Source organism: Novosphingobium sp. ERN07 (assembly GCF_012641335.1).
GTDB lineage: Bacteria > Pseudomonadota > Alphaproteobacteria > Sphingomonadales > Sphingomonadaceae > Novosphingobium.
This window is the reverse complement of sequence record NZ_JABAID010000024.1, coordinates 1-54,768: the sequence shown is the minus strand read 5'-3', so window position 1 is coordinate 54,768 and position 54,768 is coordinate 1. Positions and strand designations below refer to the sequence as shown.

Sequence of the window (54,768 nt, the reverse complement as noted above, 5' to 3'; positions counted from 1 at the left end):
ATAATCTGCGCCTCGGTGAAACGGCTCTTCCTCATGCGTCTGCTCCTTACAGTGGCAGACTCTACATCAGAATGAGGGAACTTTCGGGGGGCAGGTCACCCGGCGTGCATTTGTTGGCAAAGGCAAGCAGTTGATCAGTAGGGATTTTCATTGAGATACTCCCTTTCCATCCATCAAGAGGCAGAAGCAGAATAGCCCTGCGACAAGTAGCTAATGCCGGATTTAAAAAATCAACAATCCATGGACAATTGAATAGATAAAATTTGACACGACCCTTTTCTGCGCACCTCTGCAACTCTATATCAAATTAATGGGGATACCGGAGACCGTCGCCACCCTCTCGGCGTTGGCGCACGGCACACGTTTGGAAACTTATCATTTGCTGGCAAAGGAGGGCGAGAGCGGCCTTCCTGCTGGCGAGATTGCCGTGCGTTTGAAAGTCGCTCCGACGGCCCTTTCGAATCACCTTTCTATTCTGACCAGAGCGGGTGTCCTCACTCAAGAGCGGCACGGTCGACAACTCATTTATCGCGCAAATCCGGAGCACGTTCGGGCGCTTGCTAGCCTTCTGACCAAGAACTGACGGCGCTGCGGTCCGGAACGGATTTTCTATCAATGTGAGCATCACCATAGGTGCATGACCCAATCAAAGCCCACTGATCCATCAGGCATTTCAAAGTGGCAGTGAGGTAGGGGTGCCGCGCTCGTGAGGTTGTGGCTGTGCACTCCTCAAGAGCCTGATAGGTCGGTCTTATATGGTCCAAATACATCGGGCCATTCTTCTGTTCAGAAGCCGAGATGTAGGGCCATTCAAGCGCCATGGCCCTAATTGCCACACTAGCATTCCTTTAGCTGGCCGGGCCATTTAAAGTGGCGTAGGACATACTCCTGAAAATTCAGTCCACCCGGAAATGGTCGGCCAGTTCGCTGGGGCCGAAGCCGTGGGTGTATGATTTCGGGTCGAGCGGCAGCATGTCTGCGTTCCAGGCTTCCCAGGCGGCTTTCAGTTCGGTGAAGCGGGCTGGCTCCCGGTCTTTCAGGTTTGCCCTTTCCAGCGGGTCGGCTTGTACGTCGAACATGAACTCGTTTTCGCCAATCTTCAGGTATTTGAGGTTTCCCCGCCGCGCCGCGCGCTGGGCGTGGTTCTTGTAGCGCCAGAACAGGGTGCGTTGCGGCAAAGCCTGTCCGCCAAGGGCGGGACGGATGTCGATGCCGTCGGTGGGATGGGCCGAATCGGGAACTGATCCCGCTGCGGCGAGGAATGTAGGCAGCCAGTCCATCGAGATGATCTGCGCATCGCTTGTGGTGCCCGCGCGGGTAACGCCCGGCCAGCGGACGATGGCCGGAATGCGAAGGCCTCCTTCGAGCAGTTCGGTCTTGCGCCCACTGAACGGCCAGGTGTCGGAAAAGCGTTCGCCGCCGTTATCGCTGGTGAACACCACGATGGTGTCCTGTTCCGCACCGGCAGCGCGCAGGGCATCGAGCACGCGACCCACCTGATAATCCAGCCGCCGTACCATCGCGGCATAGATCGCGGCGCTGCCACCATCGAAATGGAAGAGGGCCTTGGGATCTTTTGAAGTGGCGATGCGCGCGGATTCGCTGGCATCGTCCGGTCCTTCCCACGGCCAGTGCGGGGCAGTGAAGTGCAGACTCATGAACCACAGTGCCTTTGCTGCCGTGGCCTCCCGGATTTCGGCAATCGCGCGGTCAGCAAGGAGGTCGGTGAGGTAGCCGGTCTTTTCCACCGGAGTCGGGCCGTCCCACAGGTCGGGCTGGCCGTTGCTGGTGGCGTGGGTGTAGTAATCGACGCCGCCGCTGCGGATGCCCCAGAAGGTCTGGTAGCCGCTTTTCAACGGATCGAAATCGGGCAGGCTGCCAAGGTGCCACTTTCCGATCAGCGAGGTGCGATAGCCCGCCTTGGCCAGCAGCGAAGGCAGGGTCGGGTGTGCAGGCGGCAGGCCGATGTTCTGGCGAAAGGCCAGCGGTTCTTCCAATCCCACAGGCAAGCGATACTGATAGCGTCCAGTGATCAGGCCCACGCGCGTGGCGGTGCAGACCGCGCTGTTGGCATAGGCATCGGTAAAGCGCAGACCCTGTGCCGCAAGGCGATCAAGCACGGGCGTTTCGAAATCGCGCCGACCGTAGCAGGAGAGGTCGGCATAGCCGAGATCGTCGGCCATGATGTAGAGGATGTTGGGTTGCCGTGCGCGCTTTGGCGCAGACAGCGCCGGTGCCGCGATGGTGCCAAGAGCCAGAGTGGCTGCGGCACCGCCAAGCGTTTCGCGGCGGGAGATCAGGGTGTTTTCGGAAGCGTTGGTCATCTGGCGGTCCATGTTCACTGAAAGCTGAGGACCTGCGCGTGGTCGCGTGAGGCGCCAGGATGATGACCGTTCTACCGAATAATGTCTATTATAACTGTAGACAATCAGATTTGGGTGACGAGAAGTTTTCCTTTCGGCGTGCCGCACCGCAATATGGCTTGACGAAAAAGACTCTAGCAAATAAGTAGAGATTAACCCGCATGGCTCCCGGTGATCAGGCCGTCATGCAGAACAAGGGTCCTGATCCGCGGCATTTGATCGGGAAGCAGCTTGCTCCGCGTTACCAACCGCTAAAGCGCGCGATGCTGGGGCGACGGCGCCAGGCATCGTGTTCCCCTCCACGAAGAGGTGATACGATGCAGATCATGATGATGCGCGCCTGACGCGCAAGCCTGCCGCACATCAATAGCGCTTCTGCCACCCTGAACGGGCGCGGCGGCGCGGGTCCGGCTTTCCAATCATAACGCCAGTTCGGCGCGGCCCTTCGCGGGTCGTCGCCCGGAGGAATGCGTCATGCGACCGCTTACCAGCTCCGATCTTGCGGAACTGGCACGCTATCCCGCGTCCTTGCAACACACCATCGTTGCCCTTTGCGGCGTCGCCATCAGCGGCACCGAGCGCGAGACCGTGCCCGTTCCCATCAGCTTCAATCGCCGCTTCGGCGCGACACTATTGGGTTCAGGGAAATAAGGGAATGAACAGGGTTTTTTCTTCGACGCAGCGCCACCTCATCTATGCGGGCGTCGCTCTTGGCGCGCTGCTTGGCGCAACTTCCGCGCACGGTGCCGATGTCGTTCCTGCCAATGAGGCACCGCTTGCTGTGGCGCCTGACGAAGGTGGAGAGACCATTGTCGTCACCGCCTCGCGCCGCCGTGACGAGGACGTGCAGGACGTGCCCGTCGCGATCAGTGTGATCAGCAGCGAGGCGTTGGAAAAGCGCGGCGATTTCACGCTTGGCCAGATCCAGCAGCAGGTCCCCAGCCTGCAGGTCTTCAGCTTCAACCCGCGCAATACCAACATCAACATTCGCGGCCTCGGCTCCAACGTGGCGCTTACCAACGATGGACTGGAGAACGGCGTCGGCTTCTATATCGACAACGTCTATTTCGGGCGCGTTGGCCTTTCGCAGTTCGATCTGGTTGATCTTCAAAGCATTGAAGTGCTGCGCGGGCCGCAGGGCACGCTGTTCGGCAAGAACACCACGTCGGGTGTCATCAACATCTCGTCGCGCAAGCCCGGCTTCGCGCCGGAACTTTCGGCTGAGGCGAGCCTTGGCAATTATGGGTTCCGGCAGATCCGTGCCTCCGCCTCTACCGGGATCGTGCCCGATCTGCTGGCGGTGCGCCTGTCGGGCGCGATCAGCGGGAACGATGGGTTCCTGATCAACAAGACCACCAATCGCCGCGCCCAGAACTACCGCAACGAAAGCGTGCGCGGGCAATTGCTGTTCACACCGCATCCCGATTTCGAAGTGCGGATCATCGGTGATTACGCAAAGCAGGAACAAGACCACGTGCTGTCGGTCTTTGCTGGTCTGCACACGACGTATGCTGATGGCACGACCATCGCCAACAACTTCGCCCAGCGCGCCGCGCGTTTCCCCGGATACACGCTGCCAGCGTTTCGTCCGTTCGATCGGGTGGGCGAGGCCGATGGCCATTATCAGTCGAACATGGAAGGCTATGGCGTTTCGGGCGAAGTGAACTGGGACTTCGGCGGTGCGACGCTGACATCGATCACCGCGTACCGCTGGTGGGACTGGAATCCGGCGAACGATGGCGACAGCACATCGCTGCCGATCACAACCAAGGCGCAGCAGGCCAACCGCCAGCGCCAGTTCAGCCAGGAGCTGCGCCTTGCCTCAAAGGGCAATCGCACGGTCGATTACGTGGTCGGTGCGTATTACTTCTGGCAGATCGTGAAGGGGTACGGCGCTTCACGCTATGGCTCGGCGGCCGCGCTGTGGAACCTGCCGACGGCGAACCAGACAATCGCCAATGCGGCGCTAAACGGCTTTGAAGCCAATTCGACTTCTACGCCGGAGACTCGAACTTTCGCGCTGTTCGGGCAAACCGACTGGCACTTGTCCGATGCGCTGACGCTGACCACGGGCCTGCGCTGGACGCATGAGAAGAAATCCGGCGCGTTCAACCAGTTCTGGGTGGATGGGGCAGATCTTTCGGGTTTCACCCCGGCGCAGGTCACCGCGATCAACGCGATCCGTACACAGTTCAATCCGGTCACCAGCTTCTCGACCAAGTTCAGCGAGAACAACCTTTCCGGCCTTGTCACGCTGAACTGGAAGGTTGCACCTGAGGCGAATGTCTATGCGAGCTATTCGCGCGGCAACAAGTCGGGTGGCCTGAACCTGACGGCGCTGCCTGCCGGGATCGCGCCGGAAGTCGCCCCGGAAAAGGTCGATGCGTTCGAACTTGGTTTCAAGTCGCAGTTCTTTGATCGCCGGGCCACGTTCAACGCGGCGGCGTTCTGGACCGAAATCCGCGATTATCAGACTGCGATCACCGAGCAGGTGGCCAATACGGTCAATTTCCGGCAATATATCGCGAACATTCCCAAAGTCCGCTCGCGCGGGGTCGAAGGTGATCTGGCCTTCACGGCCAGCGATCATCTCTCGTTCACAGCCTCTGCCAGCTATACCGACGCGAAATACGTCGAGTATCGCAACGCCCCGCAGGCGGTGGAAAACCTCAACCTCGGCGGCATTCAGGATCTTTCGGGCAAACCGCTTTCGGGCGTGCCCAAGTTTGCGTGGTCGGTGGGGGCAGATGCCAACGCGCCGCTGGGTGGCCTCGGCGGGCGGACTTTGAGCCTCTATGCACATGCCGATTACGCCCACCGGTCCAGCTTCAACACTTCGGCCACCAACTCGGCATGGGCGCAAGTGCCGGGGTTCGGCATCGCCAACGCGCGGCTTGGCCTGAAGACCGAAGACGGCCTGTGGGACGTGTCGGTCTGGGCGCGCAACCTGTTCGACAAGGACTATTTCCTCAACCTTTCTGCCGCGAACACCGGCGTGGTTACGGCCCAGGTGGGCGAGCCGCGCACTTATGGTGTCACGCTGCGGACCCGGCTGTGAGGCCCCAGTCATGACAACACAATCCCCAGGTCAGTCCCCCGCCAGCTTCCACCGGCTTGCGGCAATCTACGTGCCTGTAACGGCCGCCGCACAACCTGTCGTCGCATGGCTACCCGCCATTTTCGCGCGGGATTATGGCGTGTCGCTCACGCTGGTCGGCACGCTGTACTTAGCCGGACAGTTGCTCAATTGCGCGCTCGATCCAGTGGTGGGTGCGCTGAGCGACAGGACGCAGAGTCGCTTTGGCCGCCGCCGTCCTTGGATCGCCGGAGGCGGTGCGCTGTTCGTCGTTGGCAGCGCGATGTTGTTCTTCCCGCCGTCCGATCTGGGTGCGGGCTGGCTGGCGGTGGCGCTGGCCGCCTATTACGCGGGGCTTGCGCTGATATCGACGCCGCTGCTGGCATGGTGCGGCGAACTGGCCCCTGACTACCATGATCGCACCCGTGCCGCCTCGGTCTTCACGCTGTGGCAGTCGGTCGCGCTGGTCGGGGCACTCAGCCTTGCGGCATTGGCCCAGCATTTGCGACCCGGCGACGGTCAGTTGCAGCTAACCCTGTTCGGCCTGCTGGTGCTGGCCGCCGCAATCCCGGCGTTGTGGCTGACCCTGTTCAACCGCGACGATAGCCTGCCCCCGCTGATTGCCACGCCGCTTTCCCCCGCCGCAGCACTGCGCGCCGTGTTCGGCAATCCGCTGCTGCTGCGTGTGTTGGCTTCGGATGCGGCGGTGCGGGCGGGACAGGGCATCCGCACCACGCTGCTACTGTTCTACGTCACGTTCTATCTTGGCCGCCCGGAATGGGGCGCGGGTCTATTCCTGTTTCAGTATGCTTTCGGCATATTGTCCGCGCCGATCTGGCAGCGCATCGGCGTGCGGTTGGGCAAGCGCAACGCGGCGATCTTAGCCGAAGTGTTGCAGGCGCTGATCAACCTCGGCCTTATCCTGACCACGCCCGACAGGTTCTGGCTGGTCCTCGCTCTCGCCTTTGCGCAAGGTCTCACGCAAGGATCGGGCAACATCATGCTGCGGTCGATGGTTGCCGACGTGGCCGACAAGCAGCGCGCCGAAACCGGTGAGGAGCGCGCCGGGCTGTATTATTCGATCTTCGCCCTAGCGGACAAACTGGGCGGCGCACTGGCTGCAGGCATCGCCCTTCCGCTGATCGCCTGGTTTGGCTTCGATCCGAAGTCCGCTGCCAATTCGCCGCAAGCGCTGAACGGGCTGCTGCTGGTCTTCTCCATTGGCCCGGCGCTTGCCCATGCCATTTCCGCTGCCGTCATCGCCGGCTTCTCGCTCGATGCCGATCAGCACCACGCCATTCGCCTCCGCCTGAACTCCGCAGCCGATCCTGCGCTCCAGCCGGCCGAATAAATCCCATACAGAAGGAGTGCCATCCATGACTGCCATCACCACTTATGCCAATGCCAAAGATCCGAACTCACCGCTCGACGTGGTGCCCATTACCGGCACCATTGGTGCCGAAATCCGTGGCGTCACGCTTTCAGGCGATCTTGATGCTCAAACGGTTCAGGCCATCAAGGACGCGGTTGTGCGCCACAAGGTGGTGTTCTTCCGTGGCCAGAAGGAACTGGACGATGCCCGCCACGAAGGCTTCGCCTCGCTGTTCGGCGATCCGGTGGCGCACCCCACGGTGCCTGTGGCCGAAGGCTCGCGATATCTTCTCGAACTCGACAGCAAGGAAGGCTACGCAGCGTCAAGCTGGCACACCGACGTGACGTTCGTCGATGCCTATCCCAAGGGTTCGATCCTGCGCGCGATCACCATTCCCGAAGCGGGCGGTGATACCGTGTGGGCCAATGGCGAAACCGCCTATGAATCTCTCCCCGAAACGTTGCGCCAACTGGTGAACAACCTCTGGGCCGTTCACACCAACCTTTATGATTACGCTGCGGTGCTTTCGAACGCGCCCAAGGGCGATGCGGGAGAGAAGGAGCGCCAGCTTTTCCAGAAGAACGTCTTTGCCTCTACCGTCTATGAAACCGAACATCCGGTGGTGCGGGTGCATCCCGTTTCGGGGCAACGCAGCCTGCTGCTCGGCCATTTCGTCAAGCAGTTCGTGGGACTGAATCAGGCTGATTCCTCGCGCCTGTTCCAGATTCTTCAGGACCATATCACCCGTCCCGAAAACGTCGTGCGCTGGCGCTGGCAGCCGGGTGATGTGGCGTTCTGGGACAACCAGTCCACCCAGCATCGCGCGGTTGCGGATTTCGGCCTGCAGCGCCGCACCCTGCGCCGCGCGACGATTGCGGGCGAAGTGCCGGTCGGGATCGACGGGCGCCACAGCCGCATCGTGCGCAAGGAAAAGGCCGTCGAATATCAGCCTGCCTGAGGGTAGGCCGCGGGGTGGTGCCTTCATCGCCACCCCGCCCATATTTCGAATTGTGGCCATCATGTGCCGGGCTTTCAGACCTCTTGCGCTTTTTGTTTTCCGGCCCAACTTAGAAAGGCATGACAGAAGAAGAAAAGCAGCACGAGCTGACCAAGCGCAAGTTCTACAAGGCCGAGCAGGAAGCCGGTTTTGTCGAGAACCATCCGAAGACCACCCCTCAGCAGCAGGATCCCGCCTACAGGCTGGCTTTCCGCGACACCGATTTCCTCCTGCGTGAGGAATTGCGGCCCGTGCGGTTCCAACTGGAACTGATGAAGCCGGAAATGTTGCTGGATGAAGCGAATATCGGCTCCACGCTGGTCATGTACGGGTCTGCGCGCATCCCTTCGCCCGAAATGGCCGACGCGGCGCTGAACACAGCCACTACGCCCGAACGGCAGGCCGTGGTCGAACGGCTGGTGGCCAAGGCGAAATATTACGAAGAAGCGCGCCGCCTTGCGGAAATTGCCAGTTCTTGCGGCGTGGTGGAAGATGGCAAGCGCCAGTTTGTCGTCTGTTCGGGCGGTGGTCCGTCGATCATGGAAGCTGCCAATCGCGGTGCACGGGAAGCCGGGGCGGAATCAATCGGGCTGAACATCGTTCTCCCGCACGAACAGGCCCCCAATGGCTATGTTACGCCGCACCTTTCGTTCCAGTTCCACTACTTCGCGCTCAGGAAAATGCACTTCCTGCTGCGCGCGCGGGCGGTGGCGGTGTTCCCCGGCGGGTTCGGCACGTTCGACGAATTTTTTGAACTGCTTACCCTGATCCAGACCGGGAAGATGCAGCCGATCCCGATCCTGCTGTTTGGCAAGGATTTCTGGAATCGCGTCGTGAATTTCGAGGCTCTGGCCGAAGAGGGCGTGATCAATTTCGAGGATATCAAGCTGTTCACCCCGGTCGAAACCGCCGACGATGCGTGGGCGCATATCGTGAAGTTCTACGATCTCGACTGCTGAGTTTCAGCGCACCGCGTGATGACCCAAAGGCCCGTGCCCGGCACCAAACCCCGGTGCCGCGAGCATGGCAGCGCGCACGAATTCGCGTGCATCCTCGACAGCTTCGACGATGGACGCGCCAGAGGCAAGGAACGTGGCAATCGCGCTGGACATGGTGCAGCCCGTGCCGTGCGTATGGCGCGTGACGATGCGTGGCGCGGTCCATGCGCGGTCTGGTTCACCCGGCATGATCAGGCGGTCGATCACGTCTGGCCCATCGGCATCGCCGCCCTTGGCGATATAGGCCACGCTGCGCGCGCGCATTGCCGGATCGCCGCCTAGTGCCTGCAATTCCGGCACGTTCGGCGTGGTGAGAGTGGCAATTGCCATCAGGCGTTCGAATGCCGCAATCGTTGCCGTATCGGCCAACGCTGCGCCGCTGGTGGAGATCATCACCGGGTCGAACACGATGGGAACGACAAGCTTTTCAAGCCGGTCAGCCACGACGGCTGCGATTTCGGGCGAGCCGAGCATTCCGATCTTCACCGCATCCACGCCGATGTCGTTCACGCAGGCATCGATCTGTGCGGCGACCATCGCGGGATCAATCGGCAGCACCGCATGGACGCCCGTTGTGTCCTGTGCGGTCAGCGCGCAGATGGCGGTCATGGCATAACCGCCCAGCACGGTTATCGTTTTGATATCGGCCTGTATTCCCGCGCCACCGCCGGAATCGGACCCTGCAATGGAAAGGACGCGGGGTGGCTGCATGTCAGCCCTTGAACTTGCGTACGGTCGACGGCGGATGCTTGGCGTGCAAAGCCTTGGCGCGGGCCGGGCGGTCCATCAGTTCGCCGCCGCAATTGGGGCAGCGGTCGTCAAGATCGTCGGCGCATTCAGCGCAGAACGTGCATTCGAACGAACAGATGAACGCGCCGGGGGCATCGGCCGGAAGATCGGTGCCGCATCGTTCACAATCGGGCCGCATTTCAAGCATTTAGCTGGCCTTCCGCACGGCGTTGCAAATGTCATCGACCACCGCTTCAACTTCCGCCGCATCGTCACCTTCGGCCATCACGCGGATCAGGGGTTCGGTGCCGGAGGGGCGGATGACGAGGCGACCCTTGCCCGCAAGGCGGGCTTCGGCTTCGGCAATGGCTTGTTTTACGGCCTTGTCTTCCAAGGGTTTTCCGCCAGAGAAGCGGACGTTCTTGAGCAATTGCGGGACTGGATCGAACTGATGGAGCAGTTCGCTGGCGGGTTTTCCGCCCGAAACCAGCGCGGCGAGGACTTGCAGCGCGGCGACAGTGCCGTCCCCGGTCGTTGCATGATCGGTCAGGATCATGTGGCCCGACTGTTCGCCGCCCACGTTAAATCCACCCGCCTTCATGCGCTCCAGAACGTAGCGATCACCCACCGAAGTGCGTTCCAGGTGCAGGTTATGTGCATTTAGGTGTCGTTCAAGACCGAGGTTGGACATGACCGTGGCAACCACGCCGCCGCCGCGCAATTCGCCACGTGCGTGGAGTTGCGTGCCGATGAGCGCCATGATCTGATCGCCGTCCACCGTCTGGCTCTTTTCGTCCACCACGATAAGCCGGTCGGCATCGCCATCCAGTGCGATGCCGATATCGGCGCGGGTTTCGCGCACCTTGGCCTTGATCGCGTCAAGGTGCGTCGAGCCGACGTTCAGGTTGATGTTCTTGCCATTGGGTTCAACGCCGATGGCGATGACTTCCGCGCCGAGTTCCCACAGCGCCGAGGGCGTGACGTGATAGGCCGCGCCGTTTGCGCAATCGAGCACGATGCGCAGGCCATCAAGGCGCACATTGTCGGGCAGGCTGGCCTTCACGGCGTGAATGTAGCGGCCACGGGCGTCTTCGATGCGGCGGGCACGACCCACTTGGCTGGCATCGGCAAGATCCAGTTCTTGGCCGAGCAGCGCTTCGATTGCCAGTTCGGCTTCGTCCGAAAGTTTGTATCCATCGGGACCGAACAGTTTGATGCCATTGTCCTCAAACGGATTGTGGCTGGCCGAGATCATCACGCCAAGGTCAGCACGCATCGAACGGGTTAGCATGGCGACAGCAGGCGTCGGCATCGGGCCGAGCAGCACCACGTCCATGCCCACGGACGTGAAACCGGCGACCATCGCGGATTCCATCATATAGCCCGACAGGCGCGTGTCCTTGCCGATGACCACGCGATGACGGTGATCGCCGCGCTGGAAATAGGTGCCGGCGGCCTGCCCCACCTTCATCGCGGTGGCGGCGGTCATCACCCCGGCATTGGTCCGGCCCCGGATGCCATCGGTGCCGAAAAACTTGCGTGCCATCGAACGGCTGTTCCCTCGTCTCGTGCACCCAATCGCGGGTGCGCACATTGCCATGCCGCGTGACATAGCTAATGTCACCTCAACATGACCTTACCGCCTTCCGAAAATTCATCCAACCCGGCGTCAATGGCCTTACCCCCCATCGCGCAAGTCCCGGCAGTGTGGACTTTCCTTGGCCTGATCGGCGGCCTTGGCGGAGGGCTGGCGGTGGCCTTTGCCGTACCATCGGCGCTGCCGCTGGTGCAGACATGGGTGCAGCCGGTGGGTGAAATGTGGCTGCGTGCCTTGCAGGCAACGATTGTGCCGCTGGTGGCCGCGCTGCTGTTTACCGGCGTGACGCAGACTCTGGCAACGGCAAGCGCGGGGACACTGGCGCGCCGCAGCCTTGGTCTGTTTCTTGCGGTTCTGGCGTTCAGCGCCAGCATGTCTTTGATCGTTACCCCGGCGCTGATCGGGCTGATCCCGATACCGGGCGAGGCGGGCGAGGCTTTGCGGCGGACGTTGGTCGGCAAGGATGCAGGGCCGGTACCGGGCATTGCCGATTTCTTGCGCTCCATCGTGCCCACCAATGTGCTGGACGCAGCGGCGAACGACCGGATGTTGCCGCTGATCTTGTTCATGGCGGTCTTTGCGCTTGCAGTATCGCGGCTGGCTGGGCCGCAGCGTGCGGTGATGACGACGTTCTTCGCTGCGCTTGCCTCGGCCATGCTGGTGGTGATCGGCTGGGTTTTGGCGCTGGCCCCACTGGGTGTCTTCGCCTTGAGCCTTGCCGTGGCGGCGCAAAGCGGCACGGCGGTGATCGGCGCGCTGGCGCATTATATCCTGATTGTGGTGCTGACCGGATCTGTGGTGATGTTTGCCGGGTATGGCGTTGCTGCCCTGATCGCGCGCAAGCCGCTGGGGGCGTTCGCGCGCGCAATGGTGCCGGTTCAGGCCTTTGCGCTGTCCACACAATCTTCGCTCGCATCGTTGCCTGCGATGCTGGGCGCCTGCCGCCAACTGGGCGTGCGCGAGGCCACGGCCGAGTTCGTGATGCCGCTGGCGGTTGCGCTTTTCCGTGCGACCAGCCCGGCGATGAATTTGGCGGTCGCGGTCTATGTCGCACATCTTTATGGCGTTGTGCTCACGCCGATGGCGATGATCGCGGGCTTTGCCGTGGCGGTTCTGGTATCGCTCAGTTCAGTAAGTTTGCCCGGTTCGATCAGTTTCGTTGCCTCGGTCGGCCCCATCGCGATTGCGATGGGCGTGCCGGTAGAGCCGCTGGCCCTCCTGGTGGCGGTGGAAGTTCTGCCCGATCTTATGCGCACGCTGGGCAATGTGACGATGGATGTGGCGGTAACTGCGGCAGTCGATCGCGCCGACGGGGCCGCTGTCTCCCGATAAGTGCAACTGCTGCTTCGAAAAAATCAATGAGGCTTTGCCGTGCCGTGCCTTGCCCTGCGGCAACCAATACGCATCTGCCGCGTTGGACTGCTTTGCAGCTTTTGACCGAAGGACGTTGATTGATATGGCGATTACCCTGCCTCCGCTGCCCTATGCCGATACCGCGCTGGAGCCGAGCATTTCTGCCACCACGTTGCAGACCCATCATGGCAAGCACCACAAGGCCTATGTCGACAAGACCAACGCTGCGGTCGATGGCACCGATCTTGCCGATGCCAGCCTTGAAGAGATCATCGCCGCTGCCGAAGCCAAGGGCGACAAGGGCCTGTTCAACAACTCCGCGCAGAGCTGGAACCATGCGTTCTACTGGAACAGCCTCACTCCTGAAAAGACCGCGCCGGACGGTGAGATAGCTTCCGCTATCGATGCCGCTTACGGTTCGCTCGCCAAGCTGGAAGCCGAACTCGCTTCGCAGGGTGCGGCACATTTCGCGTCGGGTTGGGTGTGGCTGGTAGCCAAGGATGGCAAGCTGGCGGTTGAACAGACGCACGATGCAGCCACGTTTGCCAACAGCGATTCAAAGCCGCTTCTGGTGATCGATCTGTGGGAACACGCTTATTACCTCGATCACAAGAACCTGCGCCCGGACTATCTGAAGGCCGTGATCGAAAAGCACCTGAACTGGGATTTCGCGGCAGAAAATCTGGCGCGTGAAAGCAACTGGACTTATCCGGCCTGATCTTGGCGAACCGGGTCGGTATTCGCCAATGGGGCGAGCCGGCCCGGTTCGAACAGCGCTTCGCCGAACAGGAAGCCTACCACGTTCGGGCGTCCCACATGATCTAACAGGGCGGTCAGGATCAGCAGGATCGGCACCGATAGCAATGCGCCCAAAACACCCCAGATCCATGAAAAGTAGCTGATCGAGATCAGGATCATCACTGGATTGAGCGTAAAGCGCGCGCCGAGGATGGAGGGCGTGATCACGTTCGATTCGATGGCATGAAGTGCGAGATAGGCCATGACGGGGATCAGCCCGATCAGCACGCTTGATGCAGTGCCAAGGCCGAACAGGGCAAGCAGGCCCATCATGGCCAAAGGCCCAAGATAGGGCAGGAAATTGAGCGCGAAGGCAAGACCGCCCCACATGACCGGCGCGGTCAACCCAAAACTCCATGCGCCGATGGCGACCAGCACGCCAACCCCGAAATTCACTTGCGCAACGGTGAGGATATAGCCGGCCACCCGTTCCTGCACATCGCGAAGCACACGGCCCAGGCGCATCGAGGCGTGCGTTGGGGGGAGCGATTTGCGGGCGCGCCGCTCCATGCGGACGCGCGATCCGATCATGAAGAACGTCATCAGCAAGGTGAGCAGGACTTCAAGGATCACGCTGGGGGTAGCGAAAGCGACCTGTTCGATCACCGATGGTGTGGCAACGATCACCTCGCGCGTGGCCGTTCGCCCGGTGATACGCGCAAACTGACGGTTGATATCGGCAATCCATGAAAGATCCCCGCGCAATTCGGCGAAGCGGCGGGCCACTTCGCGTGCAAGCGTGGGAACCTGATCGACCATGATAAACGCAGGTTGAAGGATCAGGGTCAGCGCCAGAAGAACGACGGCGATGAGCGCCAGTATTGCGACAAGCGAGGAAAGCATCGCTGGAAGGCCAAACCGGCACAGCCGACCGGCCAAGGGCGAAAGCAGAATGGCAAACACCATCGCCGTGACGGGCGGCAGGAACACGACCGAGCCAATAGATAGCACGAACGGCAAGGCAAGAAACAAGCCCAGACCCAGCAGCAGCACGATTGCGGATTGCAGCCTTGTGCGACGATCCGCAGGGTCGCCTGCATCATCAGTTTGCAGTTCGGGCGTGTGCGGTTCTGGCAGGGATGGCTGGTTCACCGCTAGCGCCTGTGTAAAGTGGCTGGGTAGATTAGCTTTCTTTCACCCCAAACCTTTGCCGTTCAAGAGGCTGGTTCGGGGGCGGGCATTTTTTCAGATCAGGCGTGGCGCTGTGGCGACGGCACCGTTGCTGTATTCTGCGAGATCAGAGGCGGTTGCCGTCACGCACCGTATCTTCTAGTTCGCCCATGATCGCAGCGTGGGCAACCGCGTCTTCTGTGCTGCGTCGCGGAATCTGGCCATCTTCGATCATATGGGACAGCGCGGCACGCGCGCGACCGACGCGGCTCTTGATCGTGCCCACGGCACAACCGCAGATGTGCGCAGCCTCTTCATAACTGAACCCACCTGCGCCCACCAGAAGCAAGGCTTCGCGACGCTCTGGGGGCAGGGTGAGCAGTGCGCGGTGCATATCGGACAAGTGCATCGGCCCTTCCTGAGCTGCCGGGGCAACCAGAATGCGCTCAGCAACCGTCTCGTCGTAATCGGCGCGAAAGCGATTGCGACGCATATCGGTGAGGTAGGCATTGCGCAGGATCACGAATGTCCAAGCCCGCATGGACGTACCCGGCTCGAAACGTTCCTGTGCGGCCCACGCCTTGAGCAGGGCTTCCTGAACCAGATCATCCGCAAGATCGGGACGTCCGCAAAGACCGCGGGCAAAAGCGCGCAGATGCGGGATTACCGCAGTCAACTCGCGCTTGAAAGCCGCAGGGTTGCTGGCGGGACGAGGCGCCTTTTCAGCGTCAGCCTCAGCCATTGGACGGATCGTCCAGCTTTTCGAGCAGTTGTGCGAACGAGTCAGGCAAAGGCTCGTCCAGAACGGAATCGTATAGCCGCTTCAGGCCATCCGCCCATTCGGGCGGCTGCGACTTGCCGCCCTTCCGCCGTGGTTGACCGGGATTCATCGGATTTTCTTTCGACATTCGCTCTGTCAACGCCTCCCCCTCCAGGGATAGAACCAAAAAGACCGCCAAGGCGCGGCAGATGCGCGTGCTACAAGGTGTCGCCGCTACACTCCAGTCGGTTGGTTACATACCATCCGCCAGATGTCCGAACGACAGTAGTTTGAATGAGGAACGATATGGAGACCGGTCGGTTCCCATATCGAGCTTGTTTCATGGGCATTTCCTTTGCCCGGCAAACAGTGCAATGGAATCGGGATGTTCGTCGCAACGTATCAGCGATGATAGCCAAGCGGTTGAGGGCAGCACCTTCGGCTTCGAAATAGGGAAGGGTCATTTAGGCGCGATGGAGAAGCTTCTTGCCCAGAAGAAGCTCACCCCCCGGTGGTATGAACGTTTTCCGCGTGGGGTTCCTGTCGGAATCTTCACGCTGACGATGGCTGTCACCGTGCTCAGCGTTTTTGCGATCGAGCGGGCTGAGGATCAGCGCAGAATTGCCCAGATCGCGCAAGTGGCGCAAGAAGTGGCTTCGGGGATCGAGCGGCGGTCGAACGCAAATGCCGCCTACTTGCGGTCGAGCGCAGCCCTTTTTGCCACACAACAGATCGTGGAAGCGCCGCTGTTCCGAACGTTCATTCGCCAGCTTCATCTCGATGGCAGTTATGTTGGCTCCGACGGAATCGGCTGGGCAATGAAGGTGCGTCGCGCCGATGTCCCGACGGTCGAAGCCATAATGCGTAGCGGTGGAGTGCACGATTTCACCGTGCGTTGGGCGCCGGGCGGTGAGCAGGCGCATGTTGTGCCGGTCATGTTTATCGAGCCGGATTCGCAGCGCAATCGCCAGGCGATCGGCTTCGACATGTTTTCGGAAAGCGCTCGCCGCGCGGCGATGATCGAGGCGGAGCGTACTGGCCAGCCAACTGCGACCGGCAACGTCGTTCTGCAGCAGGAAGGCACGGCAACCGGCCAGCCGGGATTTCTGGTCTATATGCCCGTATTTACGGTGGCACCGAGCGGGGAAGGTCGCAAGCTCCGGGGCTTTGTCTATTCGCCATTCAATGCGCAGCGTTTTCTCGAATCTTCGATTGACCAGAACCATCTGGAAGGCGCTGGCGTGCGGCTGTTCGATCAGGTTCGGACGGGCGGACAGGCTTCTCTGAAGCCGCTGGCGGCCATCGACCCAGACGACGATTCCGGCGAAATGGTGCGAAGACCAATCGATATTGCCGGGCATCGCTTTATGTTAGAGATTGAGGCTCCGGCTACGCCGATGCTTTCGATCATGTCAGTAATGACACTGCTATTCGGCCTTCTGGTGGCAACGCTGCTTCTGGTGCTAGCGCGACTGCTGACGCAACAGGCCGCCGAAGACAGGATCGCGCTGGCGTGGTTCGAACAGCAGTCCTCGATCCGCAACTCGCTGACACGTGAATTAAATCATCGTGTGAAGAACACGCTGGCGAACGTGCTGTCGATCATCTCGCTCACCCGGCGGCGCGCAACAAATCTCGGCGAATTTGCCGATAGCCTTGAGGGCCGCATCCGAGCGCTTTCGGCAACGCACGATCTGCTCACCCAGTCCGACTGGGGCACCACACCGGTTTTGCTGGTGGTAAAGGCAGAATTGGCACCCTATGCGCAGGATCAGCAGCGGCATCTGGAAATGGGCGGGCCGGACGTGGAACTCGCACCCAACGATGCCCTTTCGCTGGGCCTTGCCGTACATGAATTGGCGACCAATGCTGCGAAGTATGGTGCGTTGAGTGTGGAAAGCGGGCGCGTTTCGATCCGGTGGGAAATGGCGGGCGATGACGTGGCATGGATCGAATGGGTCGAGCGGGGTGGCCCGCCCATTGATCCTGAACTGCGCCGCAAGCGCGGCTTCGGCACCGAACTTATCGAGAAGATCGTGGCGCATGAATTGCGCAACCCGGTGGATCTGCGGTTTGAACCAGAAGGCGTGCGTTGCACATTGCTGATCCCGGTTCGCCGCCGTGGCGATTTTGCTATTCGTCAGCGCCGCCCTGCCTGACACCGACGCAAAAAGGGGCGCCTAACATGTCAGCGCCCCAAATGGTTTGCGTGAAGTGCCGCTTAGAGCGGGCGGCTTGATCCGAAGAACAGAGCCTGGCTGATCGCCGTGCGGACCGTCTGTTCTTGAAACGGTTTGGTGATCAGATAGGTCGGCTCTGGCCGATCGCCGGTAAGAAGGCGTTCGGGATAGGCGGTGATGAAGATGACCGGCACAGAGCCGATCTTGAGAATATCGTCCACTGCATCAAGGCCCGAACTGCCGTCTGCCAACTGGATATCGGCAAGGACAAGGCCGGGTTGTTCGCGTTGCACGATTTCCAACGCCTGCGTGCGCGTAGCGGCCATGCCGCAAACATCGTGGCCCAGCGAACGGACCAGATCCTCAAGCTGCATCGAGATCAGCGGCTCATCCTCGATGATCAGCACCGAAGTTGCAGCTTCGCCGTCGATTTCGGCAATGGCATCTTGCACGAGCAGTTCGACATCGGCGGGATCGCGGCCCATGATATAGGCCGTCTCGTCAATGCTGAAATCTTCCAGCGTGGTCAGCAGCAGCGCTTGCCGGTTGGCTGGCGTCATCGCGGCAAGCCGTTCCTGTGCTGCGGCTTCATGCTGTTCTAGGATGCCGGGCGCACGATCAGCGGTTTCCACATGTGCGGTTGACCAGACGCGATTGAAAACATGATAGAGCTGCGGGCGGCCTTCACCGATGCGCGCGCGCAAATCTTCATCCACCAGTGCTGCTTCAAGCGTGGCACGGACAAAGGAATCGCCAGCCGACTGGCTTCCCGTTAGCGCGCGCGCATAGCGGCGCAAATAGGGCAATTGATTGGCAACCTTGGAACCCAGAGACATTTGCACCCCTTCCCGGTCAGTAACGTGCGGCTTAAACGTACGAAACGAGCATCCGGTTCCCGGCGGGAACCCGATCAGTGTCTTATACCTCGGTTAGAGATGCAACGACCCAATCGCAAAGAAGGTCCGGAGACGCAGGCTTTTGAAATTGTGCGGCAAAGGCATGGCTCGGGGGTACCGCGTCGGCATCGAAGGCCGAGCTGAATGCGACGGCACACCCCAGATCCCGCAATTGATCGGCAAGGTTGAGCGTATTTCCGTCGGGCAATTGAAGATCAAGTAGTGCGGCGTTTGGCGTGCGCTGCGCCACAAGGCCTGCCGCCGAGGCCAAGGTCGTTGCCACAACCACGTCCATGCCTCGGTCGATCAAGGCATCCTCGATTGCCATCGCAACCAGAATGCTGTCTTCCACGACAAGTACGAGCGGATTGCAAGATTGCTCTTGTTCCAGAAAATTCCCCACGCCGGACCGGGATTGCCGGTGATACACGAGCCGGACCTAGTGCACATGTCGGGAACAAACCCTGTCATTTGACATAGCATGGGCGCGAGCGCCGTGTTTGTGCCGATGTTTCTGCAACGTATATTCGACGTATATTTAGGTCTGGGCAGGAGGAGGGACGATGGCAAGAGACGACGAATTGATCGGGAGTGATCGCAACGAGCAGGGACAGTTCGTGCGCAACGGCGGCCAGCGGTGCATGGAATGCCCGCTTGAACGACTGCCCGGCCTGCATCAGCCCTTATCCGACGTAAGGCGTTGGATCGCGGCGTTCCGCGAGGGGGAAATGCGATTTGGGCGAGGTGAACAGGTGTGGGCACAGGGAACCCGTCCGCCTTATCTCTATACGGTTTTGTCGGGCGTACTCATGCGCACGCGACTGCTTGAAGATGGGCGGCGCCAGATCGTGAACTTCATGTTTCCTGGCGACTTTATCGGGCTTCAGGGCGCGCTTGACGGTGAGATAAGCCATTCTGTCGAGGCAATGACGAATGTGGCGTTGTGTGCCTTTGCGCGCGGGCGGTTTTTTGAACTCGCCGCGCAGCAGCCGCAACTGTCGTTCGATCTGACGTGGCTGGCCGCACACGAAGAAGCCGCGCTTGAAGAGCATATCGTATCGCTGGGGCAACGGAATGCGCGTGAGCGTATGGTCGCTCTGGCGGTTTTTCTGGTGCAGCGTGGCATCGATACGGGGCTTGCGCCGGACGGTGTGCTGCAATTGACGGTCACCCAAAGCCAGATTGCGGATATGCTGGGACTTTCTTTGGTTCACACAAACCGCAGCCTGCAAGCGCTGCGGCGTTTGGCGCTGGTGGACTGGACCCTGACATCGATCCGCATTCCCAACATGGCAGAGGCGCGGCGCTTTGCACGGCTAGACAGCCCTTCGCCCGCTCCTCGGCCTTACATTTAATCAGATTTTCTCGAATTTACTTCTGATATCATTGAAAAATAAGGAAAACTTTTTTGATTTTTCCGGGAACCGTTTCGGATGATCGCACGTTTAGTCCGTGTCACCGCCGAGACCCCCCCTCCCGTCCAAGCGGCTGGTGATACGATCCCGAAAGGTCCCCGATGGAAACGTCGGGGACCTTTTTTTGGTGATCAACCCCGACCGTGCAGCAATGTGCGATCGGGGTTTTCTTTTGGCGGGGTTTCCTTTCGGGCCAATCAGAGCGCCTTCTCGTAAATCACATAGGATTTGTTGATCTGGCTGTTGATTGCTTCGGCAATCGCATTCATCCCTTGGTTATCGTCAAGGATCCAGCCTATCTCTGCGCGGGTTGAGCCATAGTTCTGCACCGAGGTGCGCCGGATCGATTCAATCATCATGAAAGCCAGTTGGCTGGCAAGGCGCGATGATTGCAGGCGTTTGCGCACACCCATCAGCGGTACACGCATTGTCCGGACCTTTGGATTGCGCAGCCACAGCAGCAGCTTTGCCCAGTTGAACGGGAATAGGCTGCCGCCCATTGGTTTCAGCTTCTCGTTCAGATCGGGCAGGGTCATCATGAAGGCAACGGGTTCGCCTTCATACTCCGCCACCATGATCAGATCTTCGCGCACGATTGGCTTGAATTTCTTGCCGGCATAGAGAATTTCAGCATCGCTAAAGGGAACGAAGCCCCAGTTGTCCGACCATGCATCGTTCAGGATATCGAGGATCAGCGCCGCTTCCTGTTCGAACTTTGATTTGTCTACCTTGCGGATGCGGATCTTGGCGTTTTTCTCACCCGATAGGACGATGCGCTGAATTAGAGGCGGGAATTCTTTGGTGATATCCAGATCAAAGCAATTCAACACCTTGGCGGGCTGATAGCTCAAAGCATTGATATAGTCGTCATAGCGCTTGGGTTGATGGCCCATCATCACCGTAGGGGGATGGTCAAAGCCTTTGACTAGTTGGCCGGGTTCTTCCCAGATCGACATTGACAGCGGTGCAAGCACGCGGGTCATGCCCTTGCCGCGCAGCCACTCTTCTGCCTTGCCAATCAGCGCCTGCGCCACGGCTTCGTTCTCGGCCTCCAGCAGGCCCCAATTGCCGGTCCCCGGTCCCATGCCCTGCGACGGGTCCATCGCGATGGCTAGCAAGTCTATATGCGCGGATATACGCCCGACCAAAGCCCCGGCACGGCGGGCGAGAAAGAGCTGGACATCGGCATGTTCGAAAAACGGGTTCTTGCCGGGTGTGATAAGCTCTTCCGCTTCCATCCGCAGGGGAGGCACCCAGTTCGGATCATCTGCATTAAGCCGATAGGCAAGATCCACGAATGCTTTCCGGTCTGCCTTGCCGGAAACGGGAGTGATGATTATTTCGCCTTGGGCCACGATCTTGCCTTTGTTTGCGGGTAAGCGGGTTACAGCGGTCGGACTGCGGTCCGGCTCGTCAAATTGTCAAGCCGCGTGGCGCAGTGTGGGGGTGCCGCGTGGTGTAAAAAGCCGGTTTCAACCGGCAGATACGGGTCATACTGGAATTTGTGGCATGATTGCGACCGATACGCTCGAACCTGCCGCTGCGCCCATCAAGGCAGCGGCATCGCTCCCGCCGGGTCTGGCGGGCACACCTGACGACAAGGAAATGCTCCGCGCCGCGGTCGATCTGACGCGCGATATCGCGGTGGCGCGCCCCGAAATCTATTGGCCGGACATGCTGGTTTCCGCCGCGCTCGGCTATGCGGCGCTGGCAGGTGCGATCCTGCTGGATAACCCGATGATTGCGGCGCTTTCGGGCGTCGTATCGGCATTGGCGCTCTATCGCGCGCTGCTGTTCATCCATGAACTGACGCACATTCACAAAACCGCGTTGCCGGGTTTCCGCTTTGCGTGGAACCTGCTTGTCGGCATCCCGATGATGATACCCTCGTTGATGTATGAGGGCGTCCATACACTGCACCATGCGCGCACCCGCTATGGTACGGCGGAAGATCCGGAATACCTTCCGCTGGCATTGATGAAGCCGTGGTCCTTGCCGGTGTTTGCGCTGTCCGCGCTGCTGCTGCCTGTGGGGCTGTTAATCCGGTCGGCGGTGCTGGTGCCGCTAGGCGCCGTGATCCCGCCATTGCGCAAGCTGGTGTGGGAACGCGCCTCTTCGCTATCGATCAACCCGGATTTCCGCCGCCGTCCACCTGAGGGCGATTTCGCGCGCATGGTGTTCTGGCAGGAACTGGGCGCGTCGGCATGGGCGATCTTCTTGGTTTGGTGGAGCGCGACGCATTCGTGGCGTCCGCTGCTGATCGGTCTTGCAGTGATCTCCCTCACCGCGCTGCTCAATCAGGTTCGCACGCTGGTCGCGCATCTGTGGGAAAATGAAGGCGAGGCGATGACCGTCACGGGCCAGTACCTCGATTCGGTCAATGTGCCGCCGCCGGCTGCGCTTGCGCCGTTCTGGGCACCGGTGGGCCTGCGCTACCATGCGCTTCACCACCTGCTGCCGTCGATGCCCTATCACTCGCTGGCCGAAGCGCACCGCCGGTTGCAGAAGCATCTGGGACTGGAATCGACCTATGAAAAAGCTAACTACGTCGGCCTGATGCCGCTTGTCGGTCGGCTTGCGCGCAGCACGATGATGCCGCGCTGATCCGCACAGTCCGCGCCGGGGGGTTATTCCTCGGTGCGGATCAGCACGGTTTCCCCGATCAGGAGGAACAGCACGAACGGTGCCCATGCCGCCAGAAACGGCGGGTATGCGCCGAAGTTGCCCATCGCCAGCGCAGCATTGTCGAACACGAAATAGGCAAAGCCCAGCGCCATGCCGATCACCGCGCGCACAAAGAGGTGCCCGGATCGCGCAAGCCCGAACGCTGCCACCGCGCCCAGCAGTGGCATCAGCAATGCCGAGAGCGGGCCAGACAGCTTGTGCCACCACTTGCCTTCCAGTTCGGTGGTCCGAAAACCTGCCTCGCGGATGGCGGAAAGCGATGTGTTTAGCTGTGTCAGCGATTCCGCATCGGCATCCACCCGGCTGATCAGCACCTGCACCGGTTCGACCGACTTGGCATAGACCTCATCCCGGCCAAGCGCCGATTTGCGCGCGCTTTGCACGTCGAACAGCACGGGCGAGCGGAATGTCCAGCCCGGATTGGCGTAGGCAGCCGACGGCGCGGTCACGATTTCTGTCACCATCCCGGTCGGGTCACGGCGATACCAGCTTACCCCGGTCATGTGCATGGCCTTGCCTTCACCCGCCACGGCACGGGCAAAGAGAATGTTCGGCCCGTCCTGCAACCAGACGTTGGCCTTGGTTCCCGACTCTTGAGGGATCGGGCCATACTCCACGTTCTGCCATGCTTTCAGCGTAGAGGTTGATCGCGTGACCACGCGTTCGTTGAAGCCGAAAGTCACCGCCGATGTCACCGCCGCTACCAGAAACAGCGGTGCCAGCACCTGGTGCGCAGAAAGGCCGGCGGCCTTCATCGCGATGACCTCGCTGTTCTGGTTCAGCGTCATCAGCGTGATGATTGTGGCCAGCAGCACAGAATAGGGCAGGAACCGGCTGATCAACTGCGGTATCCGCAACGAAACATAGGTCAGCAATTCGCCTTGCCCGTTGCCCGGCGCAGCCAGAACCTTGCCGCTTTCGCTGAGCAGGTCGAGCATTTGCAGAACCAGCACCAGCATCAGCAGCACGGCGATGATACGCACCGCAAACATCTTGGCGATATAGATCGCCAGCGTGCGCGACGGGAAGAACTCAAGCTGCATGGGCGGCCTCTTCGTCCTGCGTGCGAACTTCATCCGGCAGGCGCTTGCGGTCGAATAGTTTGCGGATTGCGCCGGCGATCTTGCCGAACACCGTTTCCAGTGCGCCGATGGGCTGGCCGCCGGGAACATAGGCGATGCGCCAGTACATCCACAGGATCAGCGCGGCAAACAGCACGAATGGCCCCCACAAGGCCAGCACCGGATCGATGCGGCCAAGGCTCGCCACGTCCTGCCCGTACTGGTTCACCTTGTGATAGGCGACGACCATCACGATCGACAGGAACACGCCAAGCGCCGATGTGGATCGCTTGGGCGGCACCGCCAGCGCAACCGCCAACAGTGGCAGCAGGAACATCATCACCACTTCGACGATGCGGTAATTGAAGCTGGCTTGCGATTGTACGCGCACTTCTTCGGAATAGCGGTCATTCCAGCCGATTTGGAGCAGTTCGGGCAGGAAGTATTCGCGATCTGCATCACCACGTTGGCGGAACTGCTCGATCTTGGGCAGATCGATGGGCAGATCGTGGCTGGCAAAGGTCAGCACGCGGGGCGAGGCAATGCCCGGACCGTCCTGTACGATCTGGCCATCGGTAAGCCGCAAGATCACCGTATCCGGGCTTTCGCGGTTGGCGAAGAAGCGGCCCTCGCGTGCGGAAATGACCATGACCTGTCCGTTTCCGGCTTGAAGTCGGGCGAAAATCCCGCGCAGATCGCGTCCTTCGTCGCGGCTTGAATCGACGCGCAGCGCAGTGCGATCCTGTAACGAATTGAACTCGCCCACCTTGATCGAAGCACCTAGCGCGCCAGAGCGCAGTTCGAACTGCAACTGTTCGTAGTAGTATCGCGAAAGCGGCTGAAGGTAGCTGACGATCAGCAAATTCAGCGCGGCAAGGCCGATCGCAAACATATACGGCACGCGCAGCAGGCGGGTATAAGACAGGCCCACCGCACGCATCACGTCGAGTTCCGAACTCGTCGCTAATTTGCGGAATGCGAACAGGATACCCAGCATCAACCCCAGTGGGATCGCGAGGCTGGCATATTCGGGCAGGAGGTTGGCCAGCATCTTGAATACGACGCTGACCGGTCCCCCTTCTGTGGCCACGAAATCGAACAGCTTCAGCATCTTGTCGAGAATGAGCAGCGATGCGGCGAGCACGAATACCGAGAGCATCGGCACGAACACGAGCCGGGCGATATAGCGGTCGGTAGCGGTCAGGAATTTCACGGAAGCGTTACCATGCTGTTTGACGGTGTGAGGTTCCGCGAAGCCACGTGAACCGGTCGTGAGCGATGCCAAGGCCTAGCCGCAACCTGTGATGTGGGGAAGGAAAAAGGCGTTCAGGGTTGTGAGACATAACTAAAGTTATAGTAATGACTCAGGTGGCATTGTAGGTGCCATCGCGCCGAGGGCGAGACGGCAGGGAGATGGGATCGTGACGCGGGCGAAAGTGCGTGGGGTGTGGTGGAACCGGCCAGCAAACGGACCGTCCGACCCCGAACGGTTGCAAGCGATAGCTGACTGGTGCGAAACGCTTGCGCCGACAGAGCAAGGTGTAGGGTTCCGACGAGCGATAGAGGAACTCGATTTCGGAGCCGGTGCTGACCCTGCGATGCAGAAGGCCGCCAGACAGTGGATTGCGCTTCTGGCAGATTCGGGTGCGTTCGAAAGTGCCGCGATTGCGATGATCCCGCGTAGTGCGATCTACACTTGCGGCCGTTTGGCGGATTGCGAATTCGTAGCGGAGATCATGTTGCACGATGGTTCCGCCGCGCATTCGCGCTTTGCCCAATGCCTGTCGATGTCGCTGCTTGCCGCCTTGATGCGCGCGCTGGCGGTGCAACTGACCGAGACGCACGTTTTGGCACCGAACTGATTGGGTAGCAGAGGCCAGAGTGGCAGTTTAGCGCCGAAGCGCCGCGCGAATCAGGCCTTTTCCAGCGTGCATTGCAGCGGATGCTGGTTCTGCCGGGCGAAATCCATTACCTGATTCACTTTGGTTTCGGCAATTTCATAGGGAAATATCCCACAAACGCCGACCCCGCGCTGGTGAACGTGGAGCATCACCCGAGTGGCCTGTTCAAGGTCCATATGGAAAAAGCGCTTGAGGACCATCACCACGAATTCCATCGGGGTATAGTCGTCATTCAGCATCAGCACTTTGAACTGGCTGGGCTTCTTGGGCTTGGCGCGGGTCTTGGTCGCGATCCCGACCTGATCGTCACCACCGGGACCGCGCACATCGTCATCCTCTGCGCAGCGCAGCGGCTCGGACAGGTCCGGTCGGTCGAAACGGTCTGGGGTCATGATTGGGCGAATATCGCATTCACCGGCTTCATCCACAAGAGGGAGGAGGTGCCAGATGTTATTGGGATGATGAAAAGTTGTTTTGATAAGACAAAAGGACCGGACGGAAGTCCCGTCCGATCCTTTGTATCTCGTCAGACAGCGCCAGTGGCGCCGCCGATCAGGTTCAGGCGGCCTGCTTCATCTTTTCAACCGCGAGGCTGACGCGGGTCGAGATGGGCTGGAACGCTTCGTTGGCGAGCTTCAGCAGGGCTTCGCTGTTCTTCGAGCTGGCGGCGACCGCAGCGTCGAAGTTCTTGCGCATCAGCGCCGACTGCTTTTCGAAGAATTCGGTGGGCGACTTGACCGTGGTCAGATCCTTGACGTCGGCGGTCATGGTTTCAAAAACCGACTTGGTTTCTGCAACATAACCCTTGGTCATTTCCTGCAGGCCCGAAGCGAAAATCTTCGACGATTCGACGACGGCTTCGACGTTGCCCTTGGCGAATTCGCCGGCATCGCCAAACGCAGCCTGGCCCTTTTCAAGAGCGGCCTTGGCCTTTTCCTGAGCGTCCTTGAAAGCGGCAGACATCTTTTCAGTCATTTCGGTGGTGGTAGCCATTGCGAACAGTTCCTTTTTTGGCGCCGTCGTTGCTTTGGGGGCGGCGCTGATTTGCTTCACGCTGGGTGTGGCGGTGAAAGGACGCTTGCTCGCGGGCTTCACCGCAGGCGCGGGTGCTGCTGCCACTGGCGGCTGTGCACGGCGTGCCTTGGTTACGGGTTTCTCGGCAATTTTGCGGACCGGCTTCGCCTTAGTCGACTTTGCGACCGCTTCGGGCTTCACGGATACAGCCGCAGTTTCAGCCACAGGCGTTTCCGCCGCAGGAGCTTTGACAGCGGCCACCTTGGCCTTGGGCGATTTTACCGGCATCGCAGCCTCCTCGACAGCGGACTGCAGAGGTGGCTGAGCAGGTTCCTTCGTGGCAACCGCCGGAACTTCCGGCGCTGGTACAGCTTCGTCCACTTTCAGAGTGGTTTCAGCCAGACCGTCCTTTGTTTCTTCGACCATCACTGCGACTCCTGCTCATCAAAGAAAGCAGGACTGCCCTGCTTGTCTTTGCTGCATTGCACAAAATAAGTGCGTGCGTCGCGATGTCAAGAATTTTTGTGCAGTGCACAAAATCTGAAATGGTTGCAAATCGGACCATTGCCGATCAGCGGCTGCGGACATATCGGCCTGGTGCATCCTCGATAACCTTGTCGCCCTCACCTCCGGGTACACGCTTGCCCTTCGCCGCAATGCGCGCCGGGCTTTGCTCACTGACCCACTCGATCCAGTCTGGCCACCAGCTGCCTTTGGTTTCTTCGGCTCCTGCGACGAATTCGTCGAGACTCGTCGGGTTGCCGTGGTTCAGCCAAAACTGATATTTGCCCGATGAAGGCGGGTTGACCACACCCGCGATATGCCCCGATCCGGCCAGAACGAACTTCCAGTTGCCCGACAGATGGCGGGTCAGTTTCCACACGCTGTTAGGCGGTGCAATATGATCCTCGCGCCCGGCCTGAATATAACATGGTGTTGCAATGCGGCGCAGATCAATGGGGGTATTGTCCACCACCAGTGCATCGGGGATGACCAGCCGATTGTCGCGATAGAGATCGCACAGATAGGCCTGGTGCCATTTGGTTGGCAGATTGGTGGTGTCGCCATTCCAATGTAGCAGGTCGAATGCAGGGTAATTTTCGCCCAGCAGGTAGTTGTTGACCACGTAGTTCCAGATCAGATCGGTTCCGCGCAGCGCGTTGAACGTCGCCGCCATGTACCGCCCGTCAAGGTAGCCGTCGGTCGAAAGGCTGCCGAGCATCTTCAACTGGCTATCGTCGATGAAGTTCTTCAGCTCGCCGGCATCTTCGAAATCGACCTGCGCGGTAAAGAAGGTGGCACTCGCCACCTTGTCGGCCTCGCCCCGCCGCGCCAGCACCGCCAGTGTTGCGGCCAGCGTGGTGCCGGCCACGCAATAGCCGATGGTGTGGACGGCGGGCACTTTCAGCCGCGCGCGCACGTGATCGATGGCTTCGATTTGCGAGCGCACATAATCGTCCCACACCACCTCGGCCATCGAGGCATCTGCAGATTTCCACGAAACCACGAACACCGTCAGTCCCTGCTCCACCGCCCAGCGGATGAAGCTCTTCTGGGGATTCAGGTCCAGAATATAGAAGCGGTTGATCCACGGCGGGAAGATCAGCAGCGGGGTTTCCAGCACCTCGTCGGTCGTGGGGCTATACTGGATAAGCTGGAAAAGCGGCGTTTGATGCACGACCTTGCCCGGCGTCACCGCAATGTTGCGTCCCAGTTCGAACGCGTGCGGGTCGGTATGCGTCAACTGCCCCTTGCGCAGGTCGTCGAGCAGGTGCTCCACGCCTTTCACCAGATTTTCGCCGCGCGTTTCCATCGTCCGCTCGATCACGACCGGGTTGGTGAGCGGAAAATTGGCGGGCGACAGGGCATCGGTCACCACCTTGGTGGCAAAACGCAATTGTTCCTTGCGTTCGGGCGAAAGACCCTGCGTCTCCTCGGCCATCTGCTGCAACCGTTCGGCCAGCAGCAGATAGGTCTGGTGGATCAGCGCGAAGGCGGGCTGTTCGTGCCAGCGTTTGTCGGCAAAGCGGCGGTCCTTGCGGGGCAGGGCGGGGGCATCCTGCGCAGGCTTCTGGCCCCCGGCGAACTGGCCCATTACCGCGCTCCACAGCGCTACGCTTTCATTCCAAAGTTTTGCCTGCGTTTCAGCCTGCGCGATGGGCATCTGCCCGGCCATCGCCATCCATGTCTGGGTCCATTTGCCGATATCGCCCAGCCGCGCCAGCATCGGCTCGACATGGCCGGCCTGCTCGGCGCTGAAGTCCAGCCACATCTTCTGCAGCTTTGCCGCTGACATGGCCCAGTGCTGCAATTCGGCGGGATCAGCGCTCAGCCCCTCTGTCCCCGGCATCAGCGGCGCGAACATCGCGCGCATCGCTTCACCTTGTTGGCGAAACAGATCTTCGAACACGACCGAATCACTCACCGCCTTGTCCGTCATGCTTTTTCCCTGCCGTTAAGTCCGGTCTGATGCCCTGAATCTATACACACGATATGACAGGTTGTTAGCCCTGATGTCGCGCCAATGCCGTAGGGCGCGGCCTAGCGACACCAGAGTTTCCACTTTCGGCCAATTCGCGTAAAGGCCACTCAGCGGCGCTCCTGCCGCGTCTTTTGAACGAGTATTCAACCGTGGACGAAGAATTCTACCGCATGAAGCGCCTGCCGCCCTACGTCATTGCCGAAGTCAACGGCATGCGGGCCGCCGCGCGCGCCGCCGGTAGGGACATCATCGACCTCGGCATGGGCAATCCCGATCTGCCGCCGCCCCAGCACGTGATCGACAAGCTGTGCGAAGTGGCGCAAAAGCCGGATGCACATGGCTACTCGGCATCGTCGGGCATTCCCGGCGTGCGCAAGGCGCAGGCCAATTACTATGGCCGCCGCTTCAACGTCGATCTCGATCCTGAAACCGAAGTGGTGATGACGATGGGGTCGAAAGAAGGCCTTGCCTCCCTCGCCACCGCGATCACCGCGCCCGGCGATGTGGTGCTGGCCCCCAACCCCAGCTACCCGATCCACACCTTCGGTTTCATCATCGCCGGTGCCACCATCCGTTCGGTGCCGACCACGCCTGACGAACGCTATTGGGATTCGCTGGATCGCGCGATGAAGTATTCGGTGCCGCGTCCCTCGATTCTGATCGTCAACTATCCGTCGAACCCTACGGCGGAAACCGTTGACCTTGCCTTCTACGAACGCCTCGTTGCGTGGGCGAAGGAGAACAAGGTTTGGATCCTGTCGGACCTCGCCTATTCCGAACTCTATTACGACGGCAATCCCACGCGCTCGATCCTCGAAGTGCCGGGGGCAAAGGATGTCGCGGTGGAATTCACCTCGATGTCCAAGACCTTCTCGATGGCGGGTTGGCGCGTCGGCTTCGCGGTGGGTAACGCTCGCCTGATCGCCGCGCTCAAGCGGGTGAAGTCCTATCTCGATTACGGCGCCTTCACGCCGATTCAGGCCGCCGCCTGCGCCGCCCTCAACGGTCCGCAGGATATCGTTGAGAAGAACCGCGAACTCTACCAGAAGCGCCGCGACGTGATGGTCGAAGCCTTTGGCCGCGCCGGGTGGGACATTCCCAGCCCCAAGGCATCGATGTTCGCATGGGCACCCCTGCCGCCAGCGCTGATGCACCTCGGCAGCCTCGAATTTTCGAAGCAGCTCCTCACCCACGCCGAAGTCGCGGTCGCGCCGGGCGTCGGTTATGGCGAAGATGGTGAAGGCTTCGTGCGCATCGCGATGGTTGAAAACGAACAGCGCCTCCGCCAGGCCGCGCGAAATATCAAGCGCTACCTGCAATCGATGGGCGTCAATTCCTCAGCGGCGTAATACGCCAGCTCTGACGCAAGGCACGGCCCTTTCCGCCAGCGCGGAGAGGGCCGTCTCCGTTTGCATCATCCGTCATAAGCGCAGACTGGACCACCGGCATTCGATAAGGCACCTTGGCGCTCAACAAACATGAGTGGATGCCTTCCATGAATTTCCACGATCGCGTTACCGTCACCGTCGAAAACCACGTCGCCCATGTCCTGCTGGACCGGGCCGACAAGATGAACGCGCTCGACGATGCGATGTTTGAAGCTATCATTGCTGCCGGACACTATCTTCATACCGAACGCGGCGTGCGCGTGGTGGTGCTGTCTGGCGCGGGCCGTTCGTTCTGCGCGGGGCTGGACCTGTCGAGCATGGGGCAGGCTGACCGCTGGGGAGAGGGCGGCCTGGCGGAGCGCACGCACGGCAACGCCAACCGCGCGCAGCAGGCGGCAATGGTCTGGCGCAAGCTGCCAATGCCGGTCGTCGCGGCCGTTCACGGCGTCTGCTTCGGCGGCGGCTTGCAAGTGGCCAGCGGTGCGGACATTCGCTTCATTGCGTCTGATGCGCGGCTGGCGGTGATGGAAGTGAAATGGGGCCTCGTACCCGATATGGCCGGATACGTCCTGTGGCGCGGCAACGTGCGCGATGATATGCTGCGCGAATTGACCTATACCCACCGCGAATTCAACGGCGAGGAAGCCGTGCGCTTTGGTTTTGCCACTCATGTCAGCGCCGATCCGCTGGCTGATGCCATGAAGCTCGCGCAGGAAATCGCCAGCAAAAGCCCAACCGCAGTGCGCGGTGCAAAGATGCTGTCTAACCGCACGCCCGATATGACCGTGGATGAAGTGCTGATGGCAGAATCCATCGCGCAGCACGAACTGATGTATTCGAAGAACCAGATGGAAGCCGTGCGCGCCGGGATGGAAAAGCGTCCCGCAGAATTTGTTGATCCGTAATAGCCTGCTAGGCTTTCCGGTATGAAGGCCATTCACGATCCGCACGGCGCGCTCACCACAGGGCTAGCCGCGATCCGTCAGCAGTATCAGGTGCCGCAAGGCTTTCCGCCAGAAGTCATGGCGGCGGCAGAATTGGCCGCCACGCGCGCGCCCACAGCGCACGCAGATCGCACCGCCGTCCCGTTCGTAACGCTCGATCCTGCCAGTTCCACCGATCTCGATCAGGCATTCTGGATAGAGCCATCTGGCGCTGACCTGCTGCTGCACTATGCCATCGCGGACGTGGCATGGTTCGTCGATGATGGTGATGCGGTGGATGCCGAAGCATGGAAGCGTGGGGAAACGCTATACCTGCCTGATGGCAAGGCCAGCCTCTATCCGCCTGCGCTGTCCGAACGCGCCGCAAGTCTCTTGCCTGATGGTCCGCGCCCGGCGGTTGTCTTCACTGTCCGCCTTGGCCCTGATGGGGCTGCACGGCTGGATGGAGCAGAGCGGGCGCTGATCCGCAGCCGTGCCAAACTGGCTTACGATACGGTTGCCGATAGCGATCTCCCGCCCGCTTTCACCGAATATGCCCGGCGCGTGAATGAAGCAGAGTCTGCACGCGGTGCGGCGCGCGTCGATCCGCCCGAACAGGAAGTCGAAGCCTTGGGCAAAGGCCGCTATGGCCTTGCTTTCCGCCCGCTGCTGCCATCCGAACGCCGCAACGCTGCGCTTTCGCTCTCGGCCAATCTTGCCATAGCCGCCACGTTGCAAAATGCGCGCACCGGCCTGTTCCGCGTCATGGCCGGGCCAGATCACAAGGCGCTGTCCCGCCTGCGTTCCACCGCCGCAGGCCTCGACATCGCATGGGAACGGGGTGAGGATCTCAAGGCAGTGGAACGCCGCCTTGATCAGAAGAACCCGCACCATGCCGCTTTCATGATCGCCGTGCGGCGCGCGGGCAATGGTGCGGGCTATGCACCGTGGCTCCCCGGCGTCACCCCGTGGCACGAAGCGATTGCCGCCACCTATGTGCACGCGACGGCCCCCTTGCGCCGCCTTGCCGATCGCTACGTGATCCGTGCAACGCTCGCCGTCGCCAATGGTCAGCCCGTTCCGTCAGAAGTCGAAGACGCATTCCAGCGCCTGCCTACGGTCATGGCCCGCTCCGGTGCGCAATCGGGCCAGATCGAACGCGCGGTGATCGACCTTGCCGAAACCGTGATGCTTCAGGGCCGCGCGGGAGAGCGTTTTTCCGCATGCGTGACCGATGCCGAAGGCGATTCGGCGCGGGTCCAGTTGATCGATCTGCCGGTCGTCGCCCGCGCAAAAGTGCCCGAAGCCGCCCCCGGCCAGCGCGTCGATCTGCGGCTTGAAAGCGTCGATATTGCCAAGCGCCGCCTCACCTTCGTCACGGCAGAGTGAACTTCGCGCAAGAACCCCTTGCGGCGCGCGCCGCTTCCGGCTAACCGCCCCGAACCACGCAGAACCTGCGATCAAGGCCCGATGGCGGAGTGGTTACGCACCGGATTGCAAATCCGTTTACGCCGGTTCGATTCCGGCTCGGGCCTCCAAAATCTTCCTCAGTCGATCACCAGATAATATCCCGCCGCGTCGCTGGAGGAATTGCTCAGCACGATTTCAAATCGGCCGCTGAACAGTGGGGTCCAACTGCATTCGCGGCTGCGCGCCTTGGCGGGCGGGCAGACGGGCTTTGCCTCTCGGTCCAGCACGGTGAAATCGAGCGGGGCCTGACCGGGGGTGGCAATCGCAACCCGTGCGGCGCGGCCCCCGTCGAACAATTGCGGCAGGCGCACCGTGGCGCCGGGATCGATCTTCCCCGCTTTGTACGCCGGGCCAAGCACCCGGCCACGATAGGGCGGGATGATTGGCATCTCTGCCTGCGTGCGCCATTGCGCCACGGGATCGGCGGCAGGCTCCATTGGTTTGGCACCCAAGGCATCAAGCGCGGCGAGCAGTTTGCCGAGATGTTTGGGCTGATCCTGCGCCGCATCGGCCTGTGCGAGAATCCTTGCAACTTCCTCTGCCGGACCATTCGCTGCTGCCGTTTCAGCCGATTGCGCCGGAACGGACGTGCAGCCAGCCATCGCTGCCACCAGAGCAAACAGGACCAACCATTTCATCGTCATGGTGCAGGCTCCAGAATGAATTGCGCGCCACGCGGTGGCTCACCCAGCCGCAGCAACAACCCGTGCCGCTGCGCAATCGCCCGTGACAGCGCAAGGCCTAGGCCATGTCCGGGTTTGTCGTCGGGCAACGATGCGCGGGCGAACCGTTCGAACACCCGCTCGTGCTGCTCGCGCGCAATGCCGGGGCCATCATCTTCCACCGTCAGGCGCGGGCCGGGGGCAAGCGTCAGGCGAACATGTCCGCCTTCGGGCACATATTTGATCGCATTGTCGAGTAGATTGGAAACGAGCCGCGTGATCTGCATCCGCTCGCCCAGCACCGTCACGCCCGGCGTGATTGCGGTTTCGAAGGCAAGGCCGCTTTCCTCAGCGCTTGCTTCGTAAAGCTCGGCAAGGCCAGTCAGCAGTTCGCTAAGATCGAATTCGGCCAGCCCTGCCAGATCGCCCCTGCGGCTTTCCGCCGATGCGATATCCAGCAGCGAATCGAGCATTGCGGCGATACCGCGAATGTCCTCGCGCGCATGGACCAGCGCACCGCCGACCGTTTCGGGATGCTCCTTCATTACTGCACCCAGCCGGTTGTCCAGATGCATCAGCGGCGTGCGCACTTCATGGGCGACATGTTCGGAGACCTGCTTGTAGGCTTTCAGCAGTTGAGCCTGCCGCGCCAGCAGCCGCGTGCCGTGTCCTGCCATTTCGTCGATCTCGTCCCCCCCGCGCTGGCGAGCGGGGAAGCTGGCGGCGCGGCCATCGGCGGCGGCGCCCAATGCGGCATTCACCGCGTTCATCCGCTCTGCCAGATGCCGTGCGGTAAACCATGCGACCAACGCCACCGCGCCGATGATGGCCGCGCCCACGGCAAGGAACGCGGCGGACAGCACGAACTGCGCGGCGCGATCACTTTGATATTCGCGTGCTACCAGCAGTTGCAGATCAGGTGCAAGCATAGCCCCTTGCGCATAGACGGGTGTGCCATCGGCCAGCGCGATAAAGCCTTCTTCCGATTGCTTGGCGTTGATCTGCGGCCAGCGTCTCTGGTCCCCGGCCAGTGGCCTGCCCGCCGCATCCGCCAGCATATAGTGTGAACGGCGCGCATCAAGGCTCACCACCGCCTGCCGGTCTGCCACACGGCGCAGCAGTTCTTCCCGTCCCGCGGTGGCATAGATGTCGATCAGGCCCGCCATATCGGTGGCGACGGTGGCTGAAAGCGAAGCGCGCGTCTGGCGCTGAACGATGATCGTGGTCACGGCAAACAGCACGGCCACCGCAATCACCGCGATCAGGATCGATGCAGCAGTCAATTGCCCGAAGATCGAGCGCTGGCCGCGCCGAGGGGGGCTGTGCCCGGTCATTCGCCTCTCGTCAGGCGGTATCCGGCACCCCAGATGGTTTCCAGCGCTGGCGCGCTAAAGCCATCTTCCAGTTTGCGCCGCAGACGGCCGATGTTCACGTCCACCACGTTGGTTTGCGGATCGAAGTTCATGTTCCACACATCGCGCAGCAGCATTTCGCGCGTCACCGTCTCGCCGCCGTTCTCCATGAAATAGCGGAACAGCGCAAATTCGCGCGGCGAAAGCGGAATGTGCTTCCCTGCGCGAAAGGCGGTGCGCGCTTTTACATGGCATTCGAACGCGCCATAGATGATAACCGCGCCGTGGACCGCGCCCGCCGCGCGCCGGTGCAGGGCACGTACCCGCGCCACAAGTTCCTGCGGTTCATAGGGTTTGGCCAGATAGTCATCGACCCCGGCGTCCAACCCTTCGATCCGGTTTTCGCTGCGGCCCAGCGCGCTCAGCATCAGCACTGGTGTGCCCACACCCGCTGCGCGTAGCCGCGATACCACGCTCAAACCGTCAAGATCGGGCAGCATCCGGTCAAGGATGATCACGTCGAATGCTTCGGCTCCGGCGCGTTGCAGGCCAGCAGTGCCGCTTTGCTCCCACGTCATGCGGTCGCCATCGGCGCAGACAAGTGCCTGCACGGCTTCCGCTGCACGCGGATCGTCCTCGACATAGAGGATGTTTAGATTGCCCATCAGCCTCGCACCCCGGAATGACCTCTTTGGCAAAGACCAGTCCGTCCGACGCGAATATTCACGCCGGACGGTGGTCTTGCAACTGCTCAGTTTCGAATGAACTGTCAGCGCATGTCCTCAACCGAGACCCAGCCTTTTGTGCCGAAGCTGTCGCTGACCTCGATCAAAAGACCCGTGCGCTGCCCGGTGGGGGTGAGAGCGGTTCCGGCGCGCACGGTGCGGAGCGTTGCAGACTTGGTATCGGCAGAAGCGTACATCTTCGTGTCGATGGCGGTGACGGCCGAAGCCGATGCAGCGGGGGCAGCAGCGGTGGCTGGAACCATCGATGCCAAAGCCGGACCTTGCGCGGCAACGCCGTTGAACGCCTTGACGAAAGCCTCGATCAGCATCTGGCCGTCCTTGCTACCGGCATAGGCCGCACCAGTTGCGCCATTGGCCACCGCGCCGATGGTGCCACCACCGCTTCCGAACGAGATCGAGGTTTTCTTCACTTCGCCCGAACCCGATGCCACGGTCTGCCCGCTGGCAGGGCTGATCAGGCGGATACCTGCGGCCACGACCTTCTTCTTGCCGCCAAAGCCGCCGAACATGCCCAGCATCGCCCCGCCGCCGGGCAGGCCCCGCATCAGCCCGCTGGCCGCGCCCGACCGCACAAGCCCTTCCATCGCCACGCCCTTCGCCGTTTCGATCGACTTGTCGACCTCTTCCTTGTCGCCTGCGATCACGTTCATCAGAAAGGTTGCGGGCTTGCCGCTAGCCGGATCGTGCAGGGTGAAGCACCCCGATTCACGCGCCATCGCCGCGATCAGTTCGCGCGGAGAGCTGAGGCCATATTTCGTCCAGCCTTGCGTATCGCCATCCACCAGCGCAACCGAACCGATGGCCTTGTCGCACTTGGTCAGCGTCACCGGCGGCTCCTTGTCGGCCGCCTGCGCGGCCACCGGAAATCCGCCCAGCAAGCCGGCAGCAAGGGCAAGTGAAGCGATGAATCTGGTTTTGTGCAACATGATGACCGACACCCCTCGGTAGACCTGCCGCACCTTTGCTGCGGCCACGGGGTGACAATGCGCTTGCACCCGCCCGACTCCCACACAACAGTCCTGTCATGCTCATGACAAATGCTGTTACCCGCGCGATTGTGGGCGAAATCGAATTCGCGATGCGCTGATGGCCAAGGCGTGTTACACCTATAGGCAATCGATTGCAGAAAAACCCCGGAGAGGCCGATGACCCAGTTTGACCCGGATGATCACCCGCATCGCCGCCAGAATCTGCTCAATGGAAAGTGGGTGCTCGTCTCTCCCCACCGCGCGAAGCGTCCGTGGCAGGGTGAGACGGGGGAGGCGGTGCAGGCAGGCGGCCCGGCCTACGATCCCACCTGCTACCTCTGCCCCGGCAACCTGCGTACTGGTGGTGATCGCAATCCTGATTATGCGGGCGCCTTTGCCTTCGATAACGATTTTCCCGCACTCATGCCCGATACCCCCGCGCCGCAAAGCGCCGATCCGGTGTTCCGCATGGAGGCCGCACGCGGCACCGCGCGGGTGATCTGCTATTCGCCCGATCATTCGCGCACGATGCCGCAGATGAGCCTGCCCGCGATCCGTAGCCTGATCGATTGCTGGGCGGATGAAAGCGCGGCGCTCGCACAGAGCTTCGCCAATGTCGCCGTATTCGAAAACAAGGGCGCGATGATGGGCTGCTCCAGCCCGCATCCCCACGGCCAGATCTGGGCGAGCGATTTTGTGCCTACCGAAGTGGCCGACGAGGACCGTGAACAGGCCGCATGGCGTGCCGCGCGTGGCAGCGTCCTGCTCGATGAAGTCGCCACACGCGAACTCGCAACGGGGGATCGCGTTGTCGAAGCCAACGATCACTGGCTGGCCGTGGTGCCGTGGTGGGCCGTCTGGCCCTTCGAAATCCTGCTCATCGCGCGCGATGATGTGGGCCGGATAGAGGCGCTGCCTGATACCGCCCGCGATGCGCTGGCCCAGATCCTGCGCGCCATCACGCGCCGCTATGATGCGCTGTTCGGCACCAGCTTTCCCTATTCGATGGGCTGGCACCAGTGCCCGGGCGGCAGTGCCGATCCAGCGGCATGGCGGCTCCACGCGCATTTCAACCCGCCGCTCCTGCGCTCTGCCACAGTGCGCAAGTTCATGGTCGGGTTCGAAATGTTTGCCGAAAGCCAGCGCGACCTGACGCCCGAAACCGCCGCCGCCCGCCTGCGCGCGCTGGAGATCGAAGCATGACCGACCTTGCCACCCGCCTGACCGCAGGCTTCACCGCTGCTTTTGGCAGCACCCCCGATCTTGTCGTCCGCGCGCCGGGCCGGGTGAATCTGATTGGCGAACACACCGATTATAACGACGGCTTCGCCATGCCCATCGCCATCGGGCAGGAAACCCGCGTCGCCTTCCGCCCCCGGCCCGATGGTCCGCTAAACGTCGCTGCGCTCGATTTTGCCGAAGGTGACAGCTTCAATCCCGCCAATCCGCAACCGTCAGGCGGCGGCTGGCGTGATTATGTGCGCGGCGTGGTCAGCCAGTTGCGCCTTGCCGGGGTCACCGTGCCCGGCGGCGATCTTGCCATCGCCGGGTCGATTGCCAAGGGCACAGGCCTTTCATCATCCGCCTCGCTGGAAGTCGCCGTAGCGCGCGTGATCCTTGAAGCTTTGGGCCAAAGCTGGAACCCGGTGGACCTTGCCCTGCTGGCCCAACGTGCGGAGTGTGATTTCGTTGGCGTCCGTTGCGGCAATCTCGATCAGATCGCCTCTGCCGCAACCACAGCGGGCCATGCCCTGCTGATCGATTGCCGCACGCTCGATCTGCGCCAGATCGCGATGCCCGATGATGCCGTGGTGATGATCGTGCAATCCGGCGTGGTGCGCGGCCTTGTCGATGGCGAATACAACCGCCGCCGCGAAGAGTGTGAAAGCGCCGCCCGCATCCTCGGCGTGCCCGCTTTGCGCGATGCCGACGAAGCCATGCTCGAAGCCGCGAAGGTCCGCATGGACGAAAGCACGCTCCGCCGCGCCCGCCACGTCATCACCGAAAACCGCCGCACGCTGGACGCCGCCGAAGCGCTCGCTAGCGGAAACCTTGCCGCGATGGGCGCGCTCATGCGCGAAAGCCAGCAATCGCAGGCGCAGGATTTCGGCATCACCGTGCCCCCCACCGATGCCCTTGCCGCGCTGATGAACCATGCCATCGGTGATGAAGGCGGCGCGCGCCAGACAGGCGGCGGCTTTGGCGGCGCAGTGGTCGGGATAATGCGCAAGCACCGCGCAGCCGAAGTCCAAAACGCTGTGATCGAAGGCTACCGCACGCCCACTGGTGAAGCTCCGACAATCTGCATCGAAGCGCCAGCCGCAGGGGCAGGGCCAGTCATCTGACCGGCCCCATCCGTATCAAAACGCAATGCTCAGCGATCCGCGCACCGAATAGTCCACGCTGCCCTGCACCTGCTCGGCACCGCCAGCCAGTTGCCAGGTATAGTCCATGCCGCCCGCCAGCACGCGGGCTTCGGCGGTCCAGCCAGACTTCATCTTGTCGGCCACCAGCCGGAACTGGTCGCCATCCTCGAACTTCGCCACCGTATCGCCCAGCTTGCCCGCAAGGCGTGAACGGTAGCCGCCTTCCAGTTCGACGGTGAAGGGGCGGAAGTCGCGCGTTGCCTCACCCGCGCTCCACGATGCGGTCATGCTGCCGGTGCCGGTCAGCACGCTCGACGTGCGCTTGGCCACTTCCAGATAGATCGCATCCGATCCGCTTTCGGTATAGCCGTTCTCGCTCAGCCGGAAATAATCGAACCGCGCCATCGGCTTGATCGTCAGCCCGCCGCCCAGATCCAGCTTGTAGGATGCACCGCCCTGCGCGCCGGCTGACCAGCCCTTCCAGTTGCCCGTGGCCGAATAGCTTAGCGTGGCGGTATCGATTGATCCGGTAAATGTGCGCGAAGAGGCCAGCGATACCCGCCCGACCGATGCCTTGGCATAGGCATAGAACGGTCCGCTGGCCGTGCGCCAGAATGCGCCCAGTTCGTAATTGCTGGCATCGACCGTCTGATAATCGCCCGTCGCGATATCGCCCTTTGTATAGGCGAACGAAAGGCCCACGTTGCCGATGCCGGTGATGCGTTCGATCCCGGTCGAAAGGCCCCAGCCCGAAACCTTGAAGCCCGCGCTGCCCGTTTCGTCCTTGCTGCCCCGGAACCAGATCGGCTCCACCCAGCCGCCCGCATTGCTGATGTCGAACAGCGATGAATCGTCCATCAGATGGCGCGAGGCTAGGCGACCGCTGCGCGTCACGAAATCAAACACGCCGCCCGTATAGTCGGGCAGCAACTGGTTGAACTGGCTTTGCAATTCGGCCACGTCCTCCACCTGCAACAGGCTGGTGCCGAGATACTCCACCGCCGTCGCCTGCGAATAGATCGCTTCATAGGCCGCCGATTGCGGCGTGGTCAGCCCCAGTTCGGCAGCGGTCTTGCGCGATACGTCCAGCACCAGCGTTTCGCCTGCCACCGTTACCTCGCCGTTGAACAGCACCGGCAGTTCGGTCGTCGTCGCATCGAAGGCAGGCGAACCTTCCAGCGTTCCGGCGGTCAGGATGGTATAGCTGCCCTCGGCGTTTTCCAGCGACGATATCGTGGCCGAAACCTTTGATCCCGTGGCAAAAGTGGCCGTGTTCACGTTGATCGTGGAAGCCGTACCTTCATCGCCATCGATATAGACGTTAAGCGCGCCGCCCGAATTCACCGTCAGCGTATCGAAATTCAGCGTCGTGGCCGAATCCGCGCCAAAGGTGCCGCCGTTCACGATCACGTCAAGGTTTCCAGCATTGCTCACCGAACCCGTAAACCGCGCGGTATCGCCCAGCGTCAGCGTGCCAAGGTTCCCGGCCAGATCGATGTTGCCTTCGAAGTACGAAGTGCCCGCCATCGTCATCGTGGCGGTGCCACTGCCGAAATAGACGTCGCCTTCATACCCGCTGTCGCCCGAAAGCAGCAACTGGTCGTTGCCCGCGTTCAGATAGCTGTCGCCGTAGATGCGGCCCGAAGCCACATCCAGCACATCGTTGCCGCTACCTGTGTGAATATCACCGGTGATCGCGGTGTAGATCGTGGGATTGTCGGCATCGTAATCGTCGTCGGCCTGCTCTTCTTCCTGCGCGTCCTTGTCGATGGCGTTGAGATACTGCTTGATCGTCACGCCCGATGTGTTGGCGGAAAGATCGATGGCGCGCAGATCGTCCGTGCTCGATCCGCTCACCTTGATGAAGCCGGTGTTGTTGATCGTGGTCAGCGTGCCCGAAAGATCTTGCACGGCATAGGCGGTGCCTTCGCCCGATGAACTGATCGTGGCAGAAATCGTCCCGCTGTTCGAAAGGCTCGGCACCGTTGCCCCCTGGTTGATCAGGATCGCCACGGCCTTTTCGTCAACCGTGGTCGCGCTCACCGTGCCGGAAACGCCGATGCCATTGGCCATCGAAACGGTGCCGCCCTGTCCGCCGATCACCACGGCATAGGCATCGGTGTTGCTGTAGACGCTGCTGGCCGTCACCGTGCCATCGATGGCGAGCGAGAACGCACCGTCGCGTCCGGTGGCCGTGCCGATGACGATATTGTCGGCACTGCCCACCAGCAGCGCCGGGCTGTTTCCAACTGACGAGATCGCGCCCACGCCTTCGGAGGAATCGGTCACGCCGTCATCGTCTTCGTCTGTATCGGTATCGCTCAGGTCATAGGGGGCCGATGCTACGATGATCCCGCCGGTCACATCGCCCTTCACCTCGACCGCCGCCTTGCCGGTGCGCAGCGCCGTGCGCGAAAGCGTCTGCGTAGTGCTGCTGTCGGTGGTATAGGATGATGCCTGCGATACGCTGCCCTGAATCCTGAACGCGCCATCGATATCGCCGTTCAGCACCACACCCTGCGCGCCTTGGCCCACCACCGCCACGGTGCCTTCCACGGTCACGTCGCCGGTCACGCCCTGCGTGGAAATGCCCACGCTGTTGTCACCGATGACCGATATTGTGCCGGTGTTGGTGATATCGCCGGTAAAGTTCGATTGCACCACGATCCCGCCGGAATTCAGGCCATCGACGCGAATCGTGCCCGAATTGTCGATTGTCCCGCTCGTCGTCGCGCCCGGTCCCACCACGATGCCATAGCGGTTGCTGGCCGAAGCGATGGGGCCGTCGGCAATCCCGTTGGAATCGGTGTCTGCGCCGGTGAACGTCTCGGTCACGGTGATCGCGCCGGTGTTGGTGATTTCGGTGGTGGTGCCCGCGTTCACCTTGATGCCGGTGTCGCCATCCTTGCCGCCGGTGATGGAAATATATCCGCCATCGTCCAGCCCCACGGTGTTGTTCGAATCCACCGTTACCGCCGTCCCGCCTTTCTCCAGCGTGATCGAACCGTCATCGCCGATCCAGATATCGCCCGCGTCCGATGTCTTGATTGGCGTCGTGCGGTTTGCGTTCAGCGTGGTTGCCGCCCATCCAGCTTGCGGCACGAGCAGCGCCAGCGCGGCGGGGGCGCCTGCAAGTGTGGTGAGAAAGGTCGTGCTGCGAAGACGGTTCATAAAACCCCTCGTGAATTGGCTAAGAAAGCAGGCCCGCGCCGGGGTGCGGTCGGCGCGGGCCAGTCAGTGTTGCGACCCGCATGGAGGACTCGTGCGGGTTGTTCGACAGGTCGGAGGCGATCCGGCATTTGGCCGGTTTGCTCGTCTCCGCCGCGATTAACGGAGGCGCGGCGCCAACCCTTCGCGGCCATTGTGAAAAATGTCGCGAGATGTCCCGGAATGGTTCCCGTAAATCTGGCGTTCACGTGGGAACCGCCAGTCAAAGTGCCTGCAGCCCGCAAGAGGCATTGGTGCAAAACGGCAGGTAGCTTTGACCTTCTACGGCGACGTGCGATCCGAAGTGGCGAGTGGCGATGACAGCCTGCTCGACACGATTGACCCGATCCACCGCGAAGCGCTGGATGACGCCGCGCTGATGCGCGAAGTGGCTTTGGGGTCTGTCGAAGCCTTCTCCATTCTCGTTGAACGCCATTCGCCCGCGCTCTATCGCGTGGCCATGCGGATGCTGTCCGATGCTGCCGAGGCAGAGGACGTGACGCAGGACTGCTTCACGCGCCTTTGGCAGAACGCGCCGCGCTGGCAGCCCAGCGGGGCAGGGCTGGTCGGCTGGCTTCACCGCGTGACGATGAACCTGTGCTTTGATCGCAAGCGCCGCTTCCGCGTGGTGACCGTCGATGAACTTCCTGATCCGGCCGACGATACCCCGCTGGCCGACCGGCGGATCGAGGCTGATCAAGCCGCGCAGGCGGTCGGCGCGGCGCTGGACGATCTGCCAGAGCGCTATCGCGCAGCGCTAGTGCTCTGTTATTACGAAGGTTTTTCAAACGCTCTTGCAGCGGAGGTCTTGGACCTCAATATCAAGGCTATGGAATCGCTTCTGTTCAGGGCGCGCCGTCAGATGCGCGGGCTTCTCGAAGCGCGCGATGTTTCGTGCGCGGATCTTGAGGCGCAGGCCTGATGGCGCGCCAGGTTCCAGCCTCGCCCGCAAAGGCGGATGCCGCGCTCGACGCAGCGCTTGCCCGCGCGCCGCGCCCGGCGCTGCCCCCCGGCCTCGCCGCACGGATCGTCGCGCAGGCGACCGCGAAGCCGCAATTTTCAGCGGGGGCTGAGGCGACCGACTCTCCGGCACCGCAAACCGATGCGCCCGTAGCAAAGGTCATCCCTTTCACGCCGACGGTGGCCGTCTCGCAACCGCCCGCGCCGGTCGCACCTCGTCCGCAAAATCGCCGGATGATTTTCGGCGGTGGACTTGCTGCCTTGGCGGCGAGCGTGGCGGCTGTGATGGTGATCGGTCAACCCGGCCCGCAACCGGCAGTTTTGCCAATTCCGGCAGAAAATGCCCAGATTGCAGTGGGTTCTGAAGTGCACCTAGATGCACCTAAAGCGCACCAAGCGGCACCAACCCCGCGTCTGGCCGCCGCAGCGCCCGCTTTGAAAGCCGCTGCGGACACCAGAAAAAGCCCTGCGCAGATCGCGCCGGTTGCCCCGACGGAAAATCTCGCTCCGGCACCGGTCGAAGCACCCGTCGCCCCCCAACTTGCCACCTCTGGTCAGCGTCCTGCGCGCGATGTCGCCGGACCAAAAGCCGATTCGTCTTCCGCCCCGCGCATCGTGCCCAACGGCGGGTTGATGGGGCCGCCCGCGCCGCAGCAGGGCTGGGCTTTCACCGGCGGCGCTCCGGGTTCGGGCACGTTGCCCGGCGGGCAATCGCTGCCGAGCCAGACGACCGGCACCATGCCGCCGCCGCCACCTCCCGGCGGGCATCCGTAAGGGGCCTGTAAACGCCCGGAAATCCGGGCTATAGGCTTGGCGATGCAACACAATCCCATTCTTGTGCTGACCACCGGCGGCACTATCGACAAAGCCTATTTCGACGCGCTGAGCGAATATCAGATCGTCGAGAGCGGCATTCCCGCCCTGATTGCGCAGGCGCGCGTGGCGTTGCCGTTTCGGGTGATGGAACTGATGCGCAAGGACAGTCTGGAACTGACCGATGCCGACCGCGCGCTGATCGCTGCCGCGGTGCGCGAGGCACCGGAAAGCCGTGTCGTCATCACGCATGGCACTGATACCATGACAGAAACCGCCAAGGTGCTGGCCGACATTCCGGGCAAGACCGTGGTCCTCACCGGCGCACTTTCCCCGGCGCGCTTTGCCGAAACTGACGCACCCTTCAACCTCGGCATGGCCTTCGCCACCGCCCAAGCCGCCGTGCCCGGCGTGTGGATTGCGATGAGCGGGCAGGTGTTCGATGGGCTGAAAGTGCGCAAGGACCGCGCCGCGGGGAAGTTTGTGGCAGTTTAAGTGGCTGTTATTGCAGAAACAATATTCGTCTCCGCAAAGTCATTGCCCTTGAACAGTAGCGGCACATCACGTGCTTTGGCGAGAGCATAGGCGAACAGATCGCCAAAGTTTAGTTGTGCCGGGTGACCGTTGCCTTTGCCGTATTTCAGGAAGGCTTCGTGAGCGATGACGACTTCAGCCGGTTCGACCGGGACGATCCTGATGCCCATCTGCGTAATCAGTCTGCGGACTTCATCCGTCAGAATCGCGCCACCCCGCCCGTGGCAGACCATGAGCGCTTCGATCATGCTCCCGGCGCTCAAAATGGCATCTTCCTGATCAATACGCTCGAGAAAAGCCCTTCGTTCGACCTCGCGCAGAACGATGGCCAACAAGGCCGACGTATCGACGACGATCATATGGGCAGGCCGTTTTCGTCCCACTCGAGGTCGAAAGGGGCATCGCGATTGATCGGCAGGGCATCGATCCGCGCCAGAATCTCGTCGATCTTCTTCCGTCGTTCGGCACGGTCGGCTTCGTCGGGCTTTGCGACCGGGATGAGGCGCACTTGCGGCACACCATCGTGGTCGATCACCACTTCTTCGCCGCGCAGGGACGCAGCGATGAGTTTGGAGAGGCTGGTCTTGGCCTTGCCGATGTTGACGTGAATGGTCATGGCCTGAAGGATGCCTTGGCCAAGGGGCTTGGTCAAGGTGCGGCTAGAACCGCTTTCCGATTGTGACCACATCCTGCAATTCGTACCCGATTGCGTCGTAAAACCCGCGCGCGGCGTGATTGTCGCCACGAATCATAAGCTGGATTTTCGGACTACCGAGGGCCTTGAGCCAGTCTTCGGCGGCTTGCATCAGCAGGCGACCAATGCCTTGGCCCTGCCGTTCGGGCGCGGTGGCGAGGTAATAGACCCAGCCGCGATGGCCGTCGAAGCCGACCATCACGCTGCCGTTTAGTTGATCGCCATCGGTGGCGAGCAGGATCGCAGATGTGGGATTTTTCAGTGCAACATCAAAGTCGGCCCGCGGATCGTTCCACGGGCGCGTCAGTCCGGCAGCTTCCCACAATGCGACCACGGTTTCGCGGTCGGCGGCGGTAGCTGCGCGGATGATCACTCCCACTCGATCGTGCCCGGCGGCTTGCTGGTATAATCGTAGACCACGCGGTTGATGCCCTTCACCTCGTTCACGATGCGGGTGGCCACGCGGCTGAGGAAGCCGGCGTCGAAGGGGTAGATGTCGGCAGTCATGCCATCTGTGCTGGTGACGGCGCGCAGGGCGCAGACCGAATCGTAGGTGCGGTGATCGCCCATCACGCCCACGGTCTTGACCGGGAGCAGGACGGCGAAGGCCTGCCAGATCGCGTCATAAAGCCCGGCGTTGCGGATTTCTTCGAGGTAGATCGCATCGGCCTTGCGCAGAATGTCGCAACGTTCGCGCGTGACTTCGCCGGGGATGCGGATGGCGAGGCCGGGGCCGGGGAAGGGGTGGCGGCCCACGAACACATCGGGCAGGCCGAGTTCGCGGCCCAGCGCGCGCACTTCATCCTTGAACAGTTCGCGAAGCGGTTCGACCAGCTTCATGTTCATGCGTTCGGGCAGGCCGCCGACGTTGTGGTGGCTCTTGATCGTGACCGAAGGGCCGCCGGTGAAGCTGACCGATTCGATCACGTCTGGGTAGAGCGTGCCTTGTGCGAGGAAGTCTGCGCCGCCGACCTGCTTTGCCTCAGCCTCGAACACGTCGATGAAGGTCTTGCCGATGAACTTGCGTTTGGCTTCGGGATCGGTGACCCCGGCCAGACCGCCGAGGAACAGCGGCGATACGTCCTTGTGGACGAGCGGGATGTTATAGTGGTTGCGGAAAAGGCTGACGACCTGCTCAGCCTCACCCATGCGCATCAACCCGTGATCGACGAAAACGCAAGTGAGCTGGTCACCGATGGCTTCGTGGATGAGGACTGCCGCCACCGCCGAATCGACGCCGCCGGAAAGGCCGCAGATCACGCGGCTGGAGCCGACCTGTTCGCGAATTTCGGCGATCTTGGTCTTGCGGAATTCCGCCATCGTCCAATCGCCGGTGCAGCCGCAGACGTGGCGCACGAAGTTGGCGATCAGCTTTCCGCCATCGGGGGTGTGGACCACTTCGGGGTGGAACTGCGTGCCGTAATACTTCTTTTCATCGTTCGCGATGACGGCAAACGGTGCGCCATCGGATACTGCGACTATGCGGAAGCCAGGGGCGAACTGGGTGACCTTGTCACCGTGGCTCATCCACACCTGATGGCGTTCACCCTGCTTCCACAGACCGTCGAACAGCACGCAAGGTTCGGTAACGGTAAGGAAAGCGCGGCCAAATTCGCCCGAATCGCCCGGTTCCACCTGACCGCCCAACTGGTGGCTCATCACTTGCTGACCATAGCAGATGCCGAGAATGGGCAATCCGCTGTCGAACAACACTTGCGGCGCGCGCGGGGAACCGTCGGCAGGCACACTGGCGGGCGAGCCTGACAAGATGATGCCCTTGGGCTTCATCCGGTGGAATGCGGCTTCGGCCTGCGTGAAGGGCGCGATTTCGGAATAGACCCCGGCTTCGCGCACGCGGCGGGCGATAAGCTGCGTTACCTGGCTGCCGAAGTCGACGATCAGGATCGATTCTGAAGGCTGGATGCTCATGCGAGGCCGATAGTGGCATGGGCCTTTTCTGTCCAGACGGTGCCCGAAGCAGGACGATTGCATTCCATGCAACTGCGAGTGCGCCGTTCGCAGTTGCAGCATACGTCATTCGGCGTATTTGGGCGGCAGTTCCGATGCTTCCAGCCCACCCTGCCGGATGAACACGAACTGGGAGGATACCTGCAAAGGTGAACCACAACAGGAGGTACACCATGCGTAGCTTTACCGCGATCGCGCTCCCGATCATCTTTGCCGCTGGCCTCAGCAGCATGATGTTCACCGCCACGCTCGTCTGAGCAGCGGTTCGGCCCAAGGGCCGAGGAATGCTGAGTAACACGACAAAAGCGGCTGCCCCGGCGGGGCAGCCGTTTTGTTTTTGTGGTGCAGGTGTTTGACCCAATGATGGAGCTTGTGACAATATGACAGGCTTCTACCGGTTGCCCACCCGCGCTAGGCTTCGGCGCAATGACCGTCACCCGTTTTGCTCCCAGCCCCAATGGCCCGCTCCACCTTGGACATGCGTATTCCGCAATCGTTGCCCATGACAGGGCTTTTCGAGACGGCGGCGCGTTTCTGCTGCGAATCGAGGATATCGATGGCGCGCGTTCGCGCAGTGAACTGCACCATGAGTTTCGGGATGATCTGGACTGGTTGGGACTGCATTATCGTGAAGTGACGCCGCAATCGCAGCGTTTGGCCAGCTATCGCACCGCTGCCGACGATCTGCGCGCGATGGGCATTCTCTATCCATGTAGCTGCACGCGCGCCGAGGTGGCGGCGGCTGCGGTGGCGCAGGGGCCGGACGGGCCGCTCTATCCCGGCACATGCCTGCGCCGTGGCCCGGTGCCGGGGCCGGATGTGGCGTGGCGGCTGGACATGGAGCAGGCGGCATTGCTGGCAGGGCCGCTGGAATGGATGGACGAGCGGCATGGGCTTCAATGCGCGCGGCCCGAACTGTTTGGCGATGTGGTGTTGTGGCGCAAGGATGCGCCTGCCAGCTATCACCTTGCCGCGACGCTGGATGATGCCGCCGATGGCGTGACGCATGTGACGCGCGGGGTGGACCTGTTTCAGGCAACGCATATCCATCGGTTGATCCAGCACTTGCTGGGGCTGCCCGTGCCAGTGTGGCATCATCACCCCGTTCTGGTCGAAGCGGACGGGCGTAAACTGGCCAAGCGGCGCGATGCCCCGGCGCTGGCGGACCGGAGGCGGGCGGGCGAGGACGGGCGTGCCGTCGCAGCAGAGGTTCGAGCTACCCTATTTGACACTGGTATTTCACTGTCCGACGCCATAGATCAGAGCGCATGAAATATGTCCTCATCCCGCTGATCATCATCTTCGTCGCGCTAACGGTCGTGTCGCTGGTGCGCGGGATCATCGCGTTCCTGAACAGCACGAAGGAAGACCTGAACCGCGAACCCGGTTCCGGGGCAACGGCGAACCAGCTTTTGCAGAACAAGATGATGTTCAACCGCATTAAGTATCAGGCGCTGGCCGTGGTCACGGTGGCCATATTGCTGGCGGTTGCGCGCTGAGGCGCGGCGCTTCTGTCCAATGGTAAAGCTCAACAAGATCTACACCCGCACGGGCGATGATGGCACGACCGGTTTGGTCGATGGATCGCGCCGGGCCAAGCACGATGTGCGGATGCAGGCAATTGGCGATGTGGATGAGGCGAACAGCCTGATCGGCCTTGCCGCCGTGGCCTGCGCCGCAGAAACGGCGCGCGATTTGCAGCGTATTCAGAACGATCTGTTCGATCTGGGCGCGGACCTTGCGACGCCGGGTGATGATTTTGCGCCTTCGGAAATGGTGCTGCGTGTGGTGGGTTCGCAAGTGGAGTGGCTGGAGACGGCTATCGACGCGCTGAACGATGGCCTGCCGCCCTTACGCAGTTTCATCCTGCCGGGCGGATCGGAAGCGGCGGCACGGGTGCATGTGGCGCGGGCCGCTTCGCGCCGCGCGGAGCGTAGCGCAGTGGCGCTCGCGGCGGGCGAGCCGGTGAACCCGCAGGCGCTGGCGTATTTGAACAGGCTGTCGGACTATCTCTTCGTGCTGGCGCGCGCGACGAATACGGGGAATGACCCGCTGTGGGTGCCTGGCGCTTCGCGCTAACTCGCGTAAGGCGCAGGTAGACTTGGGCCTTTGAGGCAGTTAGGCCCCCGCCAACCAGTGCAAAGGCGAGGGAATCACATGATCAAGACGGTGGCGGTCATCGGTGCGGGCCAGATGGGCGCGGGCATCGCGCAGGTTTCGGCGCAGGCAGGCATGAAAGTCCTGCTGGGCGACGTTTCGGTGGAGCTTGCCGAAAAGGCCAAGGACAAGATAGCCAGGGGTCTTTCGAAGCTGGTCGAAAAGGGCAAGGTTGATGCGGCGCTGGCGGCGTCCACTGTGGCGAACCTCCACGCCTTTGCCGATCACGCGGCACTTTCCGAAGCCGATCTGGTGATCGAGGCCGCGACCGAGCGCGAGGACATCAAGCACAAGATCTTCGAATCCGCGGGCAAGCATCTGGCGCCCCACGCGATCATGGCTTCGAACACCTCTTCGATCCCGATCACGCGCATGGCGGTGTCCTCGCCCGATCCGCAGCGGTTCATCGGCATCCACTTCTTCAACCCGGTGCCGCTGATGAAGCTGGTGGAAGTGATCCCCGGCCTTGCCACGTCGGTTTCCACGATTGAATCGGTGCGCGATTATGTGGCAAATATCGGCAAGGAAATCGTGCTTTCGCAGGATGAACCGGGCTTCATCGTCAACCGCATCTTCGTGCCGTTCATCAACGAGGCGGCATTCGTGCTCGGCAGCGGGACGGGTTCAATCGTCGATATCGACAAGGGTGTGAAGCTGGGGCTGAACCATCCGATGGGGCCGCTGGAACTGGCGGATTTCATCGGGCTGGATACCCTGCTGGAGATCATGAAGATCTACCTGGCCTCCACGGGTGACCCGAAGTATCGCCCTGCGCCGCTGCTGCAGAAGTATGTCGAAGCGGGCTGGCTGGGCCGCAAGTCGGGCCGGGGCTTCTACGATTATTCGGGCGAGGTGCCGGTTCCCACTCGGTGAATTTGGCTCGGTGAACCGGAACGGGCGGCAACTCAGGGCGTAGTGTCCTTGCACAAGGAGATACGCCATGACCGACAGGAACACCGCCGCCCCCGAAATCGTCAATTCCGAACAAGAAGATGGTGGCGCGCAGGCACAGACCGTTGCCGACGAGGCGCTGGCACGCGCAACGAGCGTCCTTGGCGAGCAGGATCTGGGTGAGCGGGTTTCTGGGCAGGGTGACGAACCGGGTAGCACGCCTGACGTGGTTGATCACATGCGCCAGATGGTCAGCAGTGGTGTGATCGACATGGGCGCGTTCCGCGGTGAACGCAGTGATGATGACGAAGAAGGGATGCTGGGCGAAGCGGGTATTGAGGATGACACTCAGCGCGGCGCCGAGTAGCGCTACTCGGCCGGCGCTGACAGGTCGGGTGCGCGAGCCTCACCTTCGGGGTGATCGAGCGGAATGCTTTCGGCATTGGGATCTTCGACCGGCAATGTGTCGGTCGAGGTGACAACTGGGCCGGTTTGGCCAACCTGCGCCTTGCTTCGCGAATCGCTGACGCCGTCAAACACGAAGATGCCGAATGCGACTATGCTGATGCCCAGCAGCAGAATGGCGTTGGTGTGGCGCTGTGAAGCATTGCTCATGCTGGTTAACCCCCGAATCGTCGCAGATTTGCCGCCGAGAGGTTAACGTTCGACCAAGATCGGTTGTATTTATCCGCAAAGTCCGCTCGATCGTGGGGCGCCCCAATTCGAAAGTGCTTAATGGCCACCATCGTCTTGCTCGTGCTGTCCAACCTGTTCATGACCACCGCTTGGTACTGGCACATCCGCGGTGGCGCCGCAGAGGTGGCGGCGCGACCCTTGATCTGGGTCATCGCGATAAGCTGGGTCATCGCGCTGTTCGAGTATTGTCTTGCCGTACCTGCCAACCGCATCGGCGCGCTGAACGGGTGGAGCGCGGGCCAGCTCAAGATCACGCAGGAAGCGATTGCGTTGATCATTTTTGGCATATTCATGGTGGTGTTTCTGAAAGAGCCGCTGCACTGGCGGCACTTCGCCGCCTTTGGCTGCATCATGGCAGCGGTGGCGTTCCTTTTTACGGGGAAGTAGCGCCGTCCTGTTGTGGCTGATCCTTTGCCCACGGGTCAACGTGTGAAGGCTTCGGTGGGTCTGACGCTTCGCTGCTCTGATCGGCCGCCGGAACTACCGACCACGTTAGTACCAGAATCGACGCGGCCCACCATAGCGCTTTCCAGCGACTGGCGAATACGGTGCTGAGGCGAGGGCCGAACATGGCGGCCATAGTGGCGCACGAAAGTTTCCCAGTGGTTAGCACTGAGGACGAACCCTGATCGCGCGAATACGGAAGCGCGCTTGTGCTTGCTTTGTTCCAAGCGAGGCGCATGAGAAAACGATCACTTGCAGCCATCGCGTCAGCGGCATTCGGGGCGGGATATGGATCGTTGGCGACTGTCGCCAGCGCCCAGACACCGATCCATGCACGCTTCGATCTATGCGGTAGCGGCCCGCGCGTGACCTGCGTGGTCGATGGCGATACCTTCTGGCTGGAAGGAACCAAGATCCGCATTGCCGATATCAACACGCCCGAAACGTCGCAGCCCGGTTGCGCGGCAGAGGCAGAACTCGGCGCGCGGGCCACGCGGCGGCTGGTACAGTTGTTGAACGCGGGGCCGTTCATGCTGGAAGTGCAGGGCCGCGCGACCGACCGCTATGGCCGGGCGCTGCGCGTGGTGACGCGCAAGGGCAGTAGTCTTGCAGAGTCACTTGTGGCTGAAGGCTTGGCGGAACGCTGGACCGGGCGGCGTGGCGACTGGTGCGCTGCATCCTGATGCGATAGTTCTGCTTCCCGCATAACGGGGGAGGCGCTGGAATGGCGTTCAGAATCTATCTGGTGATGGCGTGGTGCGCGTTGGTGGCATTCACGGCGGTAGTCATGGCCAATCACGGCAGCGATCTCTTGCCGGTGTTCTTTGGCGATATCGCGGCTGGCGGCTGGCCGGGGCAGTTCAATGCGGACTTCACGACGATGCTGGCGCTTTCGGCTCTCTGGTGCGGCTGGCGTGGGAAATGGACGCCACTGGCACTAGGCCATGCCGTTCTGGCATTCGTCGGCGGAGGCGTGGTGCTGATGGCGACGCTGCTGGTCCTGCACATTCGCCATCATGGCGACATGCGCAAGGTGCTGCTGGGCGCGCGCCTCTGAACGGTCAGGCCGCGCGCAGGCCCGTCAGCGCCTTTGCGCCGCGATCCTGCGCGGAGAGGCCATCGAACACCGCATCTATGATCCGCGCCAGTTTGTCCTCGTTGAGGCGCTCCATGAACATCGTCATGGTCTGGAGCGCGCAATAGGGCGCGCACATCTGGTTAACGAGGCTGATCGTCTCGTCAACCTCAAGCCCGGCGAAATGGCCGTCGCTCATTCCTTCGCCGATGATCTCGCCCAGATAGTGGTCGGCAAGATCGATGTAGCTGCGCACCTGTTCGAAATAGTCGCTCCCGACCTCGATATAGGTCTGCAGCTTCACAGGATCGGCTTCCCACTTCTTGCGCATCACCACAAAGCGGCGGGCGAAGAATTCGTACATCTTGCGGCGCGGGGGCAGGTCGCTCGCCAGAACCTCTTCCATGATCTCGACCATCGGCTGGAACCAGTGGTCGGCAATCGCTTCCATCAGGGTTTCGCGCGTTTCGAAATAGCGGGAGAGGTTGGCTTGGCTGATCCCAGCGCGGGCGGCCAGTTCTGAAAGGTTCAGCCCGGCCCCGCCGCGTTCCTCAACCATTGCCTGCGCCAGATCGACGAGCCGCGCCCGCATGGCGTCCTGATCGTTGCCGTTTAGTGCCATGACGTAGCCGCGCGTCCTGTGTCTGGGTATTTGCACATTGTAGGGACGCCCGCGGGGTTAGACAATGACCCCAAGGGCGTAGAGCGCTGTGTGCATACGAAGAAGGGTGCGCAATTGTGCCTTCAAACTGGCATCTTGATCGGGTAGCGCCGATGGAAACCGGTTGCACTCGATACAAAGGTCATTCCCTCGATGCCCATGCCGCTTCGTTCCGCACTTGTCCTTTTGCTGCCCGGACTGCTGGCGGCCTGCGCCGCGCCGATGGCCAGCAACGCACCGGTGGAGGCGGTGGAAGTGGGCATCATCGGCATCAACGATTTCCACGGCAGCCTTGAACCACCGCGCCAGTCGGTCAACGTAGCCGATGGCAAGGGCGGGGTTATCCCGGTCCCGGCGGGCGGTGCAGCGTGGCTGGCATCGGCCATCGATTCGGTGCGGGCCAAGCATCCCCGGTCGATGACGGTTTCAGCCGGAGACATGATCTCCGCCTCGCAACTGGCGTCCTCGCTTTATCTTGATGAACCGGCCATCGGGGTGATGAACCGCATCGGGGTGGATTTCAACGCGGTGGGCAACCACGAGTTTGACAATGGCCAGCAGGAATTGTTGCGCAAGCAGACCGGCGGTTGCGAGAAGTTCACGGCCAAGCAGCCCTGCGCGCTGGAGAAGTTCACCGGGGCGACTTTCAAATACCTTGCTGCCAGCACCAAGCGAGCCGATGGATCGACGCTGTTTCCGGCTACCAGCCTCAAGACCTTTGGCAAGGGGCGCAGTGCCGTCACCGTGGGCGTGATCGGGCTGACGCTGAAAGGCATGCCCAATCTGGTCAATCCCACCGGTATTCAGGGCCTGACGTTCGAGGACGAGGCGGACACGATCAACGCTGCGGTGCCCAAACTGAAAGAGCAGGGCGCGGACGCCATCGTCGTGCTGATCCACGAAGGCGGGCGCACCAAGGGCGAGCCGAACCCGCAGGGTTGCGAAAACTTTGCCGGAGACATCCGCCCGATCCTCGACCGGCTGGATACCCGCGTCGATGTGGTGGTTTCGGGCCACACGCACTGGTCCTATGTCTGCGATTATGGCGCGCTCAACCCGGCCAAGCCCTTCCTGCTGACCAGCGCGGGCGTCTATGGTGAACTCGTTACCGACATCACGCTGAAGATCGATCCGGTGGCAGGCCGTGTGGTTTCGAAGAAGGCCGAGAACGTGATCGTGCAGTCCGCACCCTACAAGGGCACGCGCGGCGATATCGGCAACACCGCGCTGTTCCCGATGTTCCAACCGCGCGCTGATGTGGCGGAATATGTGGCGAAATACGTTGAGGCATCGAAGCAATACACTCAGCGCCCCATCGGCAAGCTGGACCGTGCGGCGCCAAAGCTTGAAGGACCGGGCGAGAACGGTGGCGGTCCCTTGGGCAACCTGATCGCCGACGCGCAACTGGGCGCGACGCGCGACAAGGGCGCACAGATCGCCTTCATGAACCCCTTCGGCATCCGCGCGCCACTGGTGCCTGCGGCAGACGGCACGCTGACTTTCGGTGACATTTACCTGTGCCAGCCCTTCGGCAACAATGTGGTGACCGAGAGCATGACCGGCGCACAGATCAAGGCCGTGCTGGAAGAGGGGCTGGACGACACCGGGCCGAAGCAGGCGCTGGCTCCGTCCACTGGTTTCGTCTTCACCTATGACCCGGCGCGGCCTTCGGGCGACCGGATCGTTTCGATCATGTTGGACGGCAAGCCGCTGGACATGGCGGCGACCTATCGCGTGACGGTGAACGGCTTTTTGGGGCTGGGCGGCGATGGGTTCTCAGGCTTCGTGGGCAAGCCGGATACGGTGACGGGGCCGACTGATATTGATGCGCTGGAAAGCTGGATCAGGGCGGTGCCGGTGCGCGGCGTGCCGCAGGAGGCGCGGGTGGTGGTGAAGGGGTAATTTTTATTTAGAGTCCTCTAGCAAGGAGGAACCCCTCCGACTTCAGTCGGATACTGGCTTCAGCCACAGACTCGCGTGGTAGCCTGTAACCTCGGGAAAAGCGG

Annotated in this window: 55 protein-coding genes and 1 tRNA gene; 30 read left to right on the top strand and 26 right to left on the bottom strand. The window is 61.6% G+C overall.

The window, feature by feature from the left end; all coding sequences use genetic code 11:
- Positions 1-310 precede the first annotated feature (310 nt).
- Complete coding sequence (locus HGI47_RS23165) at positions 311-583, top strand: ArsR/SmtB family transcription factor (RefSeq protein ID WP_370521802.1); 273 nt, start codon at positions 311-313, stop codon at positions 581-583.
- Between the two features lie 313 nt (positions 584-896).
- Here the strand turns inward: HGI47_RS23165 and HGI47_RS19785 are convergent, their stop codons facing one another.
- Positions 897-2,324, bottom strand: a complete 1,428-nt coding sequence (locus HGI47_RS19785) for a sulfatase (protein ID WP_168854500.1) — start codon at positions 2,322-2,324, stop codon at positions 897-899.
- 513 nt (positions 2,325-2,837) lie between these two features.
- Between HGI47_RS19785 and HGI47_RS19780 the strand changes: the two genes are divergently transcribed.
- The 5 genes from HGI47_RS19780 to HGI47_RS19760 all read left to right on the top strand — a co-directional run bounded on the left by HGI47_RS19780 (position 2,838) and on the right by HGI47_RS19760 (position 8,767).
- Complete coding sequence (locus HGI47_RS19780; RefSeq protein WP_168854499.1) at positions 2,838-3,014, top strand: hypothetical protein; 177 nt, start codon at positions 2,838-2,840, stop codon at positions 3,012-3,014.
- 4 nt (positions 3,015-3,018) lie between these two features.
- Positions 3,019-5,421 carry a TonB-dependent receptor gene (locus HGI47_RS19775; RefSeq protein ID WP_168854498.1) on the top strand — a complete coding sequence of 801 codons (2,403 nt, stop codon included), beginning with the start codon at positions 3,019-3,021 and terminating at the stop codon, positions 5,419-5,421.
- Positions 5,422-5,431: 10 nt separating this feature from the next.
- On the top strand, positions 5,432-6,790 hold the full coding sequence (locus HGI47_RS19770) for an MFS transporter (protein WP_168854497.1): 1,359 nt from the start codon (positions 5,432-5,434) through the stop codon (positions 6,788-6,790).
- Between the two features lie 25 nt (positions 6,791-6,815).
- Complete coding sequence (locus tag HGI47_RS19765; protein WP_168854496.1) at positions 6,816-7,769, top strand: TauD/TfdA family dioxygenase; 954 nt, start codon at positions 6,816-6,818, stop codon at positions 7,767-7,769.
- 119 nt (positions 7,770-7,888) lie between these two features.
- Complete coding sequence (locus tag HGI47_RS19760) at positions 7,889-8,767, top strand: LOG family protein (protein ID WP_168854495.1); 879 nt, start codon at positions 7,889-7,891, stop codon at positions 8,765-8,767.
- A gap of 3 nt (positions 8,768-8,770) precedes the next feature.
- On the opposite strand, the gene thiD is transcribed toward HGI47_RS19760, so the two are convergent.
- Genes thiD through glmM form a run of 3 tightly spaced genes read right to left on the bottom strand, consistent with a single transcriptional unit; the run spans position 8,771 to position 11,081 of the window.
- Positions 8,771-9,517 carry a bifunctional hydroxymethylpyrimidine kinase/phosphomethylpyrimidine kinase gene (thiD, locus tag HGI47_RS19755; RefSeq protein WP_168854494.1) on the bottom strand — a complete coding sequence of 249 codons (747 nt, stop codon included), beginning with the start codon at positions 9,515-9,517 and terminating at the stop codon, positions 8,771-8,773.
- 1 nt (position 9,518) lies between these two features.
- Entirely contained in the window at positions 9,519-9,743 is a 225-nt protein-coding gene (locus tag HGI47_RS19750; RefSeq protein ID WP_168854493.1) for a DUF1272 domain-containing protein, read from the bottom strand.
- Positions 9,744-11,081, bottom strand: a complete 1,338-nt coding sequence (glmM, locus tag HGI47_RS19745) for a phosphoglucosamine mutase (RefSeq protein ID WP_168854492.1) — start codon at positions 11,079-11,081, stop codon at positions 9,744-9,746.
- A gap of 126 nt (positions 11,082-11,207) precedes the next feature.
- On the opposite strand from glmM, the gene HGI47_RS19740 reads away from it, so the two are divergent.
- Complete coding sequence (locus HGI47_RS19740; protein WP_240950315.1) at positions 11,208-12,464, top strand: dicarboxylate/amino acid:cation symporter; 1,257 nt, start codon at positions 11,208-11,210, stop codon at positions 12,462-12,464.
- A gap of 124 nt (positions 12,465-12,588) precedes the next feature.
- Positions 12,589-13,203, top strand: a complete 615-nt coding sequence (locus HGI47_RS19735) for a superoxide dismutase (RefSeq protein WP_168854490.1) — start codon at positions 12,589-12,591, stop codon at positions 13,201-13,203.
- Here HGI47_RS19735 and HGI47_RS19730 read toward each other — a convergent pair.
- From HGI47_RS19730 to HGI47_RS19720, 3 genes are all read right to left on the bottom strand, one after another.
- Positions 13,191-14,375 carry an AI-2E family transporter gene (locus HGI47_RS19730; protein ID WP_168854489.1) on the bottom strand — a complete coding sequence of 395 codons (1,185 nt, stop codon included), beginning with the start codon at positions 14,373-14,375 and terminating at the stop codon, positions 13,191-13,193. The genes HGI47_RS19735 and HGI47_RS19730 overlap by 13 nt on opposite strands.
- A 145-nt stretch (positions 14,376-14,520) precedes the next feature.
- Positions 14,521-15,135, bottom strand: coding sequence for a sigma-70 family RNA polymerase sigma factor (locus HGI47_RS19725; RefSeq protein ID WP_168854488.1), 615 nt, complete (start codon positions 15,133-15,135; stop codon positions 14,521-14,523).
- Positions 15,128-15,301 (bottom strand): NepR family anti-sigma factor, encoded by a 174-nt coding sequence (locus HGI47_RS19720; protein ID WP_168854487.1) that lies wholly within the window; start codon positions 15,299-15,301, stop codon positions 15,128-15,130. The genes HGI47_RS19725 and HGI47_RS19720 overlap by 8 nt, the downstream gene beginning before the upstream one ends.
- 325 nt (positions 15,302-15,626) lie before the next feature.
- Here HGI47_RS19720 and HGI47_RS19715 point away from each other — a divergent pair, with 325 nt between their 5' ends.
- A complete protein-coding gene (locus HGI47_RS19715) occupies positions 15,627-17,312 on the top strand; it encodes a CHASE domain-containing protein (protein WP_168854486.1) in 1,686 nt (561 codons plus the stop codon).
- 62 nt (positions 17,313-17,374) lie between these two features.
- On the opposite strand, the gene HGI47_RS19710 is transcribed toward HGI47_RS19715, so the two are convergent.
- Positions 17,375-18,169 carry a response regulator gene (locus HGI47_RS19710; protein ID WP_168854485.1) on the bottom strand — a complete coding sequence of 265 codons (795 nt, stop codon included), beginning with the start codon at positions 18,167-18,169 and terminating at the stop codon, positions 17,375-17,377.
- 82 nt (positions 18,170-18,251) lie between these two features.
- Positions 18,252-18,632 carry a response regulator gene (locus HGI47_RS19705; protein ID WP_168854484.1) on the bottom strand — a complete coding sequence of 127 codons (381 nt, stop codon included), beginning with the start codon at positions 18,630-18,632 and terminating at the stop codon, positions 18,252-18,254.
- A gap of 160 nt (positions 18,633-18,792) precedes the next feature.
- Between HGI47_RS19705 and HGI47_RS19700 the strand changes: the two genes are divergently transcribed.
- Positions 18,793-19,584, top strand: coding sequence for a Crp/Fnr family transcriptional regulator (locus HGI47_RS19700; protein WP_168854483.1), 792 nt, complete (start codon positions 18,793-18,795; stop codon positions 19,582-19,584).
- A 257-nt stretch (positions 19,585-19,841) separates the two neighbouring features.
- Here the strand turns inward: HGI47_RS19700 and HGI47_RS19695 are convergent, their stop codons facing one another.
- Positions 19,842-20,999, bottom strand: a complete 1,158-nt coding sequence (locus HGI47_RS19695) for an N-acetyltransferase (protein WP_168854482.1) — start codon at positions 20,997-20,999, stop codon at positions 19,842-19,844.
- A gap of 154 nt (positions 21,000-21,153) precedes the next feature.
- Here HGI47_RS19695 and HGI47_RS19690 point away from each other — a divergent pair, with 154 nt between their 5' ends.
- Positions 21,154-22,248 (top strand): fatty acid desaturase, encoded by a 1,095-nt coding sequence (locus HGI47_RS19690; RefSeq protein ID WP_168854481.1) that lies wholly within the window; start codon positions 21,154-21,156, stop codon positions 22,246-22,248.
- A 23-nt stretch (positions 22,249-22,271) separates the two neighbouring features.
- Here the strand turns inward: HGI47_RS19690 and lptG are convergent, their stop codons facing one another.
- Together lptG and lptF are read right to left on the bottom strand one after the other, a co-directional pair.
- The gene (lptG, locus tag HGI47_RS19685) at positions 22,272-23,372 is read right to left on the bottom strand and encodes an LPS export ABC transporter permease LptG (RefSeq protein ID WP_168854480.1); all 1,101 of its coding nucleotides are present in this window, start codon (positions 23,370-23,372) and stop codon (positions 22,272-22,274) included.
- Positions 23,362-24,603: an LPS export ABC transporter permease LptF gene (gene lptF, locus HGI47_RS19680; protein WP_168854479.1), complete on the bottom strand. Its 1,242-nt coding sequence runs from the start codon at positions 24,601-24,603 to the stop codon at positions 23,362-23,364. Before lptF ends, lptG begins: the two co-directional genes overlap by 11 nt.
- 208 nt (positions 24,604-24,811) lie before the next feature.
- On the opposite strand from lptF, the gene HGI47_RS19675 reads away from it, so the two are divergent.
- Complete coding sequence (locus HGI47_RS19675) at positions 24,812-25,252, top strand: hypothetical protein (RefSeq protein WP_168854478.1); 441 nt, start codon at positions 24,812-24,814, stop codon at positions 25,250-25,252.
- 50 nt (positions 25,253-25,302) lie between these two features.
- On the opposite strand, the gene clpS is transcribed toward HGI47_RS19675, so the two are convergent.
- The 3 genes from clpS to HGI47_RS19660 all read right to left on the bottom strand — a co-directional run bounded on the left by clpS (position 25,303) and on the right by HGI47_RS19660 (position 28,745).
- Entirely contained in the window at positions 25,303-25,683 is a 381-nt protein-coding gene (gene clpS, locus HGI47_RS19670) for an ATP-dependent Clp protease adapter ClpS (RefSeq protein ID WP_240950314.1), read from the bottom strand.
- 166 nt (positions 25,684-25,849) lie between these two features.
- On the bottom strand, positions 25,850-26,731 hold the full coding sequence (gene phaP, locus HGI47_RS19665; protein WP_168854477.1) for a phasin family protein: 882 nt from the start codon (positions 26,729-26,731) through the stop codon (positions 25,850-25,852).
- Positions 26,732-26,876: 145 nt separating this feature from the next.
- A complete protein-coding gene (locus HGI47_RS19660; protein ID WP_168854476.1) occupies positions 26,877-28,745 on the bottom strand; it encodes an alpha/beta hydrolase in 1,869 nt (622 codons plus the stop codon).
- Positions 28,746-28,936: 191 nt separating this feature from the next.
- On the opposite strand from HGI47_RS19660, the gene HGI47_RS19655 reads away from it, so the two are divergent.
- From HGI47_RS19655 to HGI47_RS19640, 4 genes are all read left to right on the top strand, one after another.
- Positions 28,937-30,136 carry an LL-diaminopimelate aminotransferase gene (locus HGI47_RS19655; RefSeq protein WP_168854475.1) on the top strand — a complete coding sequence of 400 codons (1,200 nt, stop codon included), beginning with the start codon at positions 28,937-28,939 and terminating at the stop codon, positions 30,134-30,136.
- A 137-nt stretch (positions 30,137-30,273) separates the two neighbouring features.
- On the top strand, positions 30,274-31,080 hold the full coding sequence (locus HGI47_RS19650; protein ID WP_168854474.1) for a crotonase/enoyl-CoA hydratase family protein: 807 nt from the start codon (positions 30,274-30,276) through the stop codon (positions 31,078-31,080).
- A 21-nt stretch (positions 31,081-31,101) separates the two neighbouring features.
- On the top strand, positions 31,102-32,487 hold the full coding sequence (locus HGI47_RS19645) for an RNB domain-containing ribonuclease (RefSeq protein ID WP_168854473.1): 1,386 nt from the start codon (positions 31,102-31,104) through the stop codon (positions 32,485-32,487).
- 75 nt (positions 32,488-32,562) lie between these two features.
- Positions 32,563-32,636, top strand: a tRNA-Cys gene (locus HGI47_RS19640).
- A 9-nt stretch (positions 32,637-32,645) separates the two neighbouring features.
- Here HGI47_RS19640 and HGI47_RS19635 read toward each other — a convergent pair.
- The 4 genes from HGI47_RS19635 to HGI47_RS19620 form a co-directional block, all read right to left on the bottom strand.
- Positions 32,646-33,206, bottom strand: a complete 561-nt coding sequence (locus HGI47_RS19635) for a hypothetical protein (RefSeq protein WP_168854472.1) — start codon at positions 33,204-33,206, stop codon at positions 32,646-32,648.
- 2 nt (positions 33,207-33,208) lie between these two features.
- Positions 33,209-34,564, bottom strand: coding sequence for a HAMP domain-containing sensor histidine kinase (locus HGI47_RS19630; RefSeq protein WP_168854471.1), 1,356 nt, complete (start codon positions 34,562-34,564; stop codon positions 33,209-33,211).
- On the bottom strand, positions 34,561-35,247 hold the full coding sequence (locus HGI47_RS19625) for a response regulator transcription factor (RefSeq protein ID WP_168854470.1): 687 nt from the start codon (positions 35,245-35,247) through the stop codon (positions 34,561-34,563). Before HGI47_RS19625 ends, HGI47_RS19630 begins: the two co-directional genes overlap by 4 nt.
- A gap of 104 nt (positions 35,248-35,351) precedes the next feature.
- Positions 35,352-36,254 carry an SH3 domain-containing protein gene (locus tag HGI47_RS19620; protein ID WP_168854469.1) on the bottom strand — a complete coding sequence of 301 codons (903 nt, stop codon included), beginning with the start codon at positions 36,252-36,254 and terminating at the stop codon, positions 35,352-35,354.
- A 219-nt stretch (positions 36,255-36,473) separates the two neighbouring features.
- Here HGI47_RS19620 and HGI47_RS19615 point away from each other — a divergent pair, with 219 nt between their 5' ends.
- Positions 36,474-37,499, top strand: a complete 1,026-nt coding sequence (locus HGI47_RS19615; protein ID WP_168854468.1) for a UDP-glucose--hexose-1-phosphate uridylyltransferase — start codon at positions 36,474-36,476, stop codon at positions 37,497-37,499.
- Complete coding sequence (gene galK, locus HGI47_RS19610) at positions 37,496-38,641, top strand: galactokinase (RefSeq protein WP_168854467.1); 1,146 nt, start codon at positions 37,496-37,498, stop codon at positions 38,639-38,641. The genes HGI47_RS19615 and galK overlap by 4 nt, the downstream gene beginning before the upstream one ends.
- A gap of 15 nt (positions 38,642-38,656) precedes the next feature.
- Here the strand turns inward: galK and HGI47_RS19605 are convergent, their stop codons facing one another.
- Positions 38,657-41,833, bottom strand: a complete 3,177-nt coding sequence (locus tag HGI47_RS19605) for an autotransporter outer membrane beta-barrel domain-containing protein (protein WP_168854466.1) — start codon at positions 41,831-41,833, stop codon at positions 38,657-38,659.
- Between the two features lie 310 nt (positions 41,834-42,143).
- Between HGI47_RS19605 and HGI47_RS19600 the strand changes: the two genes are divergently transcribed.
- The 3 genes from HGI47_RS19600 to HGI47_RS19590 are packed head-to-tail and all read left to right on the top strand — an operon-like array spanning position 42,144 to position 44,137.
- Positions 42,144-42,791, top strand: a complete 648-nt coding sequence (locus HGI47_RS19600; RefSeq protein ID WP_206066313.1) for an RNA polymerase sigma factor — start codon at positions 42,144-42,146, stop codon at positions 42,789-42,791.
- On the top strand, positions 42,791-43,603 hold the full coding sequence (locus HGI47_RS19595; protein WP_168854465.1) for a hypothetical protein: 813 nt from the start codon (positions 42,791-42,793) through the stop codon (positions 43,601-43,603). The genes HGI47_RS19600 and HGI47_RS19595 overlap by 1 nt, the downstream gene beginning before the upstream one ends.
- 42 nt (positions 43,604-43,645) lie before the next feature.
- On the top strand, positions 43,646-44,137 hold the full coding sequence (locus tag HGI47_RS19590) for an asparaginase domain-containing protein (protein WP_168854464.1): 492 nt from the start codon (positions 43,646-43,648) through the stop codon (positions 44,135-44,137).
- Here HGI47_RS19590 and HGI47_RS19585 read toward each other — a convergent pair.
- The 4 genes from HGI47_RS19585 to guaA are packed head-to-tail and all read right to left on the bottom strand — an operon-like array spanning position 44,134 to position 46,799.
- A complete protein-coding gene (locus HGI47_RS19585; RefSeq protein ID WP_168854463.1) occupies positions 44,134-44,535 on the bottom strand; it encodes a type II toxin-antitoxin system VapC family toxin in 402 nt (133 codons plus the stop codon). The genes HGI47_RS19590 and HGI47_RS19585 overlap by 4 nt on opposite strands.
- Positions 44,532-44,792, bottom strand: coding sequence for a type II toxin-antitoxin system Phd/YefM family antitoxin (locus tag HGI47_RS19580; protein ID WP_168854462.1), 261 nt, complete (start codon positions 44,790-44,792; stop codon positions 44,532-44,534). Before HGI47_RS19580 ends, HGI47_RS19585 begins: the two co-directional genes overlap by 4 nt.
- 43 nt (positions 44,793-44,835) lie before the next feature.
- Positions 44,836-45,249, bottom strand: coding sequence for a GNAT family acetyltransferase (locus HGI47_RS22760; RefSeq protein WP_168854461.1), 414 nt, complete (start codon positions 45,247-45,249; stop codon positions 44,836-44,838).
- Complete coding sequence (guaA, locus tag HGI47_RS22755; protein WP_168854460.1) at positions 45,240-46,799, bottom strand: glutamine-hydrolyzing GMP synthase; 1,560 nt, start codon at positions 46,797-46,799, stop codon at positions 45,240-45,242. The genes HGI47_RS22760 and guaA overlap by 10 nt, the downstream gene beginning before the upstream one ends.
- A gap of 465 nt (positions 46,800-47,264) precedes the next feature.
- On the opposite strand from guaA, the gene gluQRS reads away from it, so the two are divergent.
- The 5 genes from gluQRS to HGI47_RS19545 all read left to right on the top strand — a co-directional run bounded on the left by gluQRS (position 47,265) and on the right by HGI47_RS19545 (position 50,253).
- Positions 47,265-48,110 (top strand): tRNA glutamyl-Q(34) synthetase GluQRS, encoded by an 846-nt coding sequence (gene gluQRS, locus HGI47_RS19565; RefSeq protein WP_168854459.1) that lies wholly within the window; start codon positions 47,265-47,267, stop codon positions 48,108-48,110.
- Positions 48,107-48,337: an HIG1 domain-containing protein gene (locus HGI47_RS19560; RefSeq protein ID WP_168854458.1), complete on the top strand. Its 231-nt coding sequence runs from the start codon at positions 48,107-48,109 to the stop codon at positions 48,335-48,337. The genes gluQRS and HGI47_RS19560 overlap by 4 nt, the downstream gene beginning before the upstream one ends.
- 19 nt (positions 48,338-48,356) lie before the next feature.
- Complete coding sequence (locus tag HGI47_RS19555) at positions 48,357-48,917, top strand: cob(I)yrinic acid a,c-diamide adenosyltransferase (protein WP_168854457.1); 561 nt, start codon at positions 48,357-48,359, stop codon at positions 48,915-48,917.
- A gap of 78 nt (positions 48,918-48,995) precedes the next feature.
- A complete protein-coding gene (locus tag HGI47_RS19550; RefSeq protein ID WP_168854456.1) occupies positions 48,996-49,868 on the top strand; it encodes a 3-hydroxyacyl-CoA dehydrogenase NAD-binding domain-containing protein in 873 nt (290 codons plus the stop codon).
- A 67-nt stretch (positions 49,869-49,935) separates the two neighbouring features.
- Complete coding sequence (locus HGI47_RS19545; RefSeq protein WP_168854455.1) at positions 49,936-50,253, top strand: hypothetical protein; 318 nt, start codon at positions 49,936-49,938, stop codon at positions 50,251-50,253.
- Between the two features lie 2 nt (positions 50,254-50,255).
- Here the strand turns inward: HGI47_RS19545 and HGI47_RS19540 are convergent, their stop codons facing one another.
- Positions 50,256-50,501, bottom strand: coding sequence for a hypothetical protein (locus HGI47_RS19540; RefSeq protein WP_168854454.1), 246 nt, complete (start codon positions 50,499-50,501; stop codon positions 50,256-50,258).
- A 120-nt stretch (positions 50,502-50,621) separates the two neighbouring features.
- On the opposite strand from HGI47_RS19540, the gene HGI47_RS19535 reads away from it, so the two are divergent.
- The 3 genes from HGI47_RS19535 (at position 50,622) to HGI47_RS19525 (ending at position 52,083) form a co-directional block, all read left to right on the top strand.
- Entirely contained in the window at positions 50,622-50,969 is a 348-nt protein-coding gene (locus HGI47_RS19535; RefSeq protein WP_168854453.1) for a DMT family protein, read from the top strand.
- 293 nt (positions 50,970-51,262) lie between these two features.
- A complete protein-coding gene (locus HGI47_RS19530; RefSeq protein ID WP_168854452.1) occupies positions 51,263-51,709 on the top strand; it encodes a thermonuclease family protein in 447 nt (148 codons plus the stop codon).
- A gap of 41 nt (positions 51,710-51,750) precedes the next feature.
- Positions 51,751-52,083 carry a hypothetical protein gene (locus tag HGI47_RS19525; protein WP_168854451.1) on the top strand — a complete coding sequence of 111 codons (333 nt, stop codon included), beginning with the start codon at positions 51,751-51,753 and terminating at the stop codon, positions 52,081-52,083.
- A 4-nt stretch (positions 52,084-52,087) separates the two neighbouring features.
- Here the strand turns inward: HGI47_RS19525 and HGI47_RS19520 are convergent, their stop codons facing one another.
- A complete protein-coding gene (locus tag HGI47_RS19520; protein WP_168854450.1) occupies positions 52,088-52,723 on the bottom strand; it encodes a TetR/AcrR family transcriptional regulator in 636 nt (211 codons plus the stop codon).
- Positions 52,724-52,915: 192 nt separating this feature from the next.
- Between HGI47_RS19520 and HGI47_RS19515 the strand changes: the two genes are divergently transcribed.
- Positions 52,916-54,664: a bifunctional UDP-sugar hydrolase/5'-nucleotidase gene (locus tag HGI47_RS19515; RefSeq protein ID WP_168854449.1), complete on the top strand. Its 1,749-nt coding sequence runs from the start codon at positions 52,916-52,918 to the stop codon at positions 54,662-54,664.
- The last annotated feature ends 104 nt before the right edge of the window (positions 54,665-54,768 follow it).

What these genes read in the sequence shown, in the direction of transcription:
- HGI47_RS23165 (WP_370521802.1), top strand. Translation starts at nt 311, where the DNA reads ATGGGGATACCGGAGACCGTCGCCACCCTCTCGGCGTTGGCGCACGGC.
- HGI47_RS19785 (WP_168854500.1), bottom strand. Translation starts at nt 2,324, where the DNA reads ATGACCAACGCTTCCGAAAACACCCTGATCTCCCGCCGCGAAACGCTT.
- HGI47_RS19780 (WP_168854499.1), top strand. Translation starts at nt 2,838, where the DNA reads ATGCGACCGCTTACCAGCTCCGATCTTGCGGAACTGGCACGCTATCCC.
- HGI47_RS19775 (WP_168854498.1), top strand. Translation starts at nt 3,019, where the DNA reads ATGAACAGGGTTTTTTCTTCGACGCAGCGCCACCTCATCTATGCGGGC.
- HGI47_RS19770 (WP_168854497.1), top strand. Translation starts at nt 5,432, where the DNA reads ATGACAACACAATCCCCAGGTCAGTCCCCCGCCAGCTTCCACCGGCTT.
- HGI47_RS19765 (WP_168854496.1), top strand. Translation starts at nt 6,816, where the DNA reads ATGACTGCCATCACCACTTATGCCAATGCCAAAGATCCGAACTCACCG.
- HGI47_RS19760 (WP_168854495.1), top strand. Translation starts at nt 7,889, where the DNA reads ATGACAGAAGAAGAAAAGCAGCACGAGCTGACCAAGCGCAAGTTCTAC.
- thiD (WP_168854494.1), bottom strand. Translation starts at nt 9,517, where the DNA reads ATGCAGCCACCCCGCGTCCTTTCCATTGCAGGGTCCGATTCCGGCGGT.
- HGI47_RS19750 (WP_168854493.1), bottom strand. Translation starts at nt 9,743, where the DNA reads ATGCTTGAAATGCGGCCCGATTGTGAACGATGCGGCACCGATCTTCCG.
- glmM (WP_168854492.1), bottom strand. Translation starts at nt 11,081, where the DNA reads ATGGCACGCAAGTTTTTCGGCACCGATGGCATCCGGGGCCGGACCAAT.
- HGI47_RS19740 (WP_240950315.1), top strand. Translation starts at nt 11,208, where the DNA reads ATGGCCTTACCCCCCATCGCGCAAGTCCCGGCAGTGTGGACTTTCCTT.
- HGI47_RS19735 (WP_168854490.1), top strand. Translation starts at nt 12,589, where the DNA reads ATGGCGATTACCCTGCCTCCGCTGCCCTATGCCGATACCGCGCTGGAG.
- HGI47_RS19725 (WP_168854488.1), bottom strand. Translation starts at nt 15,135, where the DNA reads ATGGCTGAGGCTGACGCTGAAAAGGCGCCTCGTCCCGCCAGCAACCCT.
- HGI47_RS19720 (WP_168854487.1), bottom strand. Translation starts at nt 15,301, where the DNA reads ATGTCGAAAGAAAATCCGATGAATCCCGGTCAACCACGGCGGAAGGGC.
- HGI47_RS19715 (WP_168854486.1), top strand. Translation starts at nt 15,627, where the DNA reads ATGGAGAAGCTTCTTGCCCAGAAGAAGCTCACCCCCCGGTGGTATGAA.
- HGI47_RS19710 (WP_168854485.1), bottom strand. Translation starts at nt 18,169, where the DNA reads ATGTCTCTGGGTTCCAAGGTTGCCAATCAATTGCCCTATTTGCGCCGC.
- HGI47_RS19700 (WP_168854483.1), top strand. Translation starts at nt 18,793, where the DNA reads ATGGCAAGAGACGACGAATTGATCGGGAGTGATCGCAACGAGCAGGGA.
- HGI47_RS19690 (WP_168854481.1), top strand. Translation starts at nt 21,154, where the DNA reads ATGATTGCGACCGATACGCTCGAACCTGCCGCTGCGCCCATCAAGGCA.
- lptG (WP_168854480.1), bottom strand. Translation starts at nt 23,372, where the DNA reads ATGCAGCTTGAGTTCTTCCCGTCGCGCACGCTGGCGATCTATATCGCC.
- clpS (WP_240950314.1), bottom strand. Translation starts at nt 25,683, where the DNA reads ATGACCCCAGACCGTTTCGACCGACCGGACCTGTCCGAGCCGCTGCGC.
- phaP (WP_168854477.1), bottom strand. Translation starts at nt 26,731, where the DNA reads ATGGTCGAAGAAACAAAGGACGGTCTGGCTGAAACCACTCTGAAAGTG.
- HGI47_RS19660 (WP_168854476.1), bottom strand. Translation starts at nt 28,745, where the DNA reads ATGACGGACAAGGCGGTGAGTGATTCGGTCGTGTTCGAAGATCTGTTT.
- HGI47_RS19650 (WP_168854474.1), top strand. Translation starts at nt 30,274, where the DNA reads ATGCCTTCCATGAATTTCCACGATCGCGTTACCGTCACCGTCGAAAAC.
- HGI47_RS19645 (WP_168854473.1), top strand. Translation starts at nt 31,102, where the DNA reads ATGAAGGCCATTCACGATCCGCACGGCGCGCTCACCACAGGGCTAGCC.
- HGI47_RS19635 (WP_168854472.1), bottom strand. Translation starts at nt 33,206, where the DNA reads ATGAAATGGTTGGTCCTGTTTGCTCTGGTGGCAGCGATGGCTGGCTGC.
- HGI47_RS19630 (WP_168854471.1), bottom strand. Translation starts at nt 34,564, where the DNA reads ATGACCGGGCACAGCCCCCCTCGGCGCGGCCAGCGCTCGATCTTCGGG.
- HGI47_RS19625 (WP_168854470.1), bottom strand. Translation starts at nt 35,247, where the DNA reads ATGGGCAATCTAAACATCCTCTATGTCGAGGACGATCCGCGTGCAGCG.
- HGI47_RS19620 (WP_168854469.1), bottom strand. Translation starts at nt 36,254, where the DNA reads ATGTTGCACAAAACCAGATTCATCGCTTCACTTGCCCTTGCTGCCGGC.
- HGI47_RS19615 (WP_168854468.1), top strand. Translation starts at nt 36,474, where the DNA reads ATGACCCAGTTTGACCCGGATGATCACCCGCATCGCCGCCAGAATCTG.
- galK (WP_168854467.1), top strand. Translation starts at nt 37,496, where the DNA reads ATGACCGACCTTGCCACCCGCCTGACCGCAGGCTTCACCGCTGCTTTT.
- HGI47_RS19605 (WP_168854466.1), bottom strand. Translation starts at nt 41,833, where the DNA reads ATGAACCGTCTTCGCAGCACGACCTTTCTCACCACACTTGCAGGCGCC.
- HGI47_RS19595 (WP_168854465.1), top strand. Translation starts at nt 42,791, where the DNA reads ATGGCGCGCCAGGTTCCAGCCTCGCCCGCAAAGGCGGATGCCGCGCTC.
- HGI47_RS19590 (WP_168854464.1), top strand. Translation starts at nt 43,646, where the DNA reads ATGCAACACAATCCCATTCTTGTGCTGACCACCGGCGGCACTATCGAC.
- HGI47_RS19585 (WP_168854463.1), bottom strand. Translation starts at nt 44,535, where the DNA reads ATGATCGTCGTCGATACGTCGGCCTTGTTGGCCATCGTTCTGCGCGAG.
- HGI47_RS19580 (WP_168854462.1), bottom strand. Translation starts at nt 44,792, where the DNA reads ATGACCATTCACGTCAACATCGGCAAGGCCAAGACCAGCCTCTCCAAA.
- guaA (WP_168854460.1), bottom strand. Translation starts at nt 46,799, where the DNA reads ATGAGCATCCAGCCTTCAGAATCGATCCTGATCGTCGACTTCGGCAGC.
- gluQRS (WP_168854459.1), top strand. Translation starts at nt 47,265, where the DNA reads ATGACCGTCACCCGTTTTGCTCCCAGCCCCAATGGCCCGCTCCACCTT.
- HGI47_RS19560 (WP_168854458.1), top strand. Translation starts at nt 48,107, where the DNA reads ATGAAATATGTCCTCATCCCGCTGATCATCATCTTCGTCGCGCTAACG.
- HGI47_RS19555 (WP_168854457.1), top strand. Translation starts at nt 48,357, where the DNA reads ATGGTAAAGCTCAACAAGATCTACACCCGCACGGGCGATGATGGCACG.
- HGI47_RS19550 (WP_168854456.1), top strand. Translation starts at nt 48,996, where the DNA reads ATGATCAAGACGGTGGCGGTCATCGGTGCGGGCCAGATGGGCGCGGGC.
- HGI47_RS19545 (WP_168854455.1), top strand. Translation starts at nt 49,936, where the DNA reads ATGACCGACAGGAACACCGCCGCCCCCGAAATCGTCAATTCCGAACAA.
- HGI47_RS19540 (WP_168854454.1), bottom strand. Translation starts at nt 50,501, where the DNA reads ATGAGCAATGCTTCACAGCGCCACACCAACGCCATTCTGCTGCTGGGC.
- HGI47_RS19535 (WP_168854453.1), top strand. Translation starts at nt 50,622, where the DNA reads ATGGCCACCATCGTCTTGCTCGTGCTGTCCAACCTGTTCATGACCACC.
- HGI47_RS19530 (WP_168854452.1), top strand. Translation starts at nt 51,263, where the DNA reads ATGAGAAAACGATCACTTGCAGCCATCGCGTCAGCGGCATTCGGGGCG.
- HGI47_RS19525 (WP_168854451.1), top strand. Translation starts at nt 51,751, where the DNA reads ATGGCGTTCAGAATCTATCTGGTGATGGCGTGGTGCGCGTTGGTGGCA.
- HGI47_RS19520 (WP_168854450.1), bottom strand. Translation starts at nt 52,723, where the DNA reads ATGGCACTAAACGGCAACGATCAGGACGCCATGCGGGCGCGGCTCGTC.
- HGI47_RS19515 (WP_168854449.1), top strand. Translation starts at nt 52,916, where the DNA reads ATGCCCATGCCGCTTCGTTCCGCACTTGTCCTTTTGCTGCCCGGACTG.